Annotated in this window: 50 protein-coding genes (2 of these 50 running past the window's edge); 16 read left to right on the top strand and 34 right to left on the bottom strand. The window is 32.3% G+C overall.

Annotated features, from left to right (window positions below; genetic code table 11):
• Window positions 1-590, bottom strand: the start of a protein-coding gene (gene tcaA / locus ACF91D_RS00905) for a membrane-associated protein TcaA (RefSeq protein ID WP_039069853.1). 796 nt of this gene lie to the left of the window's left edge; 590 of the gene's 1386 nt are visible here — the first part of the coding sequence; it begins with the start codon at window positions 588-590; its stop codon lies beyond the left edge, outside the window.
• Between the two features lie 305 nt (window positions 591-895).
• On the bottom strand, window positions 896-1360 hold the full coding sequence (tcaR, locus tag ACF91D_RS00910; RefSeq protein WP_039069852.1) for a MarR family transcriptional regulator TcaR: 465 nt from the start codon (window positions 1358-1360) through the stop codon (window positions 896-898).
• 220 nt (window positions 1361-1580) lie between these two features.
• Here tcaR and ACF91D_RS00915 point away from each other — a divergent pair, with 220 nt between their 5' ends.
• The gene (locus tag ACF91D_RS00915) at window positions 1581-2546 is read left to right on the top strand and encodes a YdcF family protein (protein WP_208182038.1); all 966 of its coding nucleotides are present in this window, start codon (window positions 1581-1583) and stop codon (window positions 2544-2546) included.
• 90 nt (window positions 2547-2636) lie between these two features.
• On the opposite strand, the gene ACF91D_RS00920 is transcribed toward ACF91D_RS00915, so the two are convergent.
• Both ACF91D_RS00920 and ACF91D_RS00925 read right to left on the bottom strand, forming a co-directional pair.
• Window positions 2637-3305, bottom strand: a complete 669-nt coding sequence (locus ACF91D_RS00920) for an ABC transporter ATP-binding protein (protein WP_039069617.1) — start codon at window positions 3303-3305, stop codon at window positions 2637-2639.
• On the bottom strand, window positions 3305-4357 hold the full coding sequence (locus ACF91D_RS00925; RefSeq protein WP_327620733.1) for an ABC transporter permease: 1053 nt from the start codon (window positions 4355-4357) through the stop codon (window positions 3305-3307). Before ACF91D_RS00925 ends, ACF91D_RS00920 begins: the two co-directional genes overlap by 1 nt.
• A gap of 146 nt (window positions 4358-4503) precedes the next feature.
• On the opposite strand from ACF91D_RS00925, the gene ACF91D_RS00930 reads away from it, so the two are divergent.
• A complete protein-coding gene (locus ACF91D_RS00930) occupies window positions 4504-5178 on the top strand; it encodes a response regulator transcription factor (RefSeq protein WP_039069619.1) in 675 nt (224 codons plus the stop codon).
• A complete protein-coding gene (locus ACF91D_RS00935; RefSeq protein WP_327620734.1) occupies window positions 5171-6535 on the top strand; it encodes a HAMP domain-containing sensor histidine kinase in 1365 nt (454 codons plus the stop codon). Before ACF91D_RS00930 ends, ACF91D_RS00935 begins: the two co-directional genes overlap by 8 nt.
• Before the next feature lie 202 nt (window positions 6536-6737).
• On the opposite strand, the gene mqo is transcribed toward ACF91D_RS00935, so the two are convergent.
• Window positions 6738-8216: a malate dehydrogenase (quinone) gene (gene mqo, locus ACF91D_RS00940; RefSeq protein ID WP_069792356.1), complete on the bottom strand. Its 1479-nt coding sequence runs from the start codon at window positions 8214-8216 to the stop codon at window positions 6738-6740.
• A gap of 394 nt (window positions 8217-8610) precedes the next feature.
• On the opposite strand from mqo, the gene ACF91D_RS00945 reads away from it, so the two are divergent.
• Window positions 8611-9759, top strand: a complete 1149-nt coding sequence (locus tag ACF91D_RS00945; RefSeq protein WP_101049810.1) for a glycosyltransferase family 4 protein — start codon at window positions 8611-8613, stop codon at window positions 9757-9759.
• A 230-nt stretch (window positions 9760-9989) separates the two neighbouring features.
• Here ACF91D_RS00945 and ACF91D_RS00950 read toward each other — a convergent pair whose 3' ends face one another.
• Window positions 9990-11591: an L-lactate permease gene (locus ACF91D_RS00950; RefSeq protein WP_039069623.1), complete on the bottom strand. Its 1602-nt coding sequence runs from the start codon at window positions 11589-11591 to the stop codon at window positions 9990-9992.
• A gap of 290 nt (window positions 11592-11881) precedes the next feature.
• Between ACF91D_RS00950 and ACF91D_RS00955 the strand changes: the two genes are divergently transcribed.
• Complete coding sequence (locus ACF91D_RS00955; protein WP_069792354.1) at window positions 11882-13570, top strand: CDP-glycerol glycerophosphotransferase family protein; 1689 nt, start codon at window positions 11882-11884, stop codon at window positions 13568-13570.
• Window positions 13571-13884: 314 nt separating this feature from the next.
• Here the strand turns inward: ACF91D_RS00955 and ACF91D_RS00960 are convergent, their stop codons facing one another.
• Together ACF91D_RS00960 and ACF91D_RS00965 are read right to left on the bottom strand one after the other, a co-directional pair.
• Window positions 13885-14676, bottom strand: coding sequence for a hypothetical protein (locus ACF91D_RS00960; protein WP_101049812.1), 792 nt, complete (start codon window positions 14674-14676; stop codon window positions 13885-13887).
• Between the two features lie 242 nt (window positions 14677-14918).
• On the bottom strand, window positions 14919-15437 hold the full coding sequence (locus ACF91D_RS00965) for a GNAT family N-acetyltransferase (RefSeq protein WP_039069626.1): 519 nt from the start codon (window positions 15435-15437) through the stop codon (window positions 14919-14921).
• A 247-nt stretch (window positions 15438-15684) separates the two neighbouring features.
• Here ACF91D_RS00965 and ACF91D_RS00970 point away from each other — a divergent pair, with 247 nt between their 5' ends.
• Both ACF91D_RS00970 and glcP read left to right on the top strand, forming a co-directional pair.
• The gene (locus ACF91D_RS00970; protein ID WP_039069627.1) at window positions 15685-16674 is read left to right on the top strand and encodes an acrylyl-CoA reductase family protein; all 990 of its coding nucleotides are present in this window, start codon (window positions 15685-15687) and stop codon (window positions 16672-16674) included.
• A gap of 281 nt (window positions 16675-16955) precedes the next feature.
• A complete protein-coding gene (gene glcP / locus ACF91D_RS00975; RefSeq protein ID WP_052253475.1) occupies window positions 16956-18320 on the top strand; it encodes a glucose transporter GlcP in 1365 nt (454 codons plus the stop codon).
• A gap of 166 nt (window positions 18321-18486) precedes the next feature.
• Here glcP and ACF91D_RS00980 read toward each other — a convergent pair whose 3' ends face one another.
• Entirely contained in the window at window positions 18487-18888 is a 402-nt protein-coding gene (locus ACF91D_RS00980) for a GNAT family N-acetyltransferase (RefSeq protein ID WP_069792352.1), read from the bottom strand.
• Between the two features lie 25 nt (window positions 18889-18913).
• Window positions 18914-19945 (bottom strand): NAD(P)/FAD-dependent oxidoreductase, encoded by a 1032-nt coding sequence (locus tag ACF91D_RS00985; protein WP_039069629.1) that lies wholly within the window; start codon window positions 19943-19945, stop codon window positions 18914-18916.
• A gap of 113 nt (window positions 19946-20058) precedes the next feature.
• On the opposite strand from ACF91D_RS00985, the gene ACF91D_RS00990 reads away from it, so the two are divergent.
• Window positions 20059-20976 carry an ABC transporter substrate-binding protein gene (locus ACF91D_RS00990; protein ID WP_107548736.1) on the top strand — a complete coding sequence of 306 codons (918 nt, stop codon included), beginning with the start codon at window positions 20059-20061 and terminating at the stop codon, window positions 20974-20976.
• 152 nt (window positions 20977-21128) lie between these two features.
• Here ACF91D_RS00990 and ACF91D_RS00995 read toward each other — a convergent pair whose 3' ends face one another.
• The 5 genes from ACF91D_RS00995 to ACF91D_RS01015 form a co-directional block, all read right to left on the bottom strand.
• Window positions 21129-21542, bottom strand: a complete 414-nt coding sequence (locus tag ACF91D_RS00995; protein WP_039069631.1) for a DUF2871 domain-containing protein — start codon at window positions 21540-21542, stop codon at window positions 21129-21131.
• 207 nt (window positions 21543-21749) lie between these two features.
• The gene (gene rpiB, locus ACF91D_RS01000) at window positions 21750-22196 is read right to left on the bottom strand and encodes a ribose 5-phosphate isomerase B (protein WP_069792350.1); all 447 of its coding nucleotides are present in this window, start codon (window positions 22194-22196) and stop codon (window positions 21750-21752) included.
• 26 nt (window positions 22197-22222) lie between these two features.
• Window positions 22223-22861 carry a dihydroxyacetone kinase subunit DhaL gene (gene dhaL, locus ACF91D_RS01005; protein ID WP_107548735.1) on the bottom strand — a complete coding sequence of 213 codons (639 nt, stop codon included), beginning with the start codon at window positions 22859-22861 and terminating at the stop codon, window positions 22223-22225.
• Between the two features lie 12 nt (window positions 22862-22873).
• Window positions 22874-23872 carry a dihydroxyacetone kinase subunit DhaK gene (locus ACF91D_RS01010; protein WP_039069634.1) on the bottom strand — a complete coding sequence of 333 codons (999 nt, stop codon included), beginning with the start codon at window positions 23870-23872 and terminating at the stop codon, window positions 22874-22876.
• A 49-nt stretch (window positions 23873-23921) separates the two neighbouring features.
• A complete protein-coding gene (locus ACF91D_RS01015; protein ID WP_069792349.1) occupies window positions 23922-25004 on the bottom strand; it encodes an MDR/zinc-dependent alcohol dehydrogenase-like family protein in 1083 nt (360 codons plus the stop codon).
• Between the two features lie 176 nt (window positions 25005-25180).
• Between ACF91D_RS01015 and ACF91D_RS01020 the strand changes: the two genes are divergently transcribed.
• A complete protein-coding gene (locus ACF91D_RS01020; protein WP_039069636.1) occupies window positions 25181-25945 on the top strand; it encodes a DeoR/GlpR family DNA-binding transcription regulator in 765 nt (254 codons plus the stop codon).
• Window positions 25946-26044: 99 nt separating this feature from the next.
• On the opposite strand, the gene ACF91D_RS01025 is transcribed toward ACF91D_RS01020, so the two are convergent.
• From ACF91D_RS01025 to ACF91D_RS01050, 6 genes are all read right to left on the bottom strand, one after another.
• Window positions 26045-27517, bottom strand: coding sequence for a Na+/H+ antiporter NhaC family protein (locus tag ACF91D_RS01025; RefSeq protein WP_327620735.1), 1473 nt, complete (start codon window positions 27515-27517; stop codon window positions 26045-26047).
• An 81-nt stretch (window positions 27518-27598) separates the two neighbouring features.
• Window positions 27599-28927: an LLM class flavin-dependent oxidoreductase gene (locus ACF91D_RS01030; RefSeq protein WP_208182032.1), complete on the bottom strand. Its 1329-nt coding sequence runs from the start codon at window positions 28925-28927 to the stop codon at window positions 27599-27601.
• Window positions 28924-29940: an MsnO8 family LLM class oxidoreductase gene (locus ACF91D_RS01035; protein ID WP_069792346.1), complete on the bottom strand. Its 1017-nt coding sequence runs from the start codon at window positions 29938-29940 to the stop codon at window positions 28924-28926. The genes ACF91D_RS01030 and ACF91D_RS01035 overlap by 4 nt, the downstream gene beginning before the upstream one ends.
• 343 nt (window positions 29941-30283) lie before the next feature.
• Entirely contained in the window at window positions 30284-31063 is a 780-nt protein-coding gene (locus tag ACF91D_RS01040; protein ID WP_039067269.1) for a glucose 1-dehydrogenase, read from the bottom strand.
• Window positions 31064-31450: 387 nt separating this feature from the next.
• The gene (locus ACF91D_RS01045; protein WP_101049818.1) at window positions 31451-33115 is read right to left on the bottom strand and encodes a Na/Pi cotransporter family protein; all 1665 of its coding nucleotides are present in this window, start codon (window positions 33113-33115) and stop codon (window positions 31451-31453) included.
• A gap of 409 nt (window positions 33116-33524) precedes the next feature.
• On the bottom strand, window positions 33525-34814 hold the full coding sequence (locus ACF91D_RS01050) for a YhgE/Pip domain-containing protein (RefSeq protein ID WP_101049820.1): 1290 nt from the start codon (window positions 34812-34814) through the stop codon (window positions 33525-33527).
• Between the two features lie 156 nt (window positions 34815-34970).
• Between ACF91D_RS01050 and ACF91D_RS01055 the strand changes: the two genes are divergently transcribed.
• Both ACF91D_RS01055 and ACF91D_RS01060 read left to right on the top strand, forming a co-directional pair.
• Window positions 34971-35576 carry a TetR/AcrR family transcriptional regulator C-terminal domain-containing protein gene (locus ACF91D_RS01055; protein WP_039067272.1) on the top strand — a complete coding sequence of 202 codons (606 nt, stop codon included), beginning with the start codon at window positions 34971-34973 and terminating at the stop codon, window positions 35574-35576.
• Between the two features lie 29 nt (window positions 35577-35605).
• Window positions 35606-36544 (top strand): magnesium transporter CorA family protein, encoded by a 939-nt coding sequence (locus ACF91D_RS01060; RefSeq protein WP_039067273.1) that lies wholly within the window; start codon window positions 35606-35608, stop codon window positions 36542-36544.
• Window positions 36545-36714: 170 nt separating this feature from the next.
• On the opposite strand, the gene ACF91D_RS01065 is transcribed toward ACF91D_RS01060, so the two are convergent.
• Window positions 36715-38157, bottom strand: coding sequence for a sucrose-specific PTS transporter subunit IIBC (locus ACF91D_RS01065; protein ID WP_069792344.1), 1443 nt, complete (start codon window positions 38155-38157; stop codon window positions 36715-36717).
• A 120-nt stretch (window positions 38158-38277) separates the two neighbouring features.
• Window positions 38278-38853, bottom strand: a complete 576-nt coding sequence (locus ACF91D_RS01070; protein WP_327620736.1) for a peptidoglycan recognition protein family protein — start codon at window positions 38851-38853, stop codon at window positions 38278-38280.
• 228 nt (window positions 38854-39081) lie between these two features.
• Between ACF91D_RS01070 and rsp the strand changes: the two genes are divergently transcribed.
• Window positions 39082-41181 (top strand): AraC family transcriptional regulator Rsp, encoded by a 2100-nt coding sequence (gene rsp, locus ACF91D_RS01075; protein ID WP_327620737.1) that lies wholly within the window; start codon window positions 39082-39084, stop codon window positions 41179-41181.
• A 155-nt stretch (window positions 41182-41336) separates the two neighbouring features.
• Complete coding sequence (locus tag ACF91D_RS01080; protein WP_039067279.1) at window positions 41337-41684, top strand: DUF4889 domain-containing protein; 348 nt, start codon at window positions 41337-41339, stop codon at window positions 41682-41684.
• A gap of 348 nt (window positions 41685-42032) precedes the next feature.
• On the opposite strand, the gene ACF91D_RS01085 is transcribed toward ACF91D_RS01080, so the two are convergent.
• Window positions 42033-42392 carry a DUF3139 domain-containing protein gene (locus tag ACF91D_RS01085; protein WP_101093856.1) on the bottom strand — a complete coding sequence of 120 codons (360 nt, stop codon included), beginning with the start codon at window positions 42390-42392 and terminating at the stop codon, window positions 42033-42035.
• 385 nt (window positions 42393-42777) lie between these two features.
• Between ACF91D_RS01085 and ACF91D_RS01090 the strand changes: the two genes are divergently transcribed.
• The 3 genes from ACF91D_RS01090 to ACF91D_RS01100 all read left to right on the top strand — a co-directional run bounded on the left by ACF91D_RS01090 (window position 42778) and on the right by ACF91D_RS01100 (window position 44279).
• Complete coding sequence (locus ACF91D_RS01090) at window positions 42778-43218, top strand: MarR family winged helix-turn-helix transcriptional regulator (protein WP_039067281.1); 441 nt, start codon at window positions 42778-42780, stop codon at window positions 43216-43218.
• A gap of 231 nt (window positions 43219-43449) precedes the next feature.
• Window positions 43450-43818: an Hsp20 family protein gene (locus tag ACF91D_RS01095; protein WP_039067283.1), complete on the top strand. Its 369-nt coding sequence runs from the start codon at window positions 43450-43452 to the stop codon at window positions 43816-43818.
• A gap of 26 nt (window positions 43819-43844) precedes the next feature.
• A complete protein-coding gene (locus ACF91D_RS01100) occupies window positions 43845-44279 on the top strand; it encodes an Hsp20/alpha crystallin family protein (protein WP_039067284.1) in 435 nt (144 codons plus the stop codon).
• Between the two features lie 85 nt (window positions 44280-44364).
• On the opposite strand, the gene ACF91D_RS01105 is transcribed toward ACF91D_RS01100, so the two are convergent.
• From ACF91D_RS01105 to cobA, 10 genes are all read right to left on the bottom strand, one after another.
• A complete protein-coding gene (locus ACF91D_RS01105; protein ID WP_101049826.1) occupies window positions 44365-45531 on the bottom strand; it encodes a nitrate/nitrite transporter in 1167 nt (388 codons plus the stop codon).
• 374 nt (window positions 45532-45905) lie between these two features.
• A complete protein-coding gene (gene nreC, locus ACF91D_RS01110; RefSeq protein ID WP_039067288.1) occupies window positions 45906-46559 on the bottom strand; it encodes a nitrate respiration regulation response regulator NreC in 654 nt (217 codons plus the stop codon).
• A 20-nt stretch (window positions 46560-46579) separates the two neighbouring features.
• Window positions 46580-47614: a sensor histidine kinase gene (locus ACF91D_RS01115; protein WP_327620738.1), complete on the bottom strand. Its 1035-nt coding sequence runs from the start codon at window positions 47612-47614 to the stop codon at window positions 46580-46582.
• Window positions 47615-47623: 9 nt separating this feature from the next.
• A complete protein-coding gene (gene nreA, locus ACF91D_RS01120) occupies window positions 47624-48076 on the bottom strand; it encodes a nitrate respiration regulation accessory nitrate sensor NreA (RefSeq protein WP_039067290.1) in 453 nt (150 codons plus the stop codon).
• A 14-nt stretch (window positions 48077-48090) separates the two neighbouring features.
• Entirely contained in the window at window positions 48091-48768 is a 678-nt protein-coding gene (gene narI, locus ACF91D_RS01125; RefSeq protein WP_101049828.1) for a respiratory nitrate reductase subunit gamma, read from the bottom strand.
• Window positions 48761-49336 carry a nitrate reductase molybdenum cofactor assembly chaperone gene (narJ, locus tag ACF91D_RS01130; RefSeq protein ID WP_101093858.1) on the bottom strand — a complete coding sequence of 192 codons (576 nt, stop codon included), beginning with the start codon at window positions 49334-49336 and terminating at the stop codon, window positions 48761-48763. Before narJ ends, narI begins: the two co-directional genes overlap by 8 nt.
• Complete coding sequence (narH, locus tag ACF91D_RS01135; protein WP_069792337.1) at window positions 49329-50897, bottom strand: nitrate reductase subunit beta; 1569 nt, start codon at window positions 50895-50897, stop codon at window positions 49329-49331. The genes narJ and narH overlap by 8 nt, the downstream gene beginning before the upstream one ends.
• Window positions 50887-54570: a nitrate reductase subunit alpha gene (locus ACF91D_RS01140; RefSeq protein WP_327620739.1), complete on the bottom strand. Its 3684-nt coding sequence runs from the start codon at window positions 54568-54570 to the stop codon at window positions 50887-50889. The genes narH and ACF91D_RS01140 overlap by 11 nt, the downstream gene beginning before the upstream one ends.
• Window positions 54571-54815: 245 nt before the next feature.
• Window positions 54816-57293, bottom strand: coding sequence for a YSIRK-targeted triacylglycerol lipase (gene lip / locus ACF91D_RS01145; RefSeq protein WP_327620740.1), 2478 nt, complete (start codon window positions 57291-57293; stop codon window positions 54816-54818).
• A gap of 351 nt (window positions 57294-57644) precedes the next feature.
• Window positions 57645-57671 carry the 3' end of a uroporphyrinogen-III C-methyltransferase gene (gene cobA / locus ACF91D_RS01150; RefSeq protein WP_327620741.1) on the bottom strand. 930 nt of this gene lie beyond the right edge of the window, so only the last 27 of its 957 coding nucleotides appear in the window; its start codon lies beyond the right edge, outside the window; its stop codon occupies window positions 57645-57647.

Consider the following 57671-nt stretch of genomic DNA (forward strand, 5'->3'; position numbering starts at 1 on the left):
GACTTGAATTTATAAGTTGTCTTATATTTAGGTTTAATAATTGCTTCTTTTGTTGGAGCCGTAAAATTCATATTATCAAATATTAAGTAACGTCTACCGTTTTTACTCACCCGTAAAACATCTTCCCCATTTTTGGCAGTTACAAAATCCGCTTCTTTAGTGTCGCTCTTGTTCAATTTCTCTATTTTTTGGTTCACATCTTTTACAAAGTTATCCATACCAACTTCTTCTTTAATATATCCAATGTATGCTTCTGCTTCGTTTTCATCTACACTATTATTCTGTGTACTTAAAATTGTAGATAGTTTTTGAGTATCATTATTATCAATCGCATTGATTAAAATTTCTGACTGTGCCTCAGGTGAATTGAAATTTTTCAATAAAATAAAAATTATAATAAGTAAAATTATGATAAAAAATGCAATTCCCAAGGGTATAATTTTACGCGCTTTAATATTTGCTATTTTCTTAGTTTCTTTAGATGTACGCGTCATTTTTTCTGAATCATCTTGACGTAGTAATCGCCCACAATGACCACACTTTCGCTGCCCATCTCTTGTATTTCCCCCGCACTTAGGACATTTTTGCATTTTCTCACCAACTTTATACCTGATTTTTACACTATCTCGTTATTTTAACATAATATAAGTTGAAACTATATGTATGATTTTCGTACTAAGAAAGGTAGTTTTAAACAATAGCGTATGCTATTGCATCATATATATTATATTCAATCTCAATCTAAATTGATATACATATTTAGTCTAGTATTACTTTACTCTTATAACAAACCATCTTATTATCTTACTACAATATAAGACACCAAATTTAAATTTAAATAATCATTACACCATGTCAGAAACTATATTAAGAAATTTTAAGCGTTATCCTAAGATTATGAATGATTTTTAATATTGAAGTTTTTTAACCTTTGCCCAATAATTTCTAGTACATAACGTGCTTGTTCAATTTCATCATCAGACAAATCATGTAACATATCACTTACAATATCATTAATAATCGATTTACTTTCATGATTAAATTGTTTCCCCTTCTCACTCAATTTAATATATTTTAACCTTTGATCTGTGTTTTCTTCTGTTTTAACCCATTCAACTACTTCAGCTTGAATTAGTTTCTTAATTCTTCTGCTGACTGCAGCTTTATTAACACCCTGTCTTTCTGTTATCTCCGTTAAAGTCATTGTTTTTTCATTTTCAAGCATTAAAATAACGTTAGCTTGTTCTTTAGATATATTATATTCTTCTCTTAATTCTTTCAATAATTTAGCTAATAATGTGTTGACGTCATCAATGAACTCTCCCATGAATACAATGTGATTGCCTAAATTTTTCACCATCACTTACACCCCTATACCTTCTATGTATAAAAATTTCATTTGCATTTTTATATTATGTTAATAATATCAATATTTGCAGCTGTATAAAAGTAAAATTTAATAAGTTTGCTTAACTTAGAACGAAAGCTATATTTTAGCAAATCCAAGCATGTTAGAGTTGCTTATTTTAGTATATTAAACTACATTTAATATACTAAACAATCTGGAGTGAAGCATTAACATGTTGTCATTGTTTTTATGTATTTTAATATTAATCACATTCATAAGTATGTTCTTAAATTTTAATTTTTCCACGCATCTTGCCAGTTATATTTCCCAGGTAATAGTCGGTTATGCTGTAATTATTTTACATATCGGCCACCATACATTTCCTATAGATTTAATTGCCACTATGTTAATAGGTGTTATATTATTACATGTGAAACATAAGCATTTATTCCAACATAGAAACAGCGTATTATTTTTAAAACGGCTTTACTTAATTGGTTTTAGGCTTATCGTCTTTATGCTCGCTTGTTATTATATTAGTTTTATTCCTATTGCGCTTAATGTTATCTTTTTATGGGTTTCAGCAATTGCTTTTAGTTCTATATTTACTTTTATTGGTTATGCGCTATGTTCATCTGCCTTTCTGAATATAAAAGCTCCTCGTGAATTTGATACAATTCTTGTTCTCGGTGCTGGTATTTTCACTGAGCAAGTCACACCTATGTTAGCATGTCGCCTTGATAAAGCCTTGCGCTTGTTTGAAATAAATCCAGAAGCAATATTTATTGTAAGCGGTGGACAAGGTCCTGATGAACCTATTTCAGAAGCTCGTGCAATGCAACGCTATTTAATTCATCACGGAGTAAACCCTCGTAATATTTTATTAGAAGATAAATCTACAAGTACTTTAGAAAACATTATGTATACCGCACAACTTATTCAAGATTCGTTTGCTTATAAACCTAAAATTGTCTGTGTAACTAGTCAATTTCATATAATGCGTGCATTACGTTTTGGAGAAAAATTTAATTTAAAGTTAACTGGCGTTGGTAGTCACACACCTTATCATTTTTTTGAAATCGCATTAATACGAGATTTTTTAGCCTTAATGTATCAATATAAAATGATGTTAACTATTTACTTTGCTACGCTCTTTTTTATATGTATCATTGCATTTTGGCATATTCCTCAACTATAACCTATTTGAAATACTTAATTTGTAAATATAAAATTATATATAAATAAAGCCAAGGGCATAAATGAATGCCCTTGGCTTTATAAGTTTCTATTAACTATTTACAATAACCCCATTATCAAGTTCGATAACTCTATCTGCGTATTCAAATAATCTTTTATCATGAGTAATCATAATGCCAATCATTTTTTTACTTTGGATTTGATTTTTAATCATCTCTATAACTTCAGTTGCTCTTTCTGCATCTAAACTGGCAGTTGGTTCATCTGCCAAAATTATTTTAGGATTATTCATTAAAGCTCTCATAATTGCTACACGCTGTTTTTCACCGCCTGATAACATATGAGGAAATACATTTAATCTGTGTGACAGGCCAATTTGTTTTAGCAACGTTTCAGCTCTCTGGCTTGCATCTTTTTTAGACAAACCTGCTTCTCTACCGATTGTTGTTAATTGTGCTTTTACTTTTAAATATGGCACTAAATGAGATGATTGAAAAATAAACCCAATTTCATTCAATCTTAATTCTGACGCTTTTTTGTCACTGTCGTATAAAGGTGCACCATTATATAGGATATCCCCACTATTTTGTGACAATAAACCACCTAAAATAGTTAATAATGTTGTTTTCCCTGAACCTGAAGCTCCATTGAGTATAACGAACTCACCATCATTCACTTCAAAGTTAATACCTTTTAATACAGTTGTCTCTGATTGACCTTTACCAAAAGATTTTTTAATATCTTTAACTTGCAAACTCATTATTCTCCACCTCCAATTGCTTCAATAGGATCCACTTTAAATAATTTAATTAGTGATAAGGCAGCACCAACAATTGCTACCACAATAAACACTCCGACCACGAGCAGTAAATTAGATGCTGTCACGTGGAATGGCATAGATACTGGCATAACAAGTGATAATCCACTAATAATACCTACAGAGATCAATACACCTATCATAGTTGTAATTAATATTTGGATTACAAGTGCGCTGATTAGATGTCTTGTCTTAATACCGATTGCTTTTAGAATACCTATTTCTGGAATTTTTTGGATCGTCATTACATAGAAAAACGCACTTAATACAATTGCTGAAATCACAAATAAACTTATAATCATCATATTTAATGGTGCTTGCTCAGCTTGGTAACTGGCAATTTCACTTGTGATATCATCCTCACTGAATACTTTCACACCTGAAATATTTTTGATTTTATCTTGTTGTGATTGAGATAAATCTTTCACTGGATAAACAGTGCTATTCTCTTTATTCAAGCTATCAAATCCGTTATTGCTCATCATGACTACTGAACTGTGAGAATACATTGTATCGTCAAGAATACCTGATACTTTAAGTTGTTCCCCATCTTTCACTTTTATAGTATCACCAATATCAATACCATTAGCTGTAAGCTTACTATTGATTGCTACTTCATTATCTTTTGTTGGATAGTTACCATCTTTCAATTCTGGTTTTTCGTCTTTTACTGTGTTCGTCATGATAACATCTTCTTCGTCTTTATTTATTTTTAAAGTTTGCGATGCTAACATTAATGGCTCTTGATCTGTAATATCTTCAATTTTCTTTTGCTGCTCAGGACTAATAACAGACTTCGTAATATCTGGTTGTTTATTATCCTGTAAAACGTATTTTTCAGTTTTCATGTTATCTAACATGGATATATTCTCTCTGGCTAAACCTTGTGCCAATCCACTAATAAACAACACCATAATCCCAAGTAATAATATAATTAACATGATTAAAATATAACGGAATTTATAATATTTAATCTCTTGCCATGCTAACTTCATCAATTCCCACTCCTTCTCTAAAACTTATATCTAGAGTCTAATATCATTATGTGAACTCAATATGAACTATTGTTAATTTTTACTATTTGTGAAGTTATTTGGTTATGTTTATAATTGCACTATTACTGAATAAGGAGATTTTGCGCATGACAACTTGTTTAATTGTTGATGATGACAAAAAAATATTAGAGTACGTTTCAAATTACACAAGAGGTGAAGGACTAGATACAGTTACACAATCTAGTGCTGAAGATGCTTTAACTTACCTTGAAAAGAATCAAGTGGATATCGTAATTATTGATGTCATGATGGGAGGTATGAGCGGCTTTGAATTGTGCAAGATTTTAAAAGAAGATTACGAAATGCCTGTGATAATGCTGACTGCTCGTGATGCGTTAAGCGATAAAGAACAAGCCTATTTAACAGGTACTGATGATTATGTGACTAAACCTTTTGAAGTCAAAGAGTTAATGTTTAGGATTAAAGCAGTACTTAAGCGCTATAATATCAATGCATATAATGAAATCACTATTGGTAATATTACGTTAAATCAAGCATATTTAGAACTTCAATCAGATACGAAATCAATGAATTTACCTAATAAAGAATTTCAATTACTTTTTTTACTCGCTTCTAATCCTAGACAAGTATTTAACAGGGATGTATTAATAGAAAAAATATGGGGCTTTGATTATGAAGGTGATGAACGTACAGTCGATGTTCATATCAAACGTCTAAGGAAACGCCTTGAAAAATTAAATGCTAACGTGACGATTTTCACAGTACGCGGTTTAGGTTATAAGGTGGATGACCATGTTTAAATCCCTATATTCACGAATTGCTATATACACAATTGTTGTCATGTTATTTAGTGCTATTGTCAGTTTTTTATGCACAAACATCATTTACCATAACCATTTAAAAGCAAATAACGATGCAAAAATCATGCGTACTTTAGAAGATGCTATCAGTTATCAAAAACAGTCAAACATTGAATCTTCAGATCCTTTTTTCAACCATTTAGGGGAAATGAATTACCAAGTAATGACCGTTTCTGAAAATGGCAAACGTTCCTTTTATGGTGCTAATTTTAGAAAAGATAATGTAGATGATGATGTCGTCCAATCAATATTAAATGGCAAAGACTACCATGGTATTCGAAACTTACCATATAACCCAATTATTACTGGTTTCTTTGAAAATACCACACAAAATACTGTAGGTATATCATATGAAGATAAAGGTAAAAAGTATGCAGTATTTATGAGACCTGATATTGGTAAAACATTCAGTGAATTCAGAGTATTTTTAGCTATATTAATCTCATTATTACTCCTTTTTTCTATTGTATTGGTCATTTTATCAACTTACACTATTATCAAGCCAATCCAACAATTAAAACAAGCAACTGAACGGCTTATGAAAGGCAATTTCAATACGCCAATTCACGTTACTAGAAAAGATGAGTTCGGTACATTGCAATTTCGTTTCGATAGTATGCGCCTTTCACTTAAACAATTAGACGATATGAGACAACATTTTGTCCAAAACGTATCACATGAAATTAAGACACCATTAACACACATTCACCACTTGTTAGATCAACTCAAATTTGCTGAAAATGATGAAGAACGCACACAATATATCAATGATATATATCAAATTACAAGCCAATTAAGTGAATTAACTAAAGCATTGTTACTATTATCAGAAATTGATAACGGTGAACATTTAGTCTTTGAAGATCATATTGAATTAAATCGATTACTTAAACAAATCATTCGTCACGAACAATTCTCTGCAAATGAAAAAGATTTAGTTATCATGTCTGATTTAACTGAAATTTCTATTGTAGCCAATGAGCGCCTATTGCACCAAGCTTTCCAAAACATAATCACCAATGCCATTAAATATTCGCAACAAGGTGGTATCATTGACATTACACTTAATCAAGATTCCGAGACGATCATTTGTGAAATTACAGATGACGGAGAAGGTATGTCTGAAGAAACCCAAGCACGTTTATTTGAACGTTTTTATAAAGCGAGTAATCATGACAATAGTAATGGTTTAGGTTTAGCTATTGCAAAAACAATATTTGAACTTCATGATGGTTCAATATCAGTCCAAAGCAAAAAGGATGAAGGTACTACCTTTACAATTCAAATTAAAAAGTAACCCTTGTTCATTAAGTCTAAAATAAATATTTCTAGTGAACATATAAAATGCTGGAAGTTGTGCATGTATTTACTTGCCCTTCCAGCATTTTCTTTATGTTTAAAAAAGAAATATAAAAAGACAAACTGCACGCTATAACAGCGTTTAGTTTGTCTCTATACATAGAACAACAATCTCGGAAACGTAAAAAATATTTACTGAATTAATTAATTTTTAAATTTTCCGTTATTTCTTTATTTAATTGTGTATATAACGCTTCATTTTCTGATAGTTTCATACCATAAGAAGGCACTATTTCCTTGATTTTGTCTTCCCAATTAGCAAATTCGTCTTTGTAACAACGTTTAAGCAAATCAAGCATAATATCGACTGCTGTAGACGCACCTGGAGATGCACCTAAAAGTGCAGATAACGAACCATCTTCTTTGGTAATAACTTCTGTACCAAATTGTAATGTTCCTTTACCTTGATCCGTATCTTTAATTACTTGAACACGTTGACCAGCAACGACAATTTCCCAATCTTCACTTTTAGCATTAGGCACAAATTGACGTAAATCTTCCATACGTTCTTCGTTTGATAATGTTAATTGCGAGATAAGGTATTTCGTTAAATTCATCTCTTTTATTCCTGCAGATAGCATCGTAATAAGGTTATTTGGCTTAACAGATTTGATTAAATCCATATTAGAACCCGTTTTTAAGAATTTTGGTGAAAAACCTGCAAACGGACCAAACAAAATAGTTCGTTTACCATCTATGTAACGCGTATCTAAATGTGGCACTGACATTGGTGGAGCGCCTACTGGAGCTTTACCGTAAACTTTAGCTAAATGCTTTTTGGCAATAGCTTCATCTTTACATACTAAGAACAATCCACTTACTGGGAAACCACCAATATGTTTAGATTCTTTAATTCCTGTTTTTTGTAACAACTGTAAACTAGCACCACCAGCACCAATAAATACAAAATTACTTTCAACAATCGTCTCGTCATTCGTTTGCAAATCTTTAACTTTTACTTCCCAAACGCCATCATCGCGTTGCTGAACATCTCTTACTTCATGTTCATAATTTAACTCGACATTTTTATCTTCTAAGTTCTCAAATAATTTTTTAGTTAATGCACTGAAGTTAACGTCTGTTCCTGTTTTGTCATAACTAATCGCCATTGGTATATTAGACGTACGGCCCTCCATAATAAGTGGCGTCCATTCAGCAATTTTGTCTTTATCATCCGTTATTTCCATATTACTAAATAAAATATTTTTATTTAGTCTGTCCACACGTCTTTTCAAAAAATCAACATTTTTAACGCCTTGAACAAAACTCATATGTGGCACCGGTTTGATAAATTTTTCTGGATTTTCAAGTTGGCCTTGCTTAATTAGATAACTCCAAAATTGTTTTGAAACTTGGAATTGTTCATTAATTTTAACCGCTTTATTGATATCTATTGTTCCATCTTTATTTTCACTAGTATAGTTTAATTCACATAACGCAGAATGACCTGTGCCCGCATTATTCCATGCATTGGAACTTTCTTCCGCAGGTGTAGCTAATCTTTCAAACATCTTAATTTCCTTTTCAGGTGCGAGTTCTTTTAATAATGTTCCTAACGTTGCGCTCATAATACCGCCACCAATTAAGATGACATCTGTTTTGCTATGTTGTGTACTCATAACAAATACAGTCCCCCTTTTATATGTGTTAAATAGAAACGTTGTCTTTAATGTTATTAATCACATCAATAAAAATAAAGCGTTTTCTATAGATTAAAAATAATAAAGCACGTATTATCGCTATGTAATTAAACAATAACACAATATATTTCCATACCTCTCTAATTATATACATAATCGGCTCATGAAAAAAGGGCTTTCAGAAATTCTACACAAATTTTGTTAATATGTGTTAACTAGCTCAAATAAAAAAGGCATCATTTTCTAGTAAAAAACCTAATATTACGCTATATTTATTGCTACTTAAAAATTATTTAGCTATTATGCCAATACAAAATTCATTTCATGCTATAATGAATTTCAATTTAAGTAAAGTTTTTTTGGAGGTTTTTTAATGAAATCAATAACATTTTTCATGCATAATGTTTATGCAATGGGAGGCACCGTAAAGTCAATTTCTCAAACGGCAAATATATTAGCTGAAAAAGGACATCATGTAGAAATCATAACTATTTTCAAGGGGGCAGATTCGCCTTACTTTGATATTCATGAATCCATTAAAATAAAACCTTTAATTAACTATCAATTTCACCCACTTAATATAAAAGATATTATTATAAATAGAATCGCTAAATTCACTTCATTTTCTAGGCCAAAATATATTTCTCAGTTTGAACCAGGTATTAATCAATTTTCTCACTATATAGAGAAAAAAATGATTAAAGCTATAAGCAATGTTTCTACAGATGTAATTGTAGGTACACGTGCAAGTTTTAATATATTAATTGCCAAATATGCTAGTACTCAAATTGAAAAAGTTGGTATGGAACATATGAACTTTGATGCGCATTCTGAGGCATATCAACAAGAGATTATTAAGAATTACAGAGATTTAGACAAAATTACAACATTAACTACTATAGATAAAAACAAATACCAATCACATATCGATATACCTGTATTCGTAGTCCCTAATATTATTAATGAAGTCCGACTCCACGAACCGAAGGAAAAAATTATCTGTGCGGCTGGTCGTTTAGAATATGAAAAAGGGTTTGATTTATTAGTTGAAAGTATTAATCCTATTCAACAAACATTTCGAAAATTTGATTATCAAGTTCACATATATGGTGAAGGAAAAGAGCAGGCAAACTTGCAACAACTGATTAACCAATATAATTTATCAGACATTGTAAAATTATACGGCCCTACACAACAATTAAACGAAAAATTAGCAGTAAGTGAAATTACTGTTGTCCCTTCAAGAAATGAAGGTTTTGGTATGGTTATATTAGAAGCAATGAATCAAAGCAGTATAGTAGTTAGTTTTGATGGAAATGCTGGGCCTGATTCTATTATTCAAAATAATGTCAATGGTTATTTAATTGAACATGAAAACGTAGATGCATTATCTAATCAATTGCGCCGTCTTATAAACCAAGAGTTCAAAGACGATGTTGTCATTCAAAATGGTTATAAAACCGTTGCATCTTATGCACCAAAAGCAATTTATAAAGATTTTTTAACTATGTTAAACGCTTAGATATAATATAGTTGAACAATTTCACAAGCGAATTAATATAAAAACTTTACTATCCATCCTATTAATCTTTTGAATATGCAAGTCATGTACTTGAGATTAATTCAAAAAACACGCTCGTTTAATTCATATTACAATGAAATTAAACGAGCGTGTTTTTTATTTCCCCTCATAAATAAGGTGATTTATTTAGTGAAGGATATTTTTATTTATAATCTACTAGATTTAAACTATTACATGAATAAATGTAATAAGAATGTCCAAATACACACAAATATAAGCAGAGCAATGCTATAACGCAATGTCATTTTCAACAATTCAGATTCTTTTCCGACTTGTTGTACAGAAGCTGTCGCAATCGCAATAGATTGTGGTGATATTAATTTAGCTGCCACGCCACCTACAGTGTTTGCTGATACTAATAAAGCGCCACTAGCGCCGATATTATTTGCTACTGCTGCTTGAATCGGTGCAAATAATGAATTGTTATTTGTAACAGAACCTGTTAGGAATACGCCAATCCACCCTAATATTGGAGATAACAGTGGGAAAATACTGCCTGTTTTTGCAATACCTTCACCTACTGCACTACTTAGCCCAGCATAAGTCATTAATTTAGAAATCACCAAAATAAAACAAATCGTTATAATCGGTAACCACAATTCTTTAAACGCTTCTTTAAACAATCGCATGCCATCCTTAAATTTAACACTTTTTGACATTAAAATTGTAATAATAATTACAAGTAAAATAGCCGTTCCAGTTTGGCCTATAATATTCAACGGTAACGTGATTGCTTTATTTGCAATATCGCTATAAGTTCCCGGTAATGTTATATTAAATACAAGTGAAGACAATGCACCACCTGGAGCGAAAAGTGACTTAAAGCTTTGTGCACTCCATATCATTACAATCACAGTTAAAATCACAAACGGGCTCCAAGCATATATAATTTGTTTAGGTTTATGTTTTTTAATTGTTTGAGGTTTTTCATCTTTGTTCAATCTAAAGATATTTTTGGGTTGGATTTTTTTCGAGAATAAAGCTAAAGCTAGCATTGAAACTAATGGTGGTATAATGTCTGCCAATTCAGGTCCAATAAATACAGTAATTAAACCTTGTAATACTGCGAAAGTACCACCGACAATTAAAATAGCTGGCAATGTTTCTTTAATACCTTTAAAGCCATCGATAATCCATATTAATAAAAATGGTATTAATAGATTCATAAATACTAAAGTCAATGCTGACATTTGAGAAACTGCCATACCAGAAATATTATCTGGTAAACCTAATGTATCAATAACAGTGACAGGTAAGCCAATTGCTCCAAACGCACCTGCAGACGCATTAGCAATTAAGCAAAGCATCGCAGCTTGTAATGGACCAAACCCTAACTGTGTTAGTAACAATGCACAAATTGCAATTGGTACACCAAAACCTGCTGCACCTTCTAAAAATCCATTAAAAGCAAAGCCAATTAGCAATAACTGAATACGCTGATCTTGTGAAATACTAGAAATACTATCTTGTATCGTATTAAACTGGCCAGTTTCATTCGTAATTTTATAAAGTAAGACTGCCATAACTACAATATATCCAATTGGTATAATACCTTGGAAAAATCCTTCAACAACTGCTCCCGATGCTATCGTTACAGGTAGTTTGAAGAATAGCATTGCAATAATAAGTGTAACAACTACAGTTGTTAATGAAGCATAAATACCTTTCATCTTAAAAATAGTAAGACATAAAAGAAATAAAACTACAGGTATTGCTGCTACTAATGTTGATAACAAGATGTTACCAAAGGGGTTAAAAGATTCTACAAACATTTTGACTCACTTCCATTTTCTATTTTTATTTGGTAATGAAGAACCTAATGTATATTGTGATTTTTTTCACAATTTGATTATACCATTTTTTTATCTAATTACAATAAATTTTTGAGAATTAATCATCCCATTAACAATTTCCCTATTTTATAAATTTAAAAAGTCATTTTTCAATAATTTGAAATTAAAAAATGATTAGTTTTATACGCTTCAATTTATAAGGGAATCTTTTGTTACAGGTTCCTTACATGATAAAATAGTATAAACAACTATTAAGTAGAGGTATACAAATGATAAAACAAATTGAAATTACAGCGTTGCACCTTTTAGAGTCTGAATTGGAAAAAGCAACATTAGAAGGTTACTCACACTTTGTATTAATTAATGACCAAATTGAAATATACCAACATATGCTTGAAGCTGTTGAATTAGAGCCATGCCCGATTGTAACAGACTATACAGTTCAACAGCAATACGTCAACGACTGTCGCTATTTTGGAAAATTAGAAATCACTTTCAACGATTGGATTGAAAATATTAACCACTTCCCAAATGTTATTTTCCATATAGAAACAGCACAAAACATCTTAAAAAGTTTTGAAATCAACAATATTTTTGACTTATCACTTATTTCACTATTACAAGATGACATCCGTACAGATAGTCATGTCGTTTTTAATTTTGAATCCACATTTATTACAAGTAACGATATTTGGAATGAAATTCATAACTTAACACCATTGAACACAACGAAATTCAGTCTAAATAAATTAGCCTATGAGCATAAACACCCTATTCCATTTAAAAACAGTGAAACGCTCGCACCAGAGCAATTGCGCTTTACAGATAAATGCTTAAAAAATACAGGGTTTAAATTGCCCCATTGGTTTTATCATATGCTTCAACAACATTTTGAAAAGAAACATCGTGAAGCAAGTTATATTTATAAAAAAGACAAATCTAAAATTAAGAATCACATCGTTTTCTTAGGCTTTGATTATGGTTTCCGTGGTAATTCTCGTTATTTATTTAACCATTTTGCCAAGCACTTTACTAAATTACCTATTTACTTTATTACTAACGATGTTAATGGGCCCAATTTTATTAAACCAGATGATCCTAAAGCTAAATCACTTATCGAAAGTGCACAAGTAGTTATATTAGAAAGTTATATACCGGACTCTTTAAAGCCAAACGGCACTATTATACAACTTTGGCATGGTACCCCTATTAAAAAATTATTTTTAGATAGTCCAGAACCAACCCAAAATCTTAATATTTATAATTATCGCGCCCGTAAATATAATAAGTGGTTGCAACAAGATTATTTCATTAGTGATTGTTCAGCAATTATTGATTATTTTAAAACTGCTTTCCCACAACAACAAACACATATTTTAAATTGCGGTTATCCAAGAGTTCGATATTTATTAGAAAAGCAGTCTGATCATCACTATGTTTCATTTATCAAGCAAGAATTGAAGTTAAATCCTGAAAAAGAAACATTGCTTTATGCACCTACTTGGCGTACAGATTATGATGAATCCGATTTATTACCAATAAGCGATGGTCTGCTAAATAAATACAATGTTATATTTAAAGGACATGTTGAAGCTGGTTCTAACTATGTTCCTGAGAACGCAATTATTGCTCCCACTCATATAGAAGTTCAAGATTTACTGTTGATTTCAGATATTGTCTTAACTGACTATTCATCGATTATTTTTGATGCATTAACTATCGATAAAACAGTCTGTCAATATACACCAAATCATGAAAAATATGTTTCCGAACGTGGAGTTTATGAAGAAGTGATGCATGCGTTATCTACAGTACGCTACAGCGATGCTAAAGCATTACTTAACGATTTAATAAGCCATCAAATGAAAGATATACATGATAATTCTTTTGTAAATAAAAATAACCATGCTTTTGAAACCATTTCACATATTATTCATAAATGTACTAAATCTAAGTAAAGTGTCATGTTTAATTATTTGACTAATTATAAGAAAAAATTAAGTTATAAAGATCCTTGGTTAAAAAATAAGCGTCAATTTCTATATTATTTCAGTAGAAATTGACGCTTTGCTTATTTTTACGTAGCTATTTTGTGCGTGCTCATGCCCAGTGTAATAATAGGAGTGTGCGCTAGAAAATTGAACCATGACTAGTCAAACATGTATGGGCCGATATCATAAGCTATTAATTAACAAGAGAGGCAATCCATTACGGATTACCTCTCTGTTTTGAACATGGTCACTTATTTCCCCTGTTCTTCATTTATAGTATTTTATTGTCGATACGCAGGATCTACTACTCTAACCATACCTTGTTGGTCTACTGTAGCAATTGTATATGTTCCAGGTTGTGCTTGATTTTGGAAACTAAAGATATAACTATAATTTCCCTCACTACCTTCAATTGCATAGTCATTGAAAGGATTAGATTGACCATTCAATGAGTTAACCTCAGCAGTAGCTTTGTCCAATGAATTTTGGAAATTAGGCAAACTTTGTAATGCAGTTTGTGGATTTACATTACCAGACGTGATATTTTGTGCTACTGGTACAGCATTTTGTCCTTGGTAAGGAGCCACGTATTGAGATGCGCTTGAGTTTGATGCATTATTGTTGCTAGCACTGTTACTATTATTTGCATTATTACTATCCACATTGTCATTATTTCCTGAAGTTGATGTGCCATTTCCGCTATTCGTATTATTAGATTCATTATTGCCCTCTGAACCTGAATTATTACCTGAGGCACTACCATTGTTATCAGAAGAACTGTTACCATCATTTGATGAACTGTCAGAATTGTTTCCATTACTATTAGCGTCATTATTTGAAGAACTATCTCCATTAGATTTACTATCTGAATCTTTGTTTTTGTCTGAGTCTTTATCTTTGTCAGAGCTATCATTACTCTTCTTGTCATCATTTTTAGAATCATTTGATTTGTCATCAGACGATTGGTTGTCTTTTGAACTATCGTCCTTTTTACTACTGTCATCATCGCTACCATTTGAACAAGCAGCGAGCGCTAAAGATAAAGTAAGAAAACCTGCTAATAATTTTTTCATATAGAAAAACCTCCTTAATTTTTAATACTCATAACCTAATGGTCATTATCTATGTATCTCATCATCCAAAAGGTTGAATGAGAATTAATTTATTATTCACTATAAATTTAACAATAAACATCTTTAATGAAAATTCCTTAAAAAACATATAAAAATTTAACAAACTCAAAATATTTTTAAACTTTATATCGTCTTAACGCCTATTTAAATTATGCCATAAAACGGTTAACAAATCCTTATTTCTAAATATCTTTTTCCATAATTAAATCTATATCTACTACATTACCAGTATAAAAATGATGTTCTCCTGTAACACGCAGTCCTTGCTTTTCGTAGAAATTAAGTGCTTGTTTATTGTGTTCCCATACACCTAACCAAATTTTATTTTTCTTTAATTCTCGCGCTTTTTCGATTGCGAATTCAAAGACATGTTTTCCTCTTCCGCCACCTTGAGCTCTTGATAAAAAATAAATGCGTTGAATTTCAAGATATTCATTTCCCTTTTGTTCTGTTTGAGCTTCATTAATATTTAATTTAAAATAACCTACTATCTCTTCATTTTCTTTGTAAAAATAAGTGAATGATGCTTTGTTATCTAATTCTTTTTTTAGTTGTTTTATATTATAAGCCGTTTTAAAATACTGTTCGAAATCTTCATCTGTGTAACCACCGTCTTCAAATGTCGCTTTAAATGTAGTGATACTAAGTTGACGCAATTGCTCTAGTTCGTTAGATTTTACAAATTCAATTTGAGTCGACATATTACTTCCCCCACTTTGCTTTCTCTTTAAAAATAATTATACTAAAATGCTTCTTGTCTTACTATTGAATATTAATACTTTTATAATTATTTACTTTCCTCTACAAAAATTAAATTGCTATTAATTTAAAGCGCTTACCTAAAAAACGTATGGTTTAGCCTTATTGTGTAATATTCAATTACATGATAAAGTAGTTCTAGTTTTTTAATTGTTCGTAAATATATACATAAGGGAGTGCCATTTGGCAATGACTGAAACATTTAAAGCTTTTGTAGTCGATGAACAAGACGGCAAAGTAACTAACCAATATAAAGATTTATCAATAAATGATTTACCAGAGGGTGAGGTACTTATAAAAGTTAAGTACTCTGGTATTAATTATAAAGACGCGCTTGCAACTGTGGAAAATTCAAAAATCGTAAAATCGTACCCAATGGTTCCAGGTATTGATTTAGCTGGCGTAGTAGAACATTCCGATACACACGCTTTTGAAGCTGGTGACAAAGTTATTGTCACTGGGTATGACTTAGGCATTAGCCACTTTGGTGGTTTTAGTGAATACGCTCGTGTAAAAGAAGAATGGATTGTACCTTTACCAAAAGATTTAACACTTGAAGAAGCTATGATTTATGGGACAGCTGGCTATACAGCAGGCTTAGCTATCGAAAAGTTAGAACATAATGGGTTATCTGTAGAAAAAGAAGATGTGCTAGTACGTGGTGCCACGGGCGGTGTAGGAACACTTGCAGTAATGATGTTGGACTCAATCGGCTTTGATGTTGTTGCAAGTACTGGCAAGCAAAATGCTGAAGCTCAGCTTAAATCTTTAGGAGCAAAAGAAGTAATACCTCGTATTTCTGAAAGTGATAATAAACCACTTGGTAAACGTACTTGGCAAGGCGCTATAGATCCAGTAGGTGGAGAAAGTTTATCGCAAATTATTAAGCAATTAGATTATGATGGCAGCATTGCTTTAATAGGCATGACTGGTGGAACTAACTTTGATAGTTCTGTATTTCCATTTATATTAAGAGGTACTAGCATAATAGGTATTGATTCAGTTTATACTGAAATGAGACAACGCAAACATATTTGGCGTCGTTTAGCAAAAGACTTAAAACCAGATCAATTACACGACATCAAACAAGTGATTAAGTTCAATGATATTGAGTCAAGTATTAAACAAGTACTTGAACATGAAAATTCTGGCCGTATAGTCATCGACTTTGAAGCATAAACTTAATCAAACTATAGAAATGTTTCAAATTATTAACAATTCATAAATTGTCACTCTTGAATAGAGCGTGAATATGAAAGCAAACTTTAAAATTTGTTTTCATATTCACGCTCTTTTTCGTTATATTACAATTAATATAACCTCGCATTTTTATGCATATAAATAAAAATTACATCTCATATAAATAGATGTAAATAAATAAAAATCTTATACTTTAATATTTACAAGTAAAATATGAAAGCGTATACTTATCTTTATCGAAAACATTCAGGAGGGTTTTTATGGGAATAAAAGTAAATAAAAAACTCATCTTTTTCCTTGGTGCGTTGGGAGGTTTACTCTATGGTTATGACATGGGAGTAATATCTGGTGCCTTATTATTTATAAGAGATGATATACCTTTAAATAGTTTTACTGAAGGTCTTGTAGTTTCGTCTATGTTAGTTGGGGCAATATTTGGTTCAGGTGCTAGTGGACCGATGTCTGATAGATTAGGCCGTAGACGTGTTGTATTTATTATAGCAATTATATACATAGTCGGTGCTTTAATATTAGCCTTAGCGCCTTCCATGCCTATACTAGTTCTCGGTCGTCTAATCATTGGTTTAGCTGTAGGTGGTTCTACTGCTATCGTACCAGTTTATTTATCAGAAATGGCGCCTACCGAGCAACGTGGTTCATTAAGCTCTTTAAATCAATTAATGATTACAATTGGTATTCTATCTTCATACTTAATCAATTACGCTTTCACACCAATCGAAGGTTGGAGATGGATGCTAGGACTTGCAATCGTACCTTCAGTTATTTTATTAGTTGGTGTCGCATTTATGCCTGAAAGTCCTAGATGGTTACTTGAGCACAGAAGTGAAAAAGCAGCACGTGATGTTATGAAATTAACATTTAAAGATAGTGAAATCGACAAAGAAATTGCTGATATGAAAGAAATTAACAGTATTTCTGAAAGCACTTGGAATGTGTTAAAATCACCATGGTTGCGACCTACTCTGATTATCGGAAGTATCTTTGCATTACTTCAACAAATAATAGGAATTAACGCAATTATTTATTACGCACCTACTATTTTCAATAAAGCTGGTTTAGGTAATGCTACTTCTATTTTAGGAACAGTAGGAATTGGTACCGTAAACGTCCTAATTACTATTGTCGCAATTATGATTATTGATAAAATTGATCGTAAGCGTCTATTAGTCATTGGTAACATTGGTATGGTTGCTTCGTTACTGATAATGGCTATCTTAATTTGGACAATCGGTATTCAATCGTCCGCATGGATTATCGTAGCTTGTTTAACTTTATTCATTATATTCTTTGGTTTTACTTGGGGACCAGTACTTTGGGTTATGTTACCAGAATTATTCCCAATGCGTGCACGTGGTGCCGCAACCGGTGTCGCAGCGCTTGTATTATCAATTGGTAGTTTATTAGTTGCGCAATTCTTCCCAATTTTGACGGAAGTATTATCAGTTGAACAAGTATTCTTAATCTTTGCTGCGATTGGTGTTTGTGCTTTAATCTTTGTAATTAAATACTTACCAGAAACACGTGGTCGTAGTTTAGAAGAAATTGAAGCAGACTTACGTTCTAGAACAAATGCTGCAAATGCAAATATAGAAGAAACAAAATAGCAATTAGCAATGGATGAGCTGAGTTCTTACTCAAGCTCATCCATAATAAAGAACTAATAACTTAAGTTATTGACAATATAACAGTTGAGGAGGCTGAAACAATTAATTTGTTTCAGCCTCCTCATTATTATATTCAAATCAAAAACTATAAATTTATGCTTACTTATCAATATTTGAAATACATACCACAAGAGTTGGGTTCTGTAGTAATAAAACCAAATTGTGCATACAACTGATCTGCAGGATAATCAGCTATCAAACTGACGTAGGTTCCTGATTCAGCCTCAGTGTTAATATAATCCATAATATGAGTCATTATTTCCTTTCCATAACCATAACCTTGGTATGCTGGATGAACTGCTATATCAATGATTTGAAATGCCGTTCCACCATCACCAATCACTCTTCCCATACCTATTAACGTCTGTTGATCATAGATTGTGACATTAAAACATGCATTAGGTATACCTTTTTCAGCAGCTTCTCGAGACTTTTCACTTAGTCCAGCTATTTTACGTAAATTTCTATAGTCTTCAACAATCGGTGGTTCATGCTTTATCTCAACCATTTATTGCTTTCTCCTAAAAATTATATTATAAATATTTCTTCATAACTACTTTGTTTGATTCCTTAAAGACATCATTGTGGCTTGAAACGTAGCCTTCTGCAGCTGCTTTGGGTTCAATATAAAGCTTAGCCAAATTTGCGGCATTAGCTGCGTCACTAAAAGCACTAGCGATAAGATGAGCTTTAGCTTCATGATATATAATATCACCACATGCATACAGTCCATCAATACTCGTAGAAGTATTGCCGAAGCCTTTAATGCTATACTCGTTAAACATATCTACTTGTGTTGAAGAAGCCTCTAACAATGTATTTTCTCTATCAAAACCATGACTGATAATCACATCATCAAATGCTTTAACCGTTTGTTCACCTGTTTCAATATTCTCTAATATCACTTTTTCAATTTGTGTTTGTCCTTGATTGCCTATAAGTTGATATATATGTGTATTCGGTAATTTTTCAACATTCAATTGCTCCATTTTATCTCTCATTGCTTCATAACCTTTAATATCAGCTTTTCTATAAATAAGCGTAACACTTTTAGCATAACCACTTAAATCGTTAGCCCAATCTAAAGCTGAATTACCAGCGCCAGAAATCAATACATTTTTATCTTTAAATTTTTTTAAAGACTGTACGACATAATGTAAATTAGTCAATTTGTATCTTTCTGCATCTTTGATATCTAGTTGCTTTGGATTAATGATACCTCCGCCAATTGCTATAATCACTGATTTTCCTTCAAATACATTTCCTTTATCCGTTTCAATCTCAAAATGTTGTTCGGCAATTTTTCTTATATCAATTACACGTTCTTCTAAATTCACTTCAGGATTAAAATGTAGACCTTGTCTAACTGTGTCTTGAATAACTTCAAAACACGGTTTCGGTGCTAATCCGCCAATATCCCATATAATTTTTTCTGGATAGACATGCATCTTCCCCCCAAGTTTGTCTTGAATATCTATGATACGGACGTTCATCCCTCTTAATCCTGAATAAAAACTAGCAAATAGCCCTGCTGGGCCACCACCAATTATAATTACGTCATCCATAAAGTATCCTCCCAAATTTAACTTGTATCTTACATACATTATGCTATAATTGATAATCATTATCAACTAAAATATTTTATTAATCAACTTTTATATTTAGGAGATGTTCACCAATGAAAAAAATAGCTTTACTCCTTATTTATTTAATTTTATTTACTGCTGCTTGTGGTACAAATAATTCAAACCATAAAGAAGATTCAAAGCTTGAGTCCACTGAGAAAATATTTAAAGATGATACCGGAAATGAAATCAAAATTCCTAAAAACCCTAAAAATATAGCAGTTTTACACCCTACCTATGTAGGTGCTCTAGTAAAATTTGGTCATAAGCCAATCGCAGTACCAGAATTTGTAAATAAAAACAAAGTATTAAATGACTCTACACAAGGAATTAAACGTATTGATAATACTAGTATTGAACAAGTTACACATCAAAAACCTGATTTAATCATTACTACAATCCAAGATAAAAATATTAAAAAATTACAAAAAATCGCACCTACAGTCGCTTTTGATGCAGAAAAATCTAATTATAAAGATAATACTCAAAAGCTTGCTACTTTAGTTAATGAAGAATCGAAAGCTAAACAATGGATTAAAGAATGGGATACTCAAATGGCAAAAGATAGAAAAGAACTAGAACCAGTAATTAAAGAAAAATCTATTTCTGTCTTACAGCAAACACCAAAAGGAACAATGGCCTTTAGCGATCATCTGGGTAGAGGTACAGAAATTCTATATGATGGTTATAGAATGAAGCAGCCTAAAGCACTCGCACAAGCCACAAAAAATAAATTCGCTACACCAATCAACCCAGAAAACTTTGCAGACTATATAGGTGATTTCGCAGTTATTGCTACAAACGGCAAACAAAATGTACCATTTGAGAATACTAATTACTGGCGTAATTTATCCGCAGTAAAAAATAAAAACATAATTAAGTTCGACGTTACTATTACACAGTATAATGATCCTATTTCATTAGAAAAACAACGTGACATTTTCTATAAAGCATTAATGAATATAAAATAACTTTTTCACAAAAAAATGAGGGGCGAAATCCGACTGTTGGTTTCATCCCCTCTTATCACATAATTCATTAAGTTGAAAAAAATGCATTTAAATTTGAATGATAGTCCTGTTTTAAACTCACTTTAATGAGTTTAGATTTAATACCCTTTTCACTAATCCCTAGGATCTTTAATAATTGCATTTCTTAATACGAAAAACAACAGTATAAAGCCTGCAGTTAAAATTGTATGACCCATGCCTGCAAATCCAGCAAACGAATCTGGCACCGTAAGCCCAACAACTTGATATGTTCCCTTCGTAAACATCATACCTATTGTAGTTAACACACCAATGTTATAAATAATGAAAAACCAGTTAAATAAATAATAACTATCTAATTTAAATATTTTCACAACTGGCAATAAAATAAGGTGCATAAACATACCTAAGATTAACGTGTGTGTATGTACAACCACGAGTTGTGTATCTCCAGTAAAGTTATGAGCAAGTGTCAATTCACGATAATAGAACCCACTTAATAAACCTAATATAGTATAAACTAAAAAAGCATACAGTACTCTACGCATAGATAATCCTCCTTAAGCATATTATAGGATAATATATTAAAAATTACAGTGACAATTCTACAAACTTATCAAAAAGGATTAGGATTATTTAGATTTAGAAATAGCTACCATAACAATAAAAAATAGCTCTAAAGAAATTTACAACGATAAATTTCTTTAGAGCTAATCTTATTATATTTCTTTTAATAACTACTATTTCTTTACCATTTAGTTCTGTTCATTTCTCTCAACTTCGTCAATTTTATCAACTTTACGCTGAGAACCGCCTTCCCAACTTACATTAAGATATGCTTCCACATTTTTCTTAGCGACTTCTATACCAATAATTTGAGCACCCATTGTTAAAATCTGTGCATTATTACTTAATTGCGCACGTTCTGCAGAATAAAAATCATGTGCTAATGCAGCGCGTATCCCCGTTAATTTATTAGCTGTTATAGCTACACCAATACCTGTGCCACATATTAAAATACCGCGAGCATTTTGGCCTTGTTGTATACTTTTACCAACTTCAGCTGCCACATCTGGGTAGTCTGTTTCTGCACATTGATGACAACCAAAATCTTCAACTTCATGCCCTAACGCTTCAACATGTTCTTTGACCGCTTCTTTTAAATCGTATCCATTATGGTCTGCACCAATTGCTATTTTCATGTAATTTCCTCCTTAATATTTTTCCTTTAATTTTCAATAAAACTGTCAAATGTTTCTAACATTAAATAGGCAGACATCGCGCCTGGGTCCACGTGTCCTTGAGATCTATAACCTAACCTCTTAGAACGTCCTTTATTAGAAATAATATCTTTTGTACTTTCCATACCTATATGAGCTTCTTTTAAAGCTTTATTGTATCCATCTGTAAATGGCATCTCTTGTTCCATTGATTGTGCTAATGATTTATAAAATGGTTCTAATGTATCTATCATTGTTTTATCACCAATTTCGGCTTTACCTCTATCTTTAATACCTTTACTAAAAGCAATCCAAAATTGATATAATCCATTATCATTCAACTCTGTTTGGTTTTTAATCGCAACCGCACCTTTTAAATAACCAGACGCGTATAAAGGACCGACAGATGAACCTACAGCATCTAAAAAACTTTTGCCTACAGCCACACTAATTTTCGCAATATCATTTTGTGATACTAGCTCATTCTGAATCGTTTCCTTTACTGCTTGATAACCAATGTCCATTGTGACACCGTGATCACCATCACCAATTTTTCGGTCTAACTCACAAAGTTCGTCTTTTTTCTGTTCAAACAGTGTTGTTAACGCTAATATATAATCTTTAAATGCTTGATTTGTTAATATCATATTTACGCCTCCCTAAACTACCTTGAAGTTCGGACAATCTACTGGATGATCCACGCATGCCTTCAGCGTCTCATCCACTTTCATTAGCGTCACTGAGAAACCGCCCATCTCCATAGAAGTAATAAAGTTGCCTACAAATGTTTTATAAATGCTAATGTTTTTATCTTCTAAAATTTCACTTACTTCTTTATTAATTATATAAAGTTCCATTTGAGATGTAGCACCCAGACCATTAACTAAGACAACCACTTCATCACCTTCATGATATATCGCTTCTTTTAAAATGTTTTGCATAATCACATTTACTGTTTCTTTAGCTGTTCGAATTGTTGTTTTTTCTATACCTGGTTCACCGTGATGACCTAAACCAATTTCCATTTCGTTATCTTCTAAATCAAAACTTGGTTTGCCTGTTTGAGGTAAATAACAAGGACTTAAACCTATCCCCATAGAACGTGTTTGATCATTTGCGAATTGCGCAATACGTCTTACTTCTTCTAAGTTATATCCAAAGTCTGCCGCCGCACCGGCTGCTTTATACACAAGTAGTTCGCCAGCGATTCCTCTACGGTCATCAATATCTTTAGATGAAGCAACATCATCATTGCCGATAACAGCCGCCGTTTGGATATCATCTTCTATTTCTGTCATTTCGCTAGCCATCTCAAAATTCATTAAGTCACCAGCGTAATTACCATAAATATATAACACACCGTAATCTTGATTGATTTCTTTCGTCACAGCTTGGATTGGTATCGGTGAAGGAGATGCAAATATATTACCCACCGCGACACCATCTGCCATACCTTTCCCTACATAACCTAAAAATCCAGGTTCATGACCAGATCCTCCACCAATCAATACGCTTACTTTACGTTTTTCACTTCTTTTGTTACCTATTAAAGCCCTTTTATGAAGTTCTGAACGTCTTAAATATTCAGGATAAGCAGCTAAATAACCAGTCATTAATTCATCAATAACATGGTCTGGATTATTAACCATTTTTTTCATTTCAATGCGCTCCTTTTATTAAATAAATTCTGTAGTCATTGACTTTAATTTAAGGTACAAGAACAATTTTTAATGATTTGTCTCCTTTTTTCATCAAATCAAATCCTTGTTCAAAATCTTTTAAAGGCAATTGATGTGTGACAACGCCATCAGTTGGAAAGTCATCTTTTTGGATACCATCAATAACAAGTGGATAGCAATAAGGTCCTAAATGACTACCCATTAAATCTAATTCTTTACGATCTGAAATGATGCTCCAATCTACCGTTACAGGATCAGCAAATACAGAGAATTCTACAAAACGACCTAATTTTCTGATTGCACTTAAACCTTGTTCAACAGATTTAGGATGACCCGTAGCTTCAATATAAGTATCACAACCATACCCTTCAGTCATCGCCTTGATTTCCTTAACGACATCAACCTTAGCCGGATTCATTACGATATCAGCACCAAATTTCTTAGCTAGTTCTAAACGCTCATCTTTCATATCTAAAACGACTAATGTCTCAGCTCCTGCTTTTTTAGCTGCGCCTACCATACCTAAACCTAATGTGCCAGCACCAGAAAGTACAACAAAATCTCCTAATTTGATATTGGCACGCTGTACTGCATGCAAACTACAAGCGTAAGGTTCTATTAAAATTGCTTTTTCTATAGGCATATCCTCAGGCACTTTATAATTGATTGCTTCTTTTGTGAATTTCATATACTCTGCCATACCACCATTTACATTGTTTTGGAAGCCATATAAGTCATGTTTTTCACACATCCAATATTCTCCACGGTTACAGAATCTGCAATCCCAACAAGGTACGATTTGTTCGGAAATTACACGGTCGCCAATTTCAAAATCTATAACATCCTCGCCCTTTTCAACGATACGAGCTATAAATTCGTGACCCGGAATCATTGGTGCTTTAATATATGGTGGCTGCGTTTCATCACCCCAAAAGCTCGGCGCACCATCATAAGCTTTAATATCACCAGCACATATGCCACATGCTTCTACTTTTACGATTATTTCTTTTGAATTTTCTATTTTCGGAGTTTCGACTGTTTCATATTTATATTCACCAGGTGCGTAAGCTACAACAGCGTTCATTTGTTCTGGATAATTTTTCTTAGTCATAATTAAAATCTCCCCTTTTCTTTTTAGAAAACGTTTTCATTAACAATTATTATTCTAATATATTTTTTCGTTTCTTTCAAACATTCTTTCATTTATTTTCATTTTTCTTTGTTTTAGTTTTCTTGTGCACTATTTATGTTAAAATGTATTATGATATAAAGAAGGATGTGACTTATATGAAAATATATGCTGATGAGCGTAGAGAACATATTTATACCTATATAAAATCTCATAAACGCGCAACGGTAAAACAGCTCTCTGATTACTTAAGTGTTACAGAAGCAACTGTAAGAAGTGATTTAAGACGCCTTGAAAGTGAAAACAAATTAATCCGTACACACGGTGGTGCAAAGATAACCAATAATCTTGGGTCTAAGTTAAATTTTTCTTATCGTTTATCTCAAAAACATTCGGAAAAATATAAAATTAGTAAGCATGCTTTAAAAAAAATACAACCACAACAATGTATTATGATTGATGCAAGTTCTACAACTTATGAACTAGCTAAACTATTAACCGAAACGACAATGGAACTAACTATCATCACAAATGGCTTAGAAAACGCGGTATTATTAAAAGAGAATCCACATTTAACTGTGCTTGTGGTTGGAGGTTTTGTTTCACAGGATTCAAACGCAATCACCGGTAATATTGACTCGCAAATACTAGAAATGTATCACATAGATTATTTCTTTTTATCTGCGAATGGCTTTACACTTGAAAATGGGTTAACTGATTTCTCTTTACCTGAAGTTCAATTAAAAAAACAAATGGTAAAAGAAAGTGAAAATGTCATTGCGCTTATTGATAAAAGTAAATTTGATATATCCTCGACTCTTTCTTTTGCAAAAATCAGTGATATTACAGAAGTCATAACTGATGAAACACCATCAAATAAGTGGAAAAAAGATGTACCATTTTCATTAACAGTTGCACCATGAAAAAATGAAACACAAAAAGGAACAATGATGACTTTATCTAAAAGTAATTTACATTTAGATCGTTAAAGTACATCATTGTTCCTTTTATTTTGAGTATTATTATACGCCGCCACTCCAGCCAATCGCTGTATATACATAAAGTAAGGCGCCTGCAACTATTATCCATATGACAAATAACGGTGCCATAAATTTGAACCATGAGCCAAAGTTAGCTTTAGCGATGGCTATAGCACCAATTGTAGCACCTAAAGTTGGCGTAATAAGGTTACCTAATCCACCACCAAAAGAAAGTGAAGTTAGTAATATTTGATCATTAACTCCTAATGCTGTTGTAACAGGTTGTAATATAGGCACCATCACACTCATCAACCCAGAACCAGAGGGCACTAAGAAATTGAATATTGTAGCTACAAAAAACACTAATACTGAAACAACGCCTGATGAAGCACCCTCAAGTTGCGTCGTCAGACCATGCACAATAGTGCTTAAAATTTGTCCTTTTTCTAATATCACACTAATGGTATTTGCCATAATGATAGCAAAAGCAACTACAAGCATTGGTTTCGCGCCTTCTAAAAATCCATCTACCATTTCAGATGGCCGTTTTTCTTTAACAATATAGGCTAACACGAAGCTTAGACCAAATACTGTAATAAAAACACCATTACCATATCGTTCAGTCCAATTAAGCAAACCGTTTCCTAGCGCCAAAATGATTGGCGTCACAACAACTAAACCAACGACAATAATATCTCTCCAACTTATCTTTCTATCTTCCACCTCCATTGCTTCATTTGATGAATGATTGCTTTGCTGTTGCCAATATTTTGTCGTCATCATACTATTGTCCGGACTTTTAATCACTCTTCTCGCGTACCATACTACATATAATAAGGTCACAATTAAAAATACAACATACATAATTGCTCTACCACCGTAACCTGAATAAAGTGCGACATCAGGATATACAATTTGTCCTATTTTAGCCATTCCTGAAGGTGAAACTGAAAATGCCATATACAAAGGTAAAAATGTAATCGCTAACGCCATAATAGGGTCTAATTTTAAACGTTTTACTAAAATAACACCTAGGGTTACAAACACAATCATTTGGTCACCGCCAACAAAGAAACCGATAAAAGCCATTAGCGAAAATAAACCTATGATTAATGGTAATGCACCTGCATGTTCAAATCGATAAATCATGAAATTGGTCATTTTCGTAACTGAATTCAACTGCAGAATGCCTCCCATTGAACCTCCTATAAACAATAGCAAGGTAACAGTTTGGGCAGACTGAATACCACCATTTAAAATCAAAGTTATTGCATATAATGGATTCACAGGATGTTGTTCGATTGCGTGATACGTCCCTTGTATCATTGAGCCATCTTTTGCTGTATTAAATGCCCCGGCAGGAATAACATATGTCAAAAAGCAAGCAAACATCATCATTATTAACATCATTAATAAAACATGTGGTAATTCTAATTTTCTTTTTGTTTTTACAGAATTTTGGTTTGCTGTTTGATTAATGGTATTTTGATAAGATGTTGTATTATATTCTGACATAACCGTTCACTCCTTTTAATAAAAAATAGACACAACTTTTATAATTCAGATGTGTCCATCAATTTCAACGCTTGTAAAAATTTAATTCGTAACTTGAGATTGTGTATATCTATTTTCTTTGAAAGGGAGGCCAAGATGATCTCTTAACGTTTCACCATGAAACGATTTATCATAATATCCTTTTTCTTCTAAAATAGGTAATACATTTTCTAAAAATTCATCATAAACCGCACCATATATATGTGGACCAAAAATAAAACCATCTGCTGCGCCGTCTTCTACCCATTCAATAATCAAATCTGCTACTTCTTCGTATGTTCCCATAAACGGAGAGCGTCTGACTGTTTCTTCAAGCGCAACTTCTCTTAACGTTAATTGATTTCTTTTTGCACGAATAGCGATTGCATCTGCTGTAGCTCGAAAACTATTTTGTCCAATTTCTCCTAAATCTGGAAAAGGTGCATCTAAGTCATATTGGCTAAAATCATGGTGATCATAATAACGGCCTAAATAATCTAACGCTTCATCAATATTTGCTAAAGTTTTAATATTTTCAAAGCGCGCTTCTACTTCATTTTTTGTATTAGCTATGACTGGCGCTAATATTGGATAAACTCTTACCTCATCTGGATTACGATTATAAGCTTTGGCTTGCGCTTTAATGCTTTCATAATTACGTTGTGCACTTTCTTTTGATTCTCCTAATGTGAAAACAGCATCTGCATATTTAGCAGCATAATCTTGTCCTTTAGTTGAAGCACCAGCTTGAAAAATAACCGGTTGACCTTGCTCAGAACGACTTGCATTCAAAGGTCCTTTAACTTGGAAATATTGACCTTTATAATTTAATGTGTGCATTTTATTTTTATCTAAATATTCGCCTTTTTCAGCATCAAATTTAAAAGCATCATCTTCATATGAATCCCATAATCCTTGCACTACCTGGATATGTTCTTCAGCAATATCATATCTCGTATCATGCTCTGGGTGATCGCCTTTACTATAATTATCCGCACTACCTTCAAGAGGTGATGTAACTACGTTCCACCCTGCGCGACCGTGGCTGATATTATCAATTGTGGCTAACTGTCTAGCAACAGTAAAAGGTTCACTATATGAAGTGGAAATTGTACCGACTAAACCAATTTTTTTAGTAATAGGTGCAAGTGCAGCTAGCAGTGTTAAAGGTTCATGCCTATCTAAGAAATGGGGGATAGATTTTTCATGAATATATAGTCCATCAGCTACAAAAACAAAACTAAAACCCGCTTGCTCTGCTCTCTTAGCAATATCTAGTTGATAATCAAAATTAGTACTTGCATCGCTTGGCACCTCATTAGACTTCCAAGCATGCATATGGCTACCTGGACCATTTAACATAATCCCAAAATCTATTTTTTTCTGACTCATAATACCCCTTCTTTCTGATTCGCAATTGTGTATAATGGCGCAAGTTGCTCAACCGTTTTTAATCTTAATTTGTGATTTTGTACTGGCATATGCAACATAAACTCGTCAATGAGTCCTTCATTATTTAACTGAACTAGTTGTTGTTTAACTTCAGCAGCTGATCCTTCCAAAACTTCTATTTGCTTTTCTTCAACCTCAAAGTGTTCTGTACTCTGATTAATAAAATCTTCTAATTGCTCCTTAGTATTTACAGTAATCTTCCTACCATCCTTAAAATGCAAAGCGTAGTTTGTACGGCCAGCTTTAACTAATGCTTTATCATTTTCGTTTTCTGTTACTACTGCTGCTATAGCAACAATGAACCGTCCTTCTGGGTATTGTTGTTTATAAGATTTCACTGCGCTTCGTAACGTATCAACATTAGAATTTATAAAAAATGCATATACAAAACCGACATTTTCATTCGCTGCAAACTGTGCCGAATTATCACTACCACCTAATAAAAAGAGCTCAGGGGTATGAATTTCATTATCTCGTATAGACGTTTGTAATTGCTTATATGGCTCGTCTTCTTTAAAACTGCGCTTATTGAAACGGTTTAACAATTGGAATTTATCATTAAATGTTACTTTCGATGATTTGAATTCTGATTGTAAAGCTTGTGTTGCTAATGGAAATCCACCAGGCGCTTTACCAATTCCTAAATCTACTCTACCTGGTGCAAGGTGACTAATAAGATGGAATTGTTCTATTACTTTAAAAGGGCTATAGTGCTGTAACATAACTCCTCCTGAACCTACACGTATTTGGTTAGTCTTGTTCAGTAGATGTGTCACTAATATTTCTGGGCTTGTGCCCGCAACTTCTGGAATATTATGATGCTCTGCAACAAAATATCTTGTATATTTTAATTTATCTGCTAGTTGTGCTAATTCAACAGTTCGCTGTATACCTTCATTTACCGTTTCATTAATATCAATTGGACTTTGATCTAGAATACTCATAGATGTCATATACAATCCCCCCAAATCAATTTTCTGAATATTAGATTACTAGTAATATTATGCTTCTTACATAATTTTGTCAAGTATTCTTATCGTTTTAATAAGGATTAGATACAGACAGAATTATTTAACGTGTGAAATTTAAAAATATTCATAAAAATAGAAGTTGGGCGTTATTTAACTCCAACTTCTATTTCGGGTATTTATAGGAATTGTCTATACACATCGACGTTCTTTGTATATAATGTTTTATTTCATCGTTTATTACTATAAAAAGACGACGCAATATAATTAGCTATTTTCGTTGCAATTTCATGACTATCGCTCTATTTTGAAATTAAAAACAAGCTACTTATAATGCTGTGTATCCACCATCAATTGTGACTACGCTACCTGTAACAAATGATGAAGCATCAGAAGCTAAATATAGTGCTGCTCCTTGTAATTCTTCAGGCACGCCTGGTCTACCTAATGGTGTAAAATTCATCCATGTGTCAATCATTTCTCCACCTTGGGCGAAGTAATCTCTAGTTAATTCCGTTTCCATATAACCTGGAGCAATCGTATTTACACGTATACCATGTTCTGCCCATTCATTAGCCAAACTTTTAGTAAACATAATTACTGCACCTTTAGAAGTATTATATGCTGCTTGAGGTTGTGGTGTGTTTACGATAATACCTGACATTGAAGAAGTGTTCACAATAGAACCCCTTTGTTGTTCAATCATCACTTTACCTACAGCTTGTGAAACTAATACCATGCTATTGATATTGACGTCCATATTTTTAACCCAGCGATCATATGGCATATCTTCAAATTTAACATGTTCATTGATACCAGCATTGTTGAATAGGATGTCTATACGTCCAAACTTATCCATTACATCTGAAACCATTTGTTCAACATCTGACACGTTTGTCACATCTACTTTACATGCCAAAGCTTGATTTCCTGTTTCAGTTTCGAATTCATTTGCTGTTTCTTTTGCTAAATCTAAATTAATATCAGCAATAACTAAGTTGGCGCCTGCTTCAGCTAAACCTTTTCCCATTGCTTTACCTAAGCCTGAAGCACCTCCTGTCACGATTGCGACTTGGCCATCCAATTTAAATTTGTCTAAAACACTCATATATGTAACCTCCATTTAATTCTTCTGTTATTTGTAATTGTAAAATAAATTAATATCCAAAGATAGTGGAAACGCTTACTAATTTTATTCTCTGTCTTTAATTCAACATACGAGCTTTACATGTTAACTTATAAAAATCCATTTATAAGATACTACGCTATAATTTTTACATCTGTTTTAAATATTAATACCAAAATTATTTAAGCTGCACAACGCTTCATAGCTTAATAGCTTAATAAATCTATAACTTATCTAAAAGTAATACCCTTTTTAATAAGTTATAAAAAAGACGAGACAGAAATCAAAATTTGAAATTTGATCTCTGTCTCGCCTATAATAGTCATTTAATGAATAATTAAATGCTAATTCTTTACAATTACATATTATTTAGTAAGACCAACCTATTGGATTCTCGGCATGTTCTTCTAATTCTATTTCATCAATATCAACCATTGATTCTGAAATATTTCTAGAATGATAACCGATACGTTCTAATATTGCAATCATATCTAAATATAGTAATCCACCTTCTGGTGAACACTCACCTGAGCTTAAACGCTTGATATGTTTTTTCCTTAAATCATGTTCAAGTTTGTATGACTCATTACTAATTTTAACAATTTCATCACGTTTAACTCTGTCATAAACATTAAACATTTCAACTGTTTTTTCAAATGACATGTTAACATGGTTGTAAAGCTTTTCGATACTTTGTTCAGCTTTATCAGATATTTTGATAGGGTCTGTTTCTTTTTTCTTCAGATCTAATAAATAGGCTTCTGATAAGCCAGCCACTTTTAACATCGTGCGATTAACATCGAATAACACAGACATTCTTTCTGCATCATCTTGTGACAACTTCTTCTCAGATATTTTAGTAAGATACTGTCTGACATTATCATACATATTGTCAATTGCTGCGTGTTTCTGAATAATATCTTTTTCAGTTTTTTCATCGTAATGATTGACTTTTTGTAACATAGATAAAGTCATTCTACCAATGTTTTGGATTTCATCTTGAGCTTCTTGTAGAGCAATATTAGGCGCTCTATTAATTAAATTTTTATCAAGATGTCTTGGCTTGTATTTTTCATTAATATCTTCACCTGGGATAATTTTCGTAACAATCCAAGCTAGTACAAAAATAAACGGTAATTGAATTAAAGTATTAGTTATGTTAAATGTACCGTGCGCAAATGCAATAACCATTTCTGGTTTTAAATGCATCGCTCCTTGCATCCATTCGATAACTATTTGATATAACGGTAAGATAAGTAAGAATATTGCTGCGCCAATTACGTTAAACATAACATGAACTGCCGCAACACGTTTTGATGCGAGAGAACCCGCTAAACTTGCTAAAACAGCAGTAATCGTTGTACCGATATTGTCGCCTAATAATACTGGTAATGCGCCATGTAAACTAATTAAATCATTGGCAAAGAACCCTTGTAATATACCAATCGTTGCACTTGAGCTTTGGATGATGACAGTTAAGAATGTACCTGCTATAACACCATATATTGGGTTTGATGACATATCTAACATAATTTGCTTAAATCCATCTAAATTAGCAAGTGGTTTTACTGCCCCGCTCATTAACTCCAAACCATAAAATAGTGAACCAAATCCAAATAAAATCATACCGATATTTTTTACTTTTCTTTTCTGGATAAAGAATATTAAAAAAGCACCAATTGCTAGGATGGGTAGTGAATAAGCACCGATATCAATACCTATAATAAATGCAGTAACCGTGGTACCTATATTCGCTCCCATAACAACTCCAATTGCTTGTCGCATTGTCATAAATCCTGCACTTACGAGACCAATTGTAATAACTGTAGTCCCTGAACTACTTTGAATTAAAATAGTAACAATCATACCTGCAAGAACACCCATGATTGGGTTACTAGTAAATTTATTTAATATACTTCTTAGTCGATCTCCAGCAGTGGCTTGTAGGCCATCGCCCATCTGTTTGATACCATACAAGAATATACCTAAACCACCGATAAAAGTGAAAATTATCTCCATTACGGATGAATCCATTGTCACACCTCTTTAAATTATTTGTAAACTATGTGAATTATAACTTATTTTTGTTAAGCAAATGTTAATTCTTTATTAAAATTACAGGAAAAGTGCTAAACAATTATGTAATCATATTTCATTATGTCTTCAATACATATATAAACACTACAATGACAGCTTTTAATAAAAACAACAAACATTCAATTAAACACAAATAAATTTTGTACATTTTATGAACTTAACTTTATATTAAATAACTATCGAGTAGTTGACATTTTACAATAAATACTTTATATGTTTTTAACATAAAAAAGCAATGCTTTATCTTTCATTTCTACTTGAATACGTTACTTTTTAATAAAAAAACACTTCCGAATAAATTCATTTTAATATGAATTCAACGAAAGTGTTTTTATATTTTATAAACTTATGAAGGAACTTCTGTACGTTTACCACTATGCTTTCTAATTATTGCAGCACTTAATGAAGAGACAATGCCAAAAATAATAAAACCTACAAACATCCACATAGTACCATTCATTTCTAATGGTTGATTCATATAAAGTAATTCTCTCAAATATTCACCATAGTGAGTAAATGGGTTCCAACTTACAATATAGTCTTGATAAAATTTCGGTAGCATTTGTTTAGGGAACATCACAAGTTGCATACTAAAGAACATGGCTATAAAGAATATTGGAATAGACTTCATGCCTAGCCAAGTCATTACACCTAATATAAGTCCTATAAAGCCTAATAGCGCAATTGAAACATACATACCTATTTTATTAATATCTGGAAAATCAAATCCCTGCGCAGCCGACATAAAGTAAACATATCCAAAGCCACCTACAAATGCAGTAATTACACCTATTGCTATTTGTCCTAACGAAGCAATTAAGCGATGTGTTACTTTAATATTATTAGAAGTTCTAAACGCAAAGAATAACAATATAGAGGCAACGATTGAACTAATCCACACCGGCATAAACATTAAGAAAGATGCATTACCGTTACCTTGATGATCTTTAACTTTATGAATCTTTTGATCAGCTACTTCTACTGGATTTGTTAGCCCTTTAATATCACTTGCATTAACTTTAACACCTTGTTTTTCTAAAGTATCTAAACTCTGTTGTGTTATTTGTTTATTTAAATTATCACCAATACCCTTTAATACATTTGTAGAAATTTGTGATGCTTGCATATTCGCGCCATTATTAATTAACGTTTTAAATTCTGCACGTTTGACTGTAACATCTTGAGAAGCCCCAGATTTAGCCATTTGACTTTGCATTTGTTTAGCCTGTTCTGGTTGTATTTCACCTGATTTTACTTTATCTTGCATTTCTTGCTTTTTACTATCCATTATTACTTTTTGAGTTTTACTCATTGCATGTTTTGAAAAATCTTTTTCGAAAATAGCTGCACCAAAATATTTTTGTTCATCTATCCCTTTTCGTGCTTCTTTTTCATTATCAACTTCAACCCATTTTACAGTATTAGAATCACTATTTAATAAATTATCTTCTAATTTTTTTCCTATATTAATATCGTTATTTTGAATAGAAGTTCCTTTATCTTGATTCACAATCGCAATTGGTAATTCCTTTGGTTTTGGATTATACGCTGGATAAAACGCAATTGAAAATATAACCAATATTACTAAAATTGCAATTGGAGCTATCCAAAGTAATTTACTTTTAAATATATTCATTTTTATTTACCTCCTTATCGAACACTATGTTGATTAATAACTACTTTGTTTATTATAATGAGCATAATGCAATTAGCAATACGCAATACACTTAGTATTGTCTGTTTATCAACAAACAATCATGTTTTGTCTATTAAAGTTTAAGGAGTTGAAAAAATGGTAGAAGATCGTCGTGTCAGAAAAACTAAAAACGCAATTAAGCAAGCTTTTATAAAATTATTAGCAGAAAAAGAACTAGAGCGGATAACAATACAAGATATTACAACCCTAGCTGATATTAATCGAGGTACTTTTTACTTACATTATGAAGATAAATATATTTTACTTTCAGATCTCGAAGATGAATTTATTGATGATTTAGCTGAAGAAATAGGTACTTTTAAGTTAGTTTTACAAGGTTCAAATTTAGAAGATTTCGCCAAAATTTTTTCGGAAAAAATTCTTAAAAATATTATATTACACATTCAAAAAGATATAGATTTTTACTTACTTATTTTTAAATTAGATAGAAAAAGCCATCTTGAAGATAAAATTTCTGAGCTTATATATGTTAATATGGCTAAAAACATTAATAACAAGACAAAAATTTCAGGCATTCCATTAGATTATTTTCATAGTTATGTATCTGGTGCTACGATTTCTTTTATCAAACATTGGGTACAAGATAAAAATAGAATGGATCCCGACGTGGTTGTTGATTACTTATTCAAAATTATATTTAATGGTCCGTTACGCCTAATGGCGAACGAACAATATCAATAATATTTCTAAAGAAAGGATTTCATTTTATCATGATAACTGCATATAAACATTCTCCAACAGATAAAATAATTGAATCTGAACTGAATCAAACAGCTTCGTGGGTTAATGTTGTTGATCCCAACTGGGAGGAAATCGAAACACTAATAGATTTATATGGTATTCCTGAAGATTTTATACGTGATCCACTAGATAGTGAAGAAAGTGCGCGCGTTGAATACGACGAAGATTCGCATTATTCATTAATCATATTAGACTTACCTATTATAAATGACACTAATTCAAAGGTATTATCATTTATTACTATTCCTTTAGGCATTATTATTGGAAATAAAAAAATCATTACGATCTGTAATGTTGAAAATGAATTCTTAGAAAACTTTGCGCGTCAGAATATAAATTTACGTTTCCATAGTCGTTTTGCATTAAATATATTGTTAACAATTACAAATCATTACAATAGAAATTTAAGATTGCTAAATAAAACACGTATTCGAATTGAACGTGACTTAAAGAATAATGTCACAAATAAACAACTTTATAATTTAATGGAAGTAGAAAAAAGTTTAGTTTATTTTTTAGCTGCACTTAAGGGTAATGAAAGCATCGTAAAAAAATTATTTCGTTTACCAGCTATGAAACGATTTGATGAAGATGAAGATATTTTAGAAGACTTGGTAATCGAAAACAATCAAGCCTTAGAAACGACGAGACTTTATACAGATATCCTAGAAAGTATCACTACTTCATATGCGTCATTACTATCAAATGAAATGAATAATACGATGAAAACATTAACACTTTTTACTGTATTTTTAACATTGCCAACATTAGTATTTAGTTTTTTTGGTATGAATGTGCCCTTACCTATCGATGACCATAGTTATGTTTCATGGCTCATTGTAATCGGCATATCTCTCATTATCGTAACTATTGTAGGTGCATTTTTATGGCGTAAACAAAAATTTTGAATTAATTTATAGACTAATGCAGTGCCCGCGGAAAGCGTGCACAAAAAACTGTCAACAAAGTTGGAAAATTTGTCGACAGTCTGAGACTAATCCGCCTTCATACGGATTAGTCTTTTATTTTGATAATGCAATTTTTGTAATACTATTAATCTTAATATATCTTTATACTACTATGCTTCAATATTTCTATATTTCTTTCTATATGATAAAGCGTATGTTAAGCCAAATGCTACAATAAATGCAATTATCATGGCTATACCATAATGTAACCAACCATTGTTTTGACCACTAATAGATATAAACCCTGGTATACCTGCAGTACCTAATGCAATAGCTTTAACTTTGAAAAAAGCTATATAGGCAGAGCCAATACCTGAGCCAACGATTGCTCCAATAAATGGATATCTTAACTTCAAGTTCACTCCAAACATTGCTGGTTCTGTAATACCTAGTAAAGCAGATACACCTGCAGCCGAAGCTACGCCTTTTAACTTTTTATTTTCCTTTATAATAAGGAACGCTGCAAGAGTTGCCGCACCTTGTGCAATATTAGACATGGTTGCAATAGGGAATATAAATGAACCACCTGTCGACGTACTGTCAGCAATAAGTTGTGTTTCAATAGCAATAAAACTATGATGCATACCTGTAATAACGATTGGTGCGTATAATAAACCAAATATAAGACCACCGATAGCGCCACCAAATTCATATAACCATGTTAAACCATCTGATAGCCAATATCCTAACGTACGTGTTAATGGACCAACCAATGAAAATGTTATAAAACCTGTTGATAATATTGCTAATAAAGGGGTTAATAAATTATCTAATACTGTAGGTATAACTTTTCTTAGCCCTTTTTCAATTGTCGCAAGAATGTATGTAGCTACTAGCATTGGTAATACTTGACCTTGGTACCCTACTTGATTAATTTCTAGCCCAAATAAGTTCCAATGAGGAATTTCTTTACCCGCTTCTAATGCTTTCGGATAATCATAAGCACTCATCAATTCTGGATGAACCAATATCATTCCAAGCGCTGCGCCGAGATATGCGTTACCCCCAAATCGTTTAGCCGCACTAAAACCAATTAATATAGGTAGTAATGTGAATGGTGCATTAGCAAAAATATTAATCATTTCAGCTAAACCACTAAACTGATTTTGTACTTCTATTAACGATTTATTATCATAAAAAATACCTGGTGCAGTTAATATATTGTTGATCCCCATGAGTAAGCCACCAGCTACAATCGCTGGTATAATTGGAACAAATATATCTGAGAGCATTTTCACAAACTTTTGAAAAGGATTCATGTTTTTAGTGCCCTGTGCTTTTACCTCTGACACCGAAGACGCTTCTTTGCCTGTAAGCTTTTCTAATTCACTAAATACTTTATTTACCGTACCAGAACCTATAATGACCTGGTATTGTCCTCCTGTTGAAAATGTGCCCTTTACAACATCCATATTCCCTAATGCCTTTTCATCTACCAAACTTTCATCTTTCAATACAAGTCGCAAACGTGTTGCACAATGTGTCATTGCATCAACATTATCTTCCCCACCAAGCGCTTGCAAAATATTTTCTGCAGCCTTTTTATAATTCATTATATAACCTCCTCTATCTAACGGAACCGGTACCAAAATACTTTATAATCACTATTGTAATCGGTTCCAATAAATAACGCAATCCCATTTTTGTATATTCTTTATGACTAAACTTTTAAATCAACCCACTACTGCCGTATCATTTTCTTGTATATTGGTGTAATGTGCTTTAATCTTATTTATAAAATAATCTTGTAAGGTTTTTATATTTTCTGCATTTGTAGTTGTATTATCCAAATGTATTGACCACGCTCTTGCAGGACATTGCGTATCAAAAAACATTTTATGAAGTTTCACCGTCTCTCTGTTTACTGGTAACTGATACTTTTTCAATAGCAAGGCTGCAATCCAAAAACTGGCTTCTTCATTCTCCATAAATTCTTTATCAGACAATATCCCATTAATTTTTGATTGGCAGCGTTCTATGCCAATATAATGCGTATTCGCAAAAGCATCACCACAATGCCATTCTACATATGAAGATGGATGAAACCAATAACATGTCTGCTTATCAACATATGCACACGCCCATCCCTTATCCAATTCATTATTATCCATTCTTTGTTGTAACCAAGCAATATAACCCTTTGCATTGTTATTTTCTGCATCATCATGTAACACCACGCCTAATACATCTGGTTTTAATTCCGTTATTTTAGTTTTTTGATTGTAAAATTCAGAATAAATATGTTCCATTTGTTAACGTCTCCTTTAATAAATCTAATGTAAAAATTTAAACTGATTTATCCGAAAAAATCATCTCTTAAACAAAATACATTGCCTGAAACTTAATTTTTAATATCGAACCTCTTTATAAGATAAAAAAATATTTATATTTAAAGGATTAAAAGACACAACTTTTTGTAATATAATGTATTTTAAACAATATACCATTTTAAATTATTATCAGGAGTTGCCTTTACTATGAAAAATACAACTTTGTGTATTCATGAATTTTTAAACACTCATACACAACGGTGTATACATCAAGTCATAATTTTATTTTCTTTAAACAATAAACTAGATGTTACCTTAAATGGCCACCAGTTATCTGCTGAAAACCATATTATTATTATAAATCACAACGATTTATATCACATCTCAGATGCTGAACAAGTAGTAGAAATGTGTATACCAATACAACAATTCACAAAAACAGTTAAAAGTTTCTTCAATTTTTATTATAACTATAAATTGTTAAATTCGAATGAATATCTAAAATTTCAAATTTTAACGATGATTCAACAGTTGAGCCAATGTGAATCTATTGAGTCACCTATGCTGAACGAAATTATAACGATAATCAATAAGGAAACAAGGGTTGAACATGATTTTATCTATATCCCATCTATACATACAGAAAATACATTACTAAATAATATAACTGATTTTATAAAAGCTCATGTTGCTGAACCACTTTCCTCTAAAGATGTTTCGAGTACATTTTATATTTCTGCGCCTTATATTTCTATATTATTCAAGAAATATTTGGGTATTAGCTTTAAACATTATATAACTAGTCTAAAAATTGCTTTATCACTCGCTGATCTTATTCAAACGAAACATGCAATTTATCATATCTCTGAACATTACGGCTTCAACCATTATTCAAATTATATTCATCAGTTTAAATTTTTCTTAAATATAACACCTAATGAATTCAGAAAATCAGTACATAATTTGCATCAAGACAACATCGTACTAATAAACAATGATTTGAATCGCTTCAAGTCTCAAATTGATATAATCACTAAAGAAAAGCCTGGGCCTTTAAAACAATTACATATCGATATCGAACAATTGGATTTTAAGGATTGGGCAAAAACTCCAACTATCTTTATTCATATTGATAGTTTAATGGATATTATTCAGTCTGACCTTAATTCTAAATTGAATTTTAAAGATTTAACTGATGCCTACGTATTAATAAATAATGTTAGAAACTTCTCTTTAGAAAATTTAAGCCTCACTGGTATGATTGATTTTATCGATTCACTGTTTTCTGATTATGTAGGTATTGCGCTAAGAATAAAATCGATGACACAATTTGATTTTATCGAAGGTTTGATATCACAATTTTTAAAATTCAAACCAGAATATGCAAAACAACAACAGAATTATAATTTTCTACTTCTCTTTGATGCATCTCATTTATCATTGAAGGATGTTAACCGATTATATATTAAAATCAAAAACCTGAATTTTAATATAAAAATGGCTATCACTATTGAAGGCGTAATTGAACAGGTTACTTCGCTGAAGCATGCGTTCACATTACTTCAAAGGTTTAATTTTGATTATCATTTTATTGATATAGAACAAGTACAAGTTCGAAAGTTATTAAACAAAAAAGGTGAAGGTTTCAATAATTCAATGAGTTATTACGATTATTATAATAAAGTGATCAAAGCATCACATATTGACACATCAAAGTTTGTATATACAAAACTAACAAAGCAATGCTTCAAGTTTTATGAAGAACACTATCCTTTAGAAATCACTGATTTAATGTGTCATATACTTATCTTGTTAAATAGAGGCTGTGGTGTAGGATACGAGCTGATGCGAAAAGAGAAAGATGATGTCGCTCTAATGAATAGTCATGGAATCTATGAACCCTTAATGTACTTATATCAATTCATTAAACCTTTTATTGGCAAAGCTATTTCTATACATAAAAATTTTATTATGTTAAAAGAAAGAGATGAGTTTCATTTGCTTTTATTTAATTCTATAAATCACCGTACTTCACCGAAAGATGTACTCAATGTCGTCTTAAAACAATCTTTATTAAATTCAAATATCACATTGTTCATCCAAACGTTGAATCGAGAACATGGATTTATAGACTATGCTTTACCGCCTTCTTTCAACGACATATATATCGAAAGATCTTTATTACGCTATATTGAACAATCCACTATACCAAAAGCAGAAATTAGACAGTTTACAGAATTTAAAAGCAGCTTAGAATTCATATTGTATTATGATGAATTAAAATATATTCGGATATTACAGTCTTAACATTTCAACTATACAATCGTGATAAAGTAAAATATTTAAAAGCATAATAAGACTTTCATTATTAACGTAACTAAATCATGAATAGTACTTTCGATTGCATAATTTAATTATTTTAGATATAACAGAAAGAAATAGATATAAAGGAGAATTATACCTTGAAAAACAGTAAAGTATTCGCAATTACTATAAGCATAATAATGTTAATTGTTGCTATCGTATTGATTATTATGATGATGTCTAGCGGCCAAAAAGAAACTTATTATGGTTATATGAAAAATGAAACAACGGCTGATAAAATAATTAGTGAAAAAGATCATAAAATAGAAAAAGATGTTAAGTTACCTGCTGAATCAGGATTTTCTCCTAAAAAAGGAGATTTTGTTAAGCTAATTAAAGCAGAAGGTGATGGTGCTTTTAGTAAAATGGAAGTTGTAGATCATGACGACATCCCTCACGGTTTAATGATGAAAATTCATGATATGGGTGAGATGAAAGGTATGTGATGTTTGTAAGTTAACATACCACTAACTTTTGCAAAGCTATAGCCTTTATACAATTCGAATGATCTTAATAAAAGTTGATATTCATTTTTTATTAAGAGTCATAAACGAAACTCCCTTTAAAGTTTTTCACTTTTCCAGTGTCTACTTTAAAGGGAGTTTATTATTAATTGTCTTAGCATAAATCAATATATTAGCTGTAGCTGACAGGATTGAAAATTAAAGCTCATTTGTCTAAATACTATTGCTCAGACAAACCTTTTATCCATGTCAACTTTGCTTGCGGGGAATGAAACCTTTTTAAGTGTACTAGATTCCTGTTCAATTTCCCTCGCTTTTAACAATGTATTCCTATTTGTCTTTCGGTTTATAATCTTCTTTAAATTCGTTATGTTTAGCATCTTTGATATTTTTGTTGGTCTCACTATCAAAACCTTGTACTAAGATGCCTTTAAATGTACTAATTGGTTGCACCGTATACGTATGTTCCGGATCATCTTTAAATTTAACTTGCTTATAATATAAACCCTTCTTAGCACTATACAATGTTTTCTCAGATTCAATTTTTTCAGTTAAATTTTGTTCATCCATATAACGATCTACTAGTTCTAGATTTTTATGTCCTTGATATGTTCTCATTCCAAAGAAAAACACAATAGCAATAATCAGTGACAAAACTAATAGACCCATGATTTTTAAAAATGTTTTCATCATTAATCTCCTTTAGTTAAAACGATAACTTTCTAACTGATAGATGAGTAAGTATACTCCCTCATCAATGCTTTATTACACCATTATTATATAACAAAAACACAATATTATCAGTATGACTGATTGTAAATGATTAATAAAGTCATATAGGCTTTTTGTAACAAAATCTTCTTAAATTAAACCTTCATACTAAATCAATTTTGATTTTCTTAAGACTTACTTTCTTAATTTAAAAACACTTTATATTACGGTTCTTTTCCACTATATAGTTTCTTGTTAAGTAAACGTCGATAAATATTATTTTTTTATCAGAAAGAGGTGCGCAACCGTTCCTTGACAACAACCATAGTTCATAATAAGGTTAAATTTCAAAAGGGGTGATTAAATGGAGGAAAAAGACAGCTACTTAGAAAGACAACTATGTTTTCTTTTTTATGTGTCTTCTAAAGAAATCATTAAGAAGTATACGTCTTACTTAAAAGAATTCGATTTAACATATACTGGCTACATTGTGCTACTAGCAATTGAAGTAGATGAAAAACTCAATATTAAAACGCTTGGCGAACGTGTTTATTTAGATTCAGGGACACTTACACCTTTACTTAAAAAACTTGAGAAAAAAGGCTATGTAACTAGAACACGTGAAATTGATGATGAGCGTAACCTACAGATTGCACTTACAGAAAAAGGCGCAAATGTTAAAGAACCACTCTCTAAAATATCAAAACGTGTGTTTAGCGAATTCGATATGGATATAGACGAAGCTATTAATCTAAAAGAAACATTACAACACTTCGTTAATAAACATTTTTCTAAAGATATTTAATCTGTCAGAGGTAAAGTTAAAGTTAGAAGTTCTAGTTTTCATGTTATTATTTTTGACTTTACTTACCTCTTACTTAAATCTTTTTATTATGCCCCCTTCCGCTGCCCAACAATGTTACTAACTTAATTATCTTAATATTACACTTTTTTTATTTTTACATAGTTTGACTTTGACTTTCTTTGACTAATATATTATACTATATTTGTACGATAAAAGGAGAGGTGAACAGAGATGATACAAAGCACTAACAATCTTACTAAAGATTTATTAGAAAGTTTAGTCTCAGACCATCACGATTTCAAAGTAACTGTATATCAAACACAAGATAGCTATACAGTTGAAGCTGAACTTCCTGGTTATCAAAAAGATGATATTACTATTAATTTTGAACATAAAACGTTAACTATACTAGCAAAACGTGTATCTAATATACAACAAGATAGCACTTATCTAATTAATGAGCGCAATTCTAATGAGCAAAGTAGACAGTTTATCTTTAAAAATATCGACACAAATAAAATAAATGCATCTATGAATAACGGCATCTTAACGGTAAAACTACCAATTAAACAAACGAAAACACAAATTTCAATTGACTAAATCTAAAATTTAAGGAGAGATGTACCATGGCTTTTAATAAGAGACCGTATAACAATCCATTTTTCGAAGGTGACCCAACTGAGTTATTTAGAGATTTTGGACGTCAATTTTTTGAACATTTTCCTGAAACTACGAGCATTAAATCAGATGTAAGAGAGTTAGATAATGTTTTTATAATTGAAGCTGAACTTCCTGGTTTCAAAAAAGAAAATATTAGCTTACAATTTGAAAATAACGCTCTAACAATTGAAGCTAAGCAATCAAACGACGATAAAGAGCAAGATGAGGATGGTCGCATACTTCATCAAGAACGCACTTATAGCGATGTTAAGCGTCAATACCCTTTTGAAAATATAGATGAAACAGCTATTAAAGCATCATTTGAAGATGGCGTATTAAACGTAACACTACCTAAAAAAGCACAAGAAGAACACTCAGCATCAAATATCCAAATAGATTAATATAGTCATTCTATTGGCTACTGATAATCTTTATAAAATAAATTAAAAAGCTGTAGTTAGAGAAATTATCTAACTACAGCTTTTTTTATAATGTCGTTTTTAATTTTTCACGTTTCATAATGTGACTCATGGTAACTAAAGCAATTACACCAAATATCGCTAATAAGATAAAAGAGAAATGACTTGTTCCAGTAAGACTTGTTATATAGGCTATGACTAATGGCGGGAAGAAACCGCCTAAGCCCCCCATCATTGAAACTATACCATTAGCTGATCCAGCCTCTTTTCCAAAATAAGATGGCACGAGTTTAAATATTAAACCATTACCGACACCTGCGCACATACTAATGAGTAAACAACCTATTGTAAATAATAAGATATGGGCTGATAGACCTAGCATAATTGCACCGATAATCATCAATATAAAGTCACACATTAGTAAAGTTACAGCATTAAACTTATCTCCTAACACGCCGCCTAGCGGTCTTAGGAAAGTAGCTAATGCGATAAAGACACCCGCTCTTATACCTGCATCAACTTCACTGATGCCAAAATTTTGTACTAAAAAATTAGGTAAAAACAATCCAAAAGCTACGAATGAACCAAATGTAATAAAATACCAAAGTGATAAATAATATAATCTTAAATCTTTCATCAAAATTTTATACTGTTTAACTAAAGGTACTTTTATTTTTTGTTCTTTATTGTCACCTAACAAAAACATAAAAATCGCAAAAAGTGCTATGACGATTAAATAACCTCTCACTGTTGATTGCCAGCCTATAATACCAGCTATCGGGGGCGCTAAGAATGAGGAAATGGCAGTCCCAATATTTCCCATGCCATATATACCATTTGCTAATCCTACGCGTTCTTTTGGAAAATACTTAGGTATGGATGTTACACCTACTGAAAATACTGCGCCACCTACTCCAAGAAAGAAACCTGATGCCATTAACATCCTAGGCGATTGTGCATAACTTAAGAAGAATATCGGAAATAATAATATAATAAAACTACAAAAGAATACCCATTTCGCACCAATAATATTTGTCAAATAACCAAAAGGGACCCTTAAAATAGAACCTAATATAACAGGAATAGCTAAAATAATAGAAAGTTGGCTGCTTGTAATATGCACATCCTGAGAGATAAAAGGCATAAGTGGCGCAATAATACTCCATGCCATAAAACCTACAACAAGACTTAAAGACTGTAATGTTAATTGAAAAACACCACTTGCTTTGTTCATTTATTTCACCTTCAATTTATAATATTTTTTGATAACTAAGACCAGTATTTGCACACAGTTGAAGTGCTGAATTTCTATATAACAATCATTATCACCGGTGTAATATGAGTAAGTATAAACGTTACTATTAGCAGAATCCTGGCCTCATTTTTATTATAAAATCTTTGTGAAAAATTGAACATAAGGATTATCCCTTAACAAATTGCGGAATTTCCCTACTTCATTAAGCGGCTTTTTTAAAAATAGAATATATTCCAGTAGTTAGATAGTGAAACGACTTTATCCTGTATTATATGTGTTCTAATTAACAAAAAGAGCTAACCTATGCCTATCTATTTAGGCATTTACGTTAGCTCTTTTATATAATTAATGTTTTAAAAATCAATCAATTTTTTCTTCATAGCATATTCTACTAATTCTGGTTTTGATTTTAATTCTAATTTTTGCATAATATGTGTTTTATGTGCTTCAACTGTTTTTACAGAAACAAATAACTTTTCAGCGATATCTTTATTCCCATAACCTTTTGCTATTAAAGGTAATATCTCTATTTCACGCTTTGATAAAATCTTATAAGGGTCTGTTGTAGCTTGCTTATCATGACCTGAATTGTTCACGAATTCATTGACTAACGATGTCGTCAATTTCATATCAACATATGTTTCCCCTTTAAAAACTGTTCTAATTGCCAGTATCAATTGTTCATCAGGGGCGTTTTTTAAAATATATCCTTTAGCTCCATTTCTTAATACGTGAAATAGATATTCTTCGTCATCATACATTGTTAATATTAAAATTTTCGTATCTGGAAAGCTTTCTGTAATTTTGCTTGTTGCTATAAGCCCAGATTCACCTGGCGGCATACTTAAGTCCATGATTAGTACGTCTGGCTTGTACTTCATTACTTTTTGGTAAGCTTCCACGCCATCGGCTGCAGTTCCAACTACTTCCATATCTTCTTGATAATTTAATATCATTGTAAACCCAGTACGCACAACTGCATGATCATCCGCGATAACTATTCTCAAAATTAATGTCTCCTTATCCCCTATATTGGAACTTCTAATGTAACAATTGTGCCTCGACCTATTTGAGTATCAATATTTATTTCAGCATTTACAAGTTCTGCACGCTCGTTCATACCATAAAGTCCCAAGCCTGTTCCTTTTGGCTGGTCTGTCTTTATAAATCCATTGCCTCTGTCTATGATTTCAGCAATAAGTTTTCCATGACTAACTTGCACATCAACTTCAATTGTATCAACGTTCGCATATTTAATCGCGTTAAATAAAGATTCTTGTACAATTCTATAGACTACAGTTTCAATTTCATTACCAAATCTATGCATTGCTAAATTAGATTGATAGATAATATTAATACCATAATTTACTTCTGCCTGTTTAAAATATGTCTTAAAGGCTGCATCTAATCCTAAGTCATCTAATGAAGACGGTCTAAGTTCCACAGATAAATTACGTATATCATCAATTAACTTAGACATTAAGCCTTCTATGCGTTTAGAACCATTAACCAACTGTTCTATTTCTTGTTGATATTTTAAAAGTCTTAATTCAACATCGATATTTAACATTTCTTGTACTACACTATCATGCAATTCTCTAGATATTCGTTTTCTTTCATTTTCTTGTGCTGAGATTGTTTTTTGCATCATTTTTCGTTGGTACATCTTATCGTGTCTTTCTATTTGAGGAGATACATTTTGTAACGTGAACGCTTTAATTCCTTTAGATTCGTCAATCGTTTGATAGGTAGCTGCAAAGGGTTCAACTGTACCACGTGTTGTTTTCATAAATACCTGAAAGCTAGTATTTCCTACGTTTTCTGGCTCTAAAAAGCAATACCTACAAGATTGCAAATCAAATTCATTAGTATAACCGTCACAATGATTACATATGACATTAGTCATACCTTCATAATCATTGTCCAATGAGATAATATCCCTTGCTGCTTGATTCATTGCAACAACTTGGCCACGATTATCAACGAATACAATTTTTTCACTCGTATTATTAAAATATTGCATTAACAACGATTCCATATCTAACTGTTGATTGCTTTCCATTATAATCACCTAATCTTCTTCATTAAATATGCCCAATTTACTTTTAAGTGATATGTTTTTATATGTTTTAGGCAATGGTTGTTGGTTTCTCTGGCCTAGTAATAAAACACCATAAACTTTCTTTTCATACCATAAAGGTATCGCAACCATCGCTGTTAATAACTCACAAAGAACGATAGGATATTTATGTTGTTCGTGCGAAGATAATGATTGTGCTACATTTTCTATCACCATACGTTTACCTGTCTTCATCACGTTACCTGCTAATCCTTTTCCCTTACGTAGCACAATCAGTTTATAACGATTATTTAAATTTCCAGAGGCATAACACCACTTAATTGGGGAAATATCACTTTCTTGCTCATAAAATGCTATTGCCGCAAAATCAAATCCTTCTTCGCTTCGAATTGAGTCTAATATTGATTGGTAGTTAATACTTTCTTTTAACGATAACGCCTTCAACTTATCGCCTCCATTCAAACTTTATGTTTACGATAAATAATATAACTACGACTTGCATATGTGAGTGGCACGCTCCAAACATGCACCAATCTAGTAAACGGCCAGAATGCCATAATTATAAAACCTAAAAGTATATGCATTTTAAAAGCAAGTGGCACTTGTAACATCAAATCGGCGTTCGGAGAAAATATAAATAATTGTCTAAACCAAACTGATATTGTCTCTCTATAATCAAATGATGGTATCGTTGCATTAGTCACTAGCGTTGCATAGCATCCCATAAAAATAATCGTTAATAATAAGAAATTAACAATAATATCAGATGCTGAACTTAGTCTTCTTATATTTTTTTTAGTCACACGTCGTGCAGTTAATAGCAACATACCAATCAATGTTATTATACCAAAAATACTTCCAATATAAACAGCTCCAATATGGTATAAATGATCGCTCACGCCTACTGCAGTTAACCAAGATGCAGGGATAAGCAAACCTACTATATGCCCCATCGCCACAGGAATAATACCCAAATGAAACATTAAACTGCCCCATTTAAGTTGTTTCTTTTCTATAAATTCACTAGATTTTGCAGTCCATGAAAATTTATCAAACTTAAATCTAGCAAGGTGCCCGATAAAAAAGATTGCTATACATAAATAGGGCATAATCACCCATAGAAATTGATTAAACATGTTGCTCCACCTCATTTGCAGGCTCTATACAAGCTTTTAACGTTTCTCTTAAACCTTTTATTAAGAAATAATAAGGGCTATTTTGCTCGGCTAATTGGTTTGTCATTGCATACGTACCATCCTCAATAATCATAATGACAAATTCAATATTCCCTTTTGCTCTTGGATCATTTTGCCACTGTGCTATATACAAAAATTCAAGCATTAATGGCAGAAAATCAGATAGTTCATTATCTGCCATCTTCAATCCAAACATTTCATATAATACTTTTAATTTAGCTAATAATTGTCCACGCTCTTTTTGAGTATCAAATTTATTATATGTCATATAGAGTGGCGCAGTTTTATTGAAATCAAATGTATCGGAATACAATTGCTTTATTTGTAGTAAGCTCAATTCATACATTTGTTCACGATACTGAATTATATCTTGGTATGCCGGATGTTCCATATGAATAACTTCTTCAAACGTTTTAGGGTGTAATGTCAGCTTATCTGGAAATATTAATTGTTGTGCAAAGTATCCAAGTGCCTCTTGATGTTTATTAAACTGCGCTAAATTAATCACGGAAAATCCCTCCATAGAAATTTTCATTATAGATTTCTTGTCCTGATTTTCCAGAAGCAGTAGTTACAGGCACACCACATCCATCGCAATTCGACCCGAAGTATTCTCCTCCATATCCTTCACTACCTTGAGCACGATATGTGTCCATATAGGCTTCTTTGTGTGATGTTGGTATCACAAATCGATCTTCGTGTTTAGCAATTGCTAATAATCGATACATATCTTTAGTTTGTCTTTCGGATAATCCAAGTTTTGATAATCTATCTACATCGAACGCTTTATTTGTTACTTGGGCACGCATATAACTTCTCATCATTGCCATGCGTTGCAATGCCGATTTCACTGGCTCAGTATCACCTGCTGTAAATAAGTTAGCTAAATATTGAATCGGTAATCTCATTTCTTCGATTGCCGGGAATATCATATCAGGATTTCTATTAGCTTTCGTTGCAGTTTGTCCTTCAAAATAACTCATAATAGGACTAAGCGGCGGGCAATACCATACCATTGGCATTGTGCGATATTCTGGATGTAAAGGGAATGCTAATTTATATTCAATAGCTAACTTATAGACTGGAGAATTCTGAGCAGCTTCTATCCATTCTAATGATATTCCATCTTTTTGTGCTTGTTCTATAACCGCTTCATCATAAGGATTTAAAAATAAATCTAATTGTTTTTCGTATAATTCTTGTTCATTTTCAGCTGTAGCGGCTTCTTCAACTCTATCAGCGTCATAAAGTAGTACACCTAAATAACGCATTCTACCAGTACACGTTTCTGAACATACTGTTGGCATACCTGCTTCAATTCGTGGGAAGCAAAAAGTACATTTCTCTGCTTTATTTGTTTTCCAGTTGAAATAAACTTTCTTATATGGGCAACCTGTCATACAATATCTCCAACCACGGCATGCATCTTGGTCTACAAGTACGATACCGTCTTCATCACGTTTATACATTGCTCCAGATGGACATGATGCTACGCAACTTGGGTTCAAGCAATGTTCACACAATCTAGGTAAATACATCATAAAAGTTTGATCAAATTGAAATTTAATATCTTCTTCAATACGCTTAATGTTTGGATCCTCTGGTCCTGTAACGTGACCACCTGCTAAATCATCTTCCCAATTTGGACCCCATTCTAAGTTTAATTTGTCACCTGAAATTAATGAATGTGCTGTTGCTACTGGAGAGTGATTAGTAGCTTTAGCTGTTGTAAGATTTTCATAATTATATGTCCATGGTTCATAGTAATCTTTAATCACTGGCATATTAGGATTGTAAAATATTTTCCCTAAAGCAATTTTCGATAACTTACTGCCGGATTTTAGTTCTAATTTACCTTTTTTATTTAAATACCAACCACCCTTATATCGCTCTTGATCTTCCCATTGTTTCGGATAACCAATACCAGGCTTTGTTTCTACGTTATTAAACCACATATATTCCGCTCCTGGTCTATTAGTCCACGTACTCTTACAAGTAACACTACACGTGTGACAACCTATACATTTATCTAAATTTAACACCATTGCAATTTGCGCTTTAATCTTCAACCCAGTCAACCTCCTTCAGCTTTCTCACTGCTACATAAACATCTCTCTGATTCCCTATTGGTCCGTAATAGTTAAAGTGATAACTAATTTGCGCATAACCTCCAACAAGTTGTGTTGGTTTTAAATGAATACGTGTTGGCGCATTATGAGAACCACCTCTTGTATCTGTAATTTGTGATCCCGGTGTTTCAATATGTTTATCTTGAGCATGATACATAAACATCGTTCCTCTTGGCATTCTATGAGATACTACGGCTCTTGCTGTTACAACACCATTTCGGTTATATATTTCTAACCAGTCATTATCTTTAATATTGTGTTTTTCTGCATCCTCATTGGAAAGCCATACAGTTGGCCCTCCTCTAAACAAAGTCAACATATGTTGGTTATCTTGATAAGTTGAGTGAATATTCCATTTACCATGTGGTGTTAAGTAACGTAAGACAAGTGTACTTTCATCTCCGGTTACTTTTTTGTCTCTCGTACCGAATACCATTGGTGGTAAAGTTGGTTTATACACGGGTAAACTTTCTCCGAATTGCTGGAACACTTCATGATCAATGTAATAACTTTGTCGTCCTGTTAATGTTCTAAAAGGAACCAAACGTTCTATATTGGTAGTAAATGGTGAATAACGTTTACCATTTTTATTTGAGCCAGGGAACACCGCTGTTGGAATGACTTCTCGCGGTTGTGCAGTTATATTTAAAAATGAAATCTTTTCTGATGCACGTTCACTTGAAATATCTTTCAACGGCATGCCCGTTTGTTGTTCTAAATCCTCGTAAGATTTTTGCGATAACTTACCATTTGTAGCTGAAGATAAATTTAATACAACGTCTGCAGCTCGTCTTGCAGTATCTAATCTTGGTCTATCATTTTTTACGGAATCCTCATCTTCTTCATTCCAAGTTCCAACCATGCTTTTTAACTCTTCATATTGTTCTGCTACGGAGAAACTTACTCCATGAGCACCTACTTTAGCTTTTTCTAATAAAGGCCCTACTGTAACGTATTTATCAAATATTTTAGTATAATCTCTATCGATTACTGCAAAACCTGGCATTGTTTTTCCAGGTATAGCTTCAATTTCGCCCTTCGTCCAGTCTTTAATTATCCCGTTCACATTAGAAATTTCTTGCTTAGAATCGTGTGCAAGTGGCGTTGTAACGACATCTTTATAAACTCCTTTAAGATGTACTTTAGCCATTTCTGACACCTCTTTACTTAATGTTTTAAAAATATCCCAGTCTGAACGTGATTCCCATAATGGGTCTATCGCAGGATTAAATGGGTGTACAAATGGGTGCATATCTGTAGATGACAAATCGTGTTTTTCATACCACGTTGCAGCAGGTAAGATGATATCTGAATACAATGGTGTAGATGTCATTCTAAAATCTAAAGATACTAGTAAATCCAATTTACCTTCTGTATCTTCTCTCCATTGAATTTCTTCTGGTTTTACCTCTTCGTTTGGCTCAGCTAATAAACCTGACTTTGCGCCGAGCAAATGTTTCATAAAGTATTCTTGGCCTTTAGCCGAGCTTGAAATTAAATTAGAACGCCATAAGAACAATGTCTTTGGATGATTTTGTTTTGAATCTGGGTCTTCAATTGCAAATTTCGTTTCTCTAGACTTCACGGACTCAATCGCACGTTTCATAATCGCTTCATTATTAAATTCTCCAACGTCTTTCGCTTCCTCACCAAAAGATAAACTATTTCTGTCAAATTGAGGATAAGACGGTAACCAACCACATCTAGCAGCTAAGACATTGTAATCAGCAGGATGTTGATGCTTAATATTTTCTGCCAATGGAGACTTCAAACTATCAATATTTGATTCTTCATATTTCCATTGGTCTGTTGCGAAGTAAAACCAACTTGTTCCATTTTGCAAACGTGGTGGTGCTTGCCAGTCTTTAGCAAAGGCAATCGTATTCCACCCTTCGATTGGTCGACATTTTTCTTGTCCGACATAGTGCGCCCATCCTCCGCCGTTTACACCTTGACAACCGCATAATAATACTAGATTTAAAATAGAACGATAAATCGTATCTGAGTTAAACCAATGATTAATACCAGCTCCCATGATAATCATTGAACGACCTTTGGTATCAATTGCATTTTGCGCAAACTCTCGACCAACTTGTGTCACAACATTTTGTTTAACCCCGGTAACTTTTTCTTGCCATGCTGGCGTATAATATGACGCTGCATCGTCATATCCTGATGCCTCAAGTTCATGATTGAAACGTTTCACACCATACTGGCTCGTCATTAAATCAAATACAGTGGTAATATATTTTTCTTCACCATTTGCTAATTTAACCTTTTGTACAGCAATAGGACGTTCAAATATACCGTTACCTTCATTATTAAAAAATGGAAACTGTATGTTTTTTAATTCATATTCATCTTCAGCAAGGCTCATTGCTGGATCAATTTGCTTACCTTCTTCATTTTCTAGTTTCAGATTCCATTGTTTATCCTCTTCCCAACGTTGACCCATCGTACCATTTGGGACTGTTAATTGTTTTTGTAATTTATCAAAAATTACAGGTTTCCATTCACTATTTTCAGTGGATTGGCCTAAGTCATGTGCACGTAAGAAACGTCCTGCTTTCAAGCCATTATTATCTTCATCTAACATTAGGATAAATGGCATATCAGTATATTGTTTTGCGTAATTAATAAAATAGTTATTCGGTTCATTCACATAATGTTCTTGTAAAATAACATGCGTCATCGCCTGTGCTACTGCAGCGTCTGTGCCTGGGTGCGGAGCTAACCAATTATCAGCAAATTTAACATTTTCTGCATAATCAGGGGCTACAGAAACTACTTTCGTCCCTTTATAGCGAACTTCCGTCATAAAATGCGCATCTGGCGTTCTCGTTAACGGGACATTAGATCCCCACATCATAATATAAGCTGCGTTGTACCAATCACTAGATTCTGGTACATCTGTCTGTTCACCCCATATTTGTGGAGAAGCAGGAGGCAAATCCGCATACCAATCATAAAAGCTCAGCATTTCTCCACCTAACAAGCTCATAAAACGCGCACCAGAAGCATAACTTAACATTGACATAGCCGGGATTGGAGTAAAACCAGCCAATCTATCTGGTCCATATTTCTTAATTGTATATATAATTTGAGCTGATATAAGTTTAGAAACGTCTTTCCAATTCGTTCTTACTAATCCTCCCGTACCTCTCGCCTGTTTATAAATCTTAGCTTTTTCTTCATTTTCAACAATTGAAGCCCAAGCAGCTACTGTATTGTTTTGATGTGCTTCTAATGCTTCTGTCCATAACTCCCATAGCTTTCCACGGATATAAGGGTAACGGATGCGTAAGGGACTATATTCATACCAAGAAAAAGACGCTCCTCGAGGACAACCACGTGGCTCAAATTCAGGTAAATCTGGTCCACAACTAGGATAATCTGTTTGTTGGTTTTCCCAAGTAATCACACCATTTTTCACAAATACCTTCCATGAACAAGACCCTGTACAGTTCACACCATGGGTCGTTCTTACTACTTTGTCATGACTCCAACGTTCTCTATACATTTTTTCCCATTCACGACTTTTACTTTCTAAGATTGACCAATCACCATTAAATTTTTCCGTTGGTTTGAAGAATTGCAATCCAAATTTTTTCATTTTATACATCCTCTCACATCATTCATGTATAATTTATATAGTATTCACAAATTTTGTATTTCTTTAATTCTTATAATAATTGTACATTTTTTCACAAAGTCTAAATATTAGGGATTTACCTATTTAGATAAAAGAATCCCCTAATAACTTTTTGAACATAAAAAACTCCCTTTACTTGTATAATGATTACCATCATTACAAGTAAAGGAAGTTTGTTTAAAATTTAAAAGTCATTTTTCTTTTATTTATACAGCAACTGCTTGTTCCTCACGCGCTTCTACTCGCATCAAGTGATCAACGATACCAGTATAAAATTCTTCAAGTTCTTGTCCTGTACGTTTTCTATCAAGGTTATCCAAACCTATGAAATCGACATGATCCCAATCTTTTTTAATTGGCATCACTTGCCAAACACCTTTTTCTGTAGCTTGCGTTAAATCTTGTACTTTTTTAGCGGGTTGTCCAGTTGGACTTAATGCAGATGTAACTGCTACAACACCATCATTTTCTTGCCAATCTTCTCTAAAATCTTTACCTATCAATTTACTTGTTAAATCCATTAGTCCAAACAAACCACTGTTAGGTCTGTGATGACCTAAACTATTTTTATGCGTTGCTTGACCTGCAAAAGATGTGTATACAATATTAGGATTAACTGATGTATTTAGGTTCAAATCCTCTGAGCCAAATGTTGTTAAATCTCTAGCTGCATTATCATCAGTATTCCAAACTGGACTATCTTTCAATCGTTTTACATATTCTATATAAGTTTCATTAGGCTGCTGTTCGAAGCCCCATTGTGAAAGTCCAAAATCAATTTTAGATTTTTTATTATTACCTAATTTTGCAATATTGTTCAATATATTTTTGATAAAATCTTTATTTGCTAACTTATCAGAAGCTTGAGAACCTTTATGTGGCGTTGCCAATGTTGTGATTGATGAAATCATATTATCTTTTTGCCCTTGGAATAATGGAGAAATTGTACCACCATGTTGTTCTTGATATTTAATTTCTTCAGGATTACCAAAACGTAAAAATTGCTCAAGTAAACGAATCGTTTGTCCGCCCATACTGTGACCAATTAAATGCACTTTCTGACCCGGTTCCCAGTCAGGCATAATACCTTCATACGTTTTTCCATATCTGTTATGACCGTATTTTGCCGCATGTGCCGCACCATAATCTACCTGACCGCCTTTAATATAGTGATATAACTCTACAGCACGACCATAGTTACTGCCAACTGCACTTATACTCGCTTCGTATACTTCATAACCTGCTTTTTCTAATTCTTCTTTCACTTTGTATTTCTTTCCACCCCAATAATTTGGATACAAATCCGGTTTATTACCATCCATTAAACCTAAGAAACCATGTACTAATATAATTGGGTATTTATTTACATGTACACCTTGTTCTGCTTTTTTAGCAGTTTTTAATAAAGATTCCACTTGAGCTTGTTGCACTTGAGAACGATTACGCGTTGTAGCTTGTTTATTTGCTTCTGAATCTTTTACTTTTGTTGGATCATTTTTAGTCTCTTGCTTTACTTCGTTTTTATTTGGATTAAAACCATTTTTTATTTTTAAATTTTCTATCTTTTGTTTATTGCTATTTTCGTCATTTTTATTTTCAGTGTCTGTTTGAGTTTTGTCATCTTTTTCTGCTTTCGCTTTATTCGAAGGTTCTTCTTCTTTGTCTGCTTCTACTTTATTCGAGGCTTCTTCTTCTTTTTCCACTTCTGCTTTATTCAGGGCTTCTTCTTCTTTGTCTACCCCTGCTTTATTCGAGGCTTCTTCTTCTTTTTCTGCTTCTGCTTTATTCGGAGCTTCTTCTTCTTTTTCTGCTTCTACTTTATTCGGGGCTTCTTCTTCTTTGTCTACCTCTGCTTTATTTGGAGCTTCTTCTTCTTTTTCTACCTCTGCTTTATTCGGAGCTTCTTCTTCTTCTTTTTCTACTTCTACTTTATTCGGGGCTTCTTCTTCTTTGTCTACCTCTGCTTTATTCGGAGCTTCTTCTTTGTCTACTTTTACTTTATCCGTGGCTTCTTCTTCTTTTTCTACTTCTGCTTTATTCGGGGCTTCTTCTTCTTTTTCTACTTCTGCTTTATTCAGAGCTTCTTCTTCTTTTTCTACTTCTGCTTTATTCAGAGCTTCTTCTTCTTTTTCTACTTCTGCTTTATTCGGGGTTTCTTCTTCTTTGTCTACTTCTGCTTTATTCGGAGCTTCTTCTTCTTTTTCTACTTCTGCTTTATTCGAGATTTCTTCTTTATGTTCATTATCAGAATCTGTTGACAATTTTTGATCCGTGGTTTGGTCAACACTATTATTTTTTTCAATATTTGTGTCTTTTTTTTCTGTTGGCGCGTCTTGAACAATAGGTTCTGTTTGTTTTACTAAGTCATTGTGAGATGCGGGAGATGTTTCAGATGATTGCTGACTTAATTCTTCAGGTGTATTACTTGATTCTAATTTAAAATTATTTTCAGAGGGAACTTGTTTCTCTTTGTTTGAGCTCGTGCCATTAGCTATATCGGAGTTAACTGTTGGAATATTGTTATTAGCATTTTCTTGTGTGTGATTCAATTCACTTGCTTCAGAAACGTGCCCACTTGCTATAAAAAATGTTGCTGCTAATACTGAAACCGTTCCGACTGAATACTTCCTAATACTAAATCTTTGTACTTCTGTTTTTGTAGATTGTTTCTCTTTTCTCTTCATTAAAATCACCTCATATTATATTTTTTAAAACTACATTCCTCAAAATAAAATTGTTACCCCAATTAATAACTGTATGTTTACAACTTAACATATTTTATATTGCGTTAAATTAATTTATAGTAAAATTTCAATGACATTATTTTTATATTGCGTTAATATATTTACTTTTTAAAAATAATAAGACTTAATTTAAGAATGGTTTCATATAAATTAAAACCTTTAGCTATCACGTTCGGTCTGAATTATCCATCTATTATTAGTGCAAATAAAAAAATGACAAATTACTAACATAGTAATTTGTCATTTTTTATATTGCTTATTAAATTATGAAAGTGCTAAAAATAGAATTGTCTAAGATTGATAATTATCCATAAATAT

It is taken from the genome of Staphylococcus sp. 231237_7MaSpsaltlick (assembly GCF_043107035.1).

Bases quoted from the DNA above. Each gene is read 5' to 3' on its own strand.
- tcaR (WP_039069852.1), bottom strand. From the start codon at position 1,360: ATGGTGAAAAATTTAGGCAATCACATTGTATTCATGGGAGAGTTCATT.
- ACF91D_RS00915 (WP_208182038.1), top strand. From the start codon at position 1,581: ATGTTGTCATTGTTTTTATGTATTTTAATATTAATCACATTCATAAGT.
- ACF91D_RS00920 (WP_039069617.1), bottom strand. From the start codon at position 3,305: ATGAGTTTGCAAGTTAAAGATATTAAAAAATCTTTTGGTAAAGGTCAA.
- ACF91D_RS00925 (WP_327620733.1), bottom strand. From the start codon at position 4,357: ATGAAGTTAGCATGGCAAGAGATTAAATATTATAAATTCCGTTATATT.
- ACF91D_RS00930 (WP_039069619.1), top strand. From the start codon at position 4,504: ATGACAACTTGTTTAATTGTTGATGATGACAAAAAAATATTAGAGTAC.
- ACF91D_RS00935 (WP_327620734.1), top strand. From the start codon at position 5,171: ATGTTTAAATCCCTATATTCACGAATTGCTATATACACAATTGTTGTC.
- mqo (WP_069792356.1), bottom strand. From the start codon at position 8,216: ATGAGTACACAACATAGCAAAACAGATGTCATCTTAATTGGTGGCGGT.
- ACF91D_RS00945 (WP_101049810.1), top strand. From the start codon at position 8,611: ATGAAATCAATAACATTTTTCATGCATAATGTTTATGCAATGGGAGGC.
- ACF91D_RS00950 (WP_039069623.1), bottom strand. From the start codon at position 11,591: ATGTTTGTAGAATCTTTTAACCCCTTTGGTAACATCTTGTTATCAACA.
- ACF91D_RS00955 (WP_069792354.1), top strand. From the start codon at position 11,882: ATGATAAAACAAATTGAAATTACAGCGTTGCACCTTTTAGAGTCTGAA.
- ACF91D_RS00960 (WP_101049812.1), bottom strand. From the start codon at position 14,676: ATGAAAAAATTATTAGCAGGTTTTCTTACTTTATCTTTAGCGCTCGCT.
- ACF91D_RS00965 (WP_039069626.1), bottom strand. From the start codon at position 15,437: ATGTCGACTCAAATTGAATTTGTAAAATCTAACGAACTAGAGCAATTG.
- ACF91D_RS00970 (WP_039069627.1), top strand. From the start codon at position 15,685: ATGACTGAAACATTTAAAGCTTTTGTAGTCGATGAACAAGACGGCAAA.
- glcP (WP_052253475.1), top strand. From the start codon at position 16,956: ATGGGAATAAAAGTAAATAAAAAACTCATCTTTTTCCTTGGTGCGTTG.
- ACF91D_RS00980 (WP_069792352.1), bottom strand. From the start codon at position 18,888: ATGGTTGAGATAAAGCATGAACCACCGATTGTTGAAGACTATAGAAAT.
- ACF91D_RS00985 (WP_039069629.1), bottom strand. From the start codon at position 19,945: ATGGATGACGTAATTATAATTGGTGGTGGCCCAGCAGGGCTATTTGCT.
- ACF91D_RS00990 (WP_107548736.1), top strand. From the start codon at position 20,059: ATGAAAAAAATAGCTTTACTCCTTATTTATTTAATTTTATTTACTGCT.
- ACF91D_RS00995 (WP_039069631.1), bottom strand. From the start codon at position 21,542: ATGCGTAGAGTACTGTATGCTTTTTTAGTTTATACTATATTAGGTTTA.
- rpiB (WP_069792350.1), bottom strand. From the start codon at position 22,196: ATGAAAATAGCAATTGGTGCAGACCATAATGGATACGATTTAAAAGAA.
- dhaL (WP_107548735.1), bottom strand. From the start codon at position 22,861: ATGATATTAACAAATCAAGCATTTAAAGATTATATATTAGCGTTAACA.
- ACF91D_RS01010 (WP_039069634.1), bottom strand. From the start codon at position 23,872: ATGAAAAAAATGGTTAATAATCCAGACCATGTTATTGATGAATTAATG.
- ACF91D_RS01015 (WP_069792349.1), bottom strand. From the start codon at position 25,004: ATGACTAAGAAAAATTATCCAGAACAAATGAACGCTGTTGTAGCTTAC.
- ACF91D_RS01020 (WP_039069636.1), top strand. From the start codon at position 25,181: ATGAAAATATATGCTGATGAGCGTAGAGAACATATTTATACCTATATA.
- ACF91D_RS01025 (WP_327620735.1), bottom strand. From the start codon at position 27,517: ATGTCAGAATATAATACAACATCTTATCAAAATACCATTAATCAAACA.
- ACF91D_RS01030 (WP_208182032.1), bottom strand. From the start codon at position 28,927: ATGAGTCAGAAAAAAATAGATTTTGGGATTATGTTAAATGGTCCAGGT.
- ACF91D_RS01035 (WP_069792346.1), bottom strand. From the start codon at position 29,940: ATGACATCTATGAGTATTCTAGATCAAAGTCCAATTGATATTAATGAA.
- ACF91D_RS01040 (WP_039067269.1), bottom strand. From the start codon at position 31,063: ATGAGTGTTTTAGACAAATTTAAATTGGATGGCCAAGTCGCAATCGTG.
- ACF91D_RS01045 (WP_101049818.1), bottom strand. From the start codon at position 33,115: ATGGATTCATCCGTAATGGAGATAATTTTCACTTTTATCGGTGGTTTA.
- ACF91D_RS01050 (WP_101049820.1), bottom strand. From the start codon at position 34,814: ATGAATATATTTAAAAGTAAATTACTTTGGATAGCTCCAATTGCAATT.
- ACF91D_RS01055 (WP_039067272.1), top strand. From the start codon at position 34,971: ATGGTAGAAGATCGTCGTGTCAGAAAAACTAAAAACGCAATTAAGCAA.
- ACF91D_RS01060 (WP_039067273.1), top strand. From the start codon at position 35,606: ATGATAACTGCATATAAACATTCTCCAACAGATAAAATAATTGAATCT.
- ACF91D_RS01065 (WP_069792344.1), bottom strand. From the start codon at position 38,157: ATGAATTATAAAAAGGCTGCAGAAAATATTTTGCAAGCGCTTGGTGGG.
- ACF91D_RS01070 (WP_327620736.1), bottom strand. From the start codon at position 38,853: ATGGAACATATTTATTCTGAATTTTACAATCAAAAAACTAAAATAACG.
- rsp (WP_327620737.1), top strand. From the start codon at position 39,082: ATGAAAAATACAACTTTGTGTATTCATGAATTTTTAAACACTCATACA.
- ACF91D_RS01085 (WP_101093856.1), bottom strand. From the start codon at position 42,392: ATGAAAACATTTTTAAAAATCATGGGTCTATTAGTTTTGTCACTGATT.
- ACF91D_RS01090 (WP_039067281.1), top strand. From the start codon at position 42,778: ATGGAGGAAAAAGACAGCTACTTAGAAAGACAACTATGTTTTCTTTTT.
- ACF91D_RS01095 (WP_039067283.1), top strand. From the start codon at position 43,450: ATGATACAAAGCACTAACAATCTTACTAAAGATTTATTAGAAAGTTTA.
- ACF91D_RS01100 (WP_039067284.1), top strand. From the start codon at position 43,845: ATGGCTTTTAATAAGAGACCGTATAACAATCCATTTTTCGAAGGTGAC.
- ACF91D_RS01105 (WP_101049826.1), bottom strand. From the start codon at position 45,531: ATGAACAAAGCAAGTGGTGTTTTTCAATTAACATTACAGTCTTTAAGT.
- ACF91D_RS01115 (WP_327620738.1), bottom strand. From the start codon at position 47,614: ATGGAAAGCAATCAACAGTTAGATATGGAATCGTTGTTAATGCAATAT.
- narI (WP_101049828.1), bottom strand. From the start codon at position 48,768: ATGTTTAATCAATTTCTATGGGTGATTATGCCCTATTTATGTATAGCA.
- ACF91D_RS01140 (WP_327620739.1), bottom strand. From the start codon at position 54,570: ATGAAAAAATTTGGATTGCAATTCTTCAAACCAACGGAAAAATTTAAT.
- lip (WP_327620740.1), bottom strand. From the start codon at position 57,293: ATGAAGAGAAAAGAGAAACAATCTACAAAAACAGAAGTACAAAGATTT.